Annotated in this window: 53 protein-coding genes (2 of these 53 only partly in view); 25 read left to right on the forward strand and 28 right to left on the reverse strand. The window is 68.3% G+C overall.

The genetic code is table 11. From position 1 onward, the window contains the following. From DIZ26_RS22350 to cysS, 4 genes are all read right to left on the reverse strand, one after another. Positions 1-118, reverse strand: partial view of a type II toxin-antitoxin system VapC family toxin gene (locus DIZ26_RS22350; RefSeq protein ID WP_112244625.1) — the start only. The gene continues 287 nt to the left of window position 1, outside the view; 118 of the gene's 405 nt are visible here — the first part of the coding sequence; its start codon is at positions 116-118; its stop codon lies off the left edge, out of view. Then, on the reverse strand, positions 115-396 hold the full coding sequence (locus DIZ26_RS22355; RefSeq protein ID WP_112244627.1) for a type II toxin-antitoxin system Phd/YefM family antitoxin: 282 nt from the start codon (positions 394-396) through the stop codon (positions 115-117). The genes DIZ26_RS22350 and DIZ26_RS22355 overlap by 4 nt, the downstream gene beginning before the upstream one ends. Positions 397-496: 100 nt before the next feature. Continuing rightward, a complete protein-coding gene (gene rlmB, locus DIZ26_RS22360; protein WP_112244629.1) occupies positions 497-1,459 on the reverse strand; it encodes a 23S rRNA (guanosine(2251)-2'-O)-methyltransferase RlmB in 963 nt (320 codons plus the stop codon). Position 1,460: 1 nt separating this feature from the next. Then, positions 1,461-2,894, reverse strand: coding sequence for a cysteine--tRNA ligase (cysS, locus tag DIZ26_RS22365; protein ID WP_112244630.1), 1,434 nt, complete (start codon positions 2,892-2,894; stop codon positions 1,461-1,463). A gap of 108 nt (positions 2,895-3,002) precedes the next feature. Between cysS and DIZ26_RS22370 the strand changes: the two genes are divergently transcribed. The 5 genes from DIZ26_RS22370 to DIZ26_RS22390 all read left to right on the forward strand — a co-directional run bounded on the left by DIZ26_RS22370 (position 3,003) and on the right by DIZ26_RS22390 (position 8,504). After that, on the forward strand, positions 3,003-4,229 hold the full coding sequence (locus tag DIZ26_RS22370; RefSeq protein WP_157979782.1) for a neutral zinc metallopeptidase: 1,227 nt from the start codon (positions 3,003-3,005) through the stop codon (positions 4,227-4,229). Between the two features lie 51 nt (positions 4,230-4,280). Next, positions 4,281-5,480 carry a neutral zinc metallopeptidase gene (locus DIZ26_RS22375; protein ID WP_112244634.1) on the forward strand — a complete coding sequence of 400 codons (1,200 nt, stop codon included), beginning with the start codon at positions 4,281-4,283 and terminating at the stop codon, positions 5,478-5,480. Positions 5,481-5,586: 106 nt separating this feature from the next. Next, on the forward strand, positions 5,587-6,432 hold the full coding sequence (locus tag DIZ26_RS22380; RefSeq protein ID WP_112244636.1) for a lysozyme: 846 nt from the start codon (positions 5,587-5,589) through the stop codon (positions 6,430-6,432). A gap of 141 nt (positions 6,433-6,573) precedes the next feature. Then, positions 6,574-7,149 (forward strand): GNAT family N-acetyltransferase, encoded by a 576-nt coding sequence (locus DIZ26_RS22385; RefSeq protein WP_112244638.1) that lies wholly within the window; start codon positions 6,574-6,576, stop codon positions 7,147-7,149. A 68-nt stretch (positions 7,150-7,217) separates the two neighbouring features. After that, positions 7,218-8,504: a C39 family peptidase gene (locus DIZ26_RS22390; RefSeq protein WP_112244640.1), complete on the forward strand. Its 1,287-nt coding sequence runs from the start codon at positions 7,218-7,220 to the stop codon at positions 8,502-8,504. A gap of 482 nt (positions 8,505-8,986) precedes the next feature. Here the strand turns inward: DIZ26_RS22390 and DIZ26_RS22395 are convergent, their stop codons facing one another. Then, the gene (locus DIZ26_RS22395; RefSeq protein WP_112244642.1) at positions 8,987-10,666 is read right to left on the reverse strand and encodes a DUF2207 domain-containing protein; all 1,680 of its coding nucleotides are present in this window, start codon (positions 10,664-10,666) and stop codon (positions 8,987-8,989) included. A gap of 497 nt (positions 10,667-11,163) precedes the next feature. On the opposite strand from DIZ26_RS22395, the gene DIZ26_RS22405 reads away from it, so the two are divergent. The 3 genes from DIZ26_RS22405 to DIZ26_RS37515 all read left to right on the forward strand — a co-directional run bounded on the left by DIZ26_RS22405 (position 11,164) and on the right by DIZ26_RS37515 (position 15,308). Continuing rightward, positions 11,164-12,342, forward strand: coding sequence for a neutral zinc metallopeptidase (locus DIZ26_RS22405; RefSeq protein WP_112244644.1), 1,179 nt, complete (start codon positions 11,164-11,166; stop codon positions 12,340-12,342). Between the two features lie 110 nt (positions 12,343-12,452). Further along, positions 12,453-13,574, forward strand: coding sequence for a neutral zinc metallopeptidase (locus DIZ26_RS22410; RefSeq protein ID WP_157979783.1), 1,122 nt, complete (start codon positions 12,453-12,455; stop codon positions 13,572-13,574). A gap of 9 nt (positions 13,575-13,583) precedes the next feature. Next, a complete protein-coding gene (locus DIZ26_RS37515) occupies positions 13,584-15,308 on the forward strand; it encodes a neutral zinc metallopeptidase (RefSeq protein WP_157979784.1) in 1,725 nt (574 codons plus the stop codon). A gap of 48 nt (positions 15,309-15,356) precedes the next feature. On the opposite strand, the gene DIZ26_RS22420 is transcribed toward DIZ26_RS37515, so the two are convergent. After that, complete coding sequence (locus DIZ26_RS22420) at positions 15,357-17,042, reverse strand: DUF2207 domain-containing protein (protein WP_112244651.1); 1,686 nt, start codon at positions 17,040-17,042, stop codon at positions 15,357-15,359. Positions 17,043-17,120: 78 nt separating this feature from the next. Here DIZ26_RS22420 and DIZ26_RS22425 point away from each other — a divergent pair, with 78 nt between their 5' ends. Genes DIZ26_RS22425 through DIZ26_RS22440 form a run of 4 tightly spaced genes read left to right on the forward strand, consistent with a single transcriptional unit; the run spans position 17,121 to position 24,600 of the window. After that, complete coding sequence (locus DIZ26_RS22425; RefSeq protein ID WP_112244653.1) at positions 17,121-18,326, forward strand: neutral zinc metallopeptidase; 1,206 nt, start codon at positions 17,121-17,123, stop codon at positions 18,324-18,326. A gap of 60 nt (positions 18,327-18,386) precedes the next feature. Beyond that, entirely contained in the window at positions 18,387-22,307 is a 3,921-nt protein-coding gene (locus DIZ26_RS22430; protein WP_112244655.1) for a Pls/PosA family non-ribosomal peptide synthetase, read from the forward strand. After that, a complete protein-coding gene (locus DIZ26_RS22435) occupies positions 22,307-23,674 on the forward strand; it encodes a M1 family metallopeptidase (RefSeq protein ID WP_112244657.1) in 1,368 nt (455 codons plus the stop codon). Before DIZ26_RS22430 ends, DIZ26_RS22435 begins: the two co-directional genes overlap by 1 nt. A 44-nt stretch (positions 23,675-23,718) precedes the next feature. Beyond that, positions 23,719-24,600 (forward strand): DinB family protein, encoded by an 882-nt coding sequence (locus DIZ26_RS22440; RefSeq protein WP_112244658.1) that lies wholly within the window; start codon positions 23,719-23,721, stop codon positions 24,598-24,600. A 6-nt stretch (positions 24,601-24,606) separates the two neighbouring features. On the opposite strand, the gene DIZ26_RS22445 is transcribed toward DIZ26_RS22440, so the two are convergent. Continuing rightward, positions 24,607-25,473, reverse strand: coding sequence for a LysR family transcriptional regulator (locus DIZ26_RS22445; RefSeq protein ID WP_112244660.1), 867 nt, complete (start codon positions 25,471-25,473; stop codon positions 24,607-24,609). An 89-nt stretch (positions 25,474-25,562) separates the two neighbouring features. On the opposite strand from DIZ26_RS22445, the gene DIZ26_RS22450 reads away from it, so the two are divergent. Next, positions 25,563-26,519: a nitrilase family protein gene (locus tag DIZ26_RS22450; protein ID WP_198676228.1), complete on the forward strand. Its 957-nt coding sequence runs from the start codon at positions 25,563-25,565 to the stop codon at positions 26,517-26,519. Between the two features lie 206 nt (positions 26,520-26,725). Here DIZ26_RS22450 and ispF read toward each other — a convergent pair whose 3' ends face one another. Genes ispF through DIZ26_RS22465 form a run of 3 tightly spaced genes read right to left on the reverse strand, consistent with a single transcriptional unit; the run spans position 26,726 to position 28,426 of the window. After that, positions 26,726-27,196, reverse strand: a complete 471-nt coding sequence (ispF, locus tag DIZ26_RS22455; RefSeq protein WP_112244664.1) for a 2-C-methyl-D-erythritol 2,4-cyclodiphosphate synthase — start codon at positions 27,194-27,196, stop codon at positions 26,726-26,728. Continuing rightward, on the reverse strand, positions 27,193-27,888 hold the full coding sequence (gene ispD / locus DIZ26_RS22460; RefSeq protein WP_112244666.1) for a 2-C-methyl-D-erythritol 4-phosphate cytidylyltransferase: 696 nt from the start codon (positions 27,886-27,888) through the stop codon (positions 27,193-27,195). The genes ispF and ispD overlap by 4 nt, the downstream gene beginning before the upstream one ends. A gap of 52 nt (positions 27,889-27,940) precedes the next feature. Further along, positions 27,941-28,426: a CarD family transcriptional regulator gene (locus DIZ26_RS22465; RefSeq protein WP_112244668.1), complete on the reverse strand. Its 486-nt coding sequence runs from the start codon at positions 28,424-28,426 to the stop codon at positions 27,941-27,943. Positions 28,427-28,679: 253 nt separating this feature from the next. Between DIZ26_RS22465 and DIZ26_RS22470 the strand changes: the two genes are divergently transcribed. Further along, entirely contained in the window at positions 28,680-29,231 is a 552-nt protein-coding gene (locus DIZ26_RS22470; protein WP_112244670.1) for a hypothetical protein, read from the forward strand. 110 nt (positions 29,232-29,341) lie between these two features. On the opposite strand, the gene DIZ26_RS22475 is transcribed toward DIZ26_RS22470, so the two are convergent. From DIZ26_RS22475 to DIZ26_RS22485, 3 genes are read right to left on the reverse strand one after another with little or no spacing between them, the layout of a single operon-like run. Beyond that, positions 29,342-30,613 carry a lanthionine synthetase LanC family protein gene (locus tag DIZ26_RS22475; RefSeq protein WP_198676230.1) on the reverse strand — a complete coding sequence of 424 codons (1,272 nt, stop codon included), beginning with the start codon at positions 30,611-30,613 and terminating at the stop codon, positions 29,342-29,344. Between the two features lie 25 nt (positions 30,614-30,638). Beyond that, positions 30,639-31,319, reverse strand: a complete 681-nt coding sequence (locus tag DIZ26_RS22480; protein WP_112244672.1) for a response regulator transcription factor — start codon at positions 31,317-31,319, stop codon at positions 30,639-30,641. Beyond that, on the reverse strand, positions 31,316-32,536 hold the full coding sequence (locus DIZ26_RS22485; protein ID WP_112244674.1) for a sensor histidine kinase: 1,221 nt from the start codon (positions 32,534-32,536) through the stop codon (positions 31,316-31,318). The genes DIZ26_RS22480 and DIZ26_RS22485 overlap by 4 nt, the downstream gene beginning before the upstream one ends. Before the next feature lie 199 nt (positions 32,537-32,735). Between DIZ26_RS22485 and phoU the strand changes: the two genes are divergently transcribed. Further along, positions 32,736-33,443 (forward strand): phosphate signaling complex protein PhoU, encoded by a 708-nt coding sequence (phoU, locus tag DIZ26_RS22490; protein WP_112244676.1) that lies wholly within the window; start codon positions 32,736-32,738, stop codon positions 33,441-33,443. 93 nt (positions 33,444-33,536) lie between these two features. Here the strand turns inward: phoU and DIZ26_RS22495 are convergent, their stop codons facing one another. From DIZ26_RS22495 to DIZ26_RS22510, 4 genes are read right to left on the reverse strand one after another with little or no spacing between them, the layout of a single operon-like run. Next, a complete protein-coding gene (locus DIZ26_RS22495) occupies positions 33,537-34,283 on the reverse strand; it encodes a phosphoglyceromutase (RefSeq protein WP_112244678.1) in 747 nt (248 codons plus the stop codon). A 9-nt stretch (positions 34,284-34,292) separates the two neighbouring features. Further along, on the reverse strand, positions 34,293-34,781 hold the full coding sequence (locus tag DIZ26_RS22500; protein WP_112244680.1) for a type III secretion system chaperone family protein: 489 nt from the start codon (positions 34,779-34,781) through the stop codon (positions 34,293-34,295). Then, positions 34,778-36,070 carry a D-inositol-3-phosphate glycosyltransferase gene (gene mshA / locus DIZ26_RS22505; protein WP_198676231.1) on the reverse strand — a complete coding sequence of 431 codons (1,293 nt, stop codon included), beginning with the start codon at positions 36,068-36,070 and terminating at the stop codon, positions 34,778-34,780. The genes DIZ26_RS22500 and mshA overlap by 4 nt, the downstream gene beginning before the upstream one ends. A 4-nt stretch (positions 36,071-36,074) precedes the next feature. After that, positions 36,075-36,995 carry a helix-turn-helix transcriptional regulator gene (locus DIZ26_RS22510; RefSeq protein WP_112244684.1) on the reverse strand — a complete coding sequence of 307 codons (921 nt, stop codon included), beginning with the start codon at positions 36,993-36,995 and terminating at the stop codon, positions 36,075-36,077. 151 nt (positions 36,996-37,146) lie between these two features. Between DIZ26_RS22510 and DIZ26_RS22515 the strand changes: the two genes are divergently transcribed. Next, on the forward strand, positions 37,147-37,926 hold the full coding sequence (locus DIZ26_RS22515; RefSeq protein ID WP_112244686.1) for an SDR family oxidoreductase: 780 nt from the start codon (positions 37,147-37,149) through the stop codon (positions 37,924-37,926). Between the two features lie 193 nt (positions 37,927-38,119). Next, on the forward strand, positions 38,120-38,869 hold the full coding sequence (locus tag DIZ26_RS22520) for an SDR family NAD(P)-dependent oxidoreductase (protein WP_112244689.1): 750 nt from the start codon (positions 38,120-38,122) through the stop codon (positions 38,867-38,869). A 6-nt stretch (positions 38,870-38,875) separates the two neighbouring features. On the opposite strand, the gene DIZ26_RS22525 is transcribed toward DIZ26_RS22520, so the two are convergent. The 3 genes from DIZ26_RS22525 to DIZ26_RS22535 all read right to left on the reverse strand — a co-directional run bounded on the left by DIZ26_RS22525 (position 38,876) and on the right by DIZ26_RS22535 (position 41,157). Beyond that, positions 38,876-39,781 carry a nucleotidyl transferase AbiEii/AbiGii toxin family protein gene (locus DIZ26_RS22525; RefSeq protein WP_112244691.1) on the reverse strand — a complete coding sequence of 302 codons (906 nt, stop codon included), beginning with the start codon at positions 39,779-39,781 and terminating at the stop codon, positions 38,876-38,878. Next, a complete protein-coding gene (locus tag DIZ26_RS22530; protein ID WP_112244693.1) occupies positions 39,778-40,368 on the reverse strand; it encodes a type IV toxin-antitoxin system AbiEi family antitoxin domain-containing protein in 591 nt (196 codons plus the stop codon). The genes DIZ26_RS22525 and DIZ26_RS22530 overlap by 4 nt, the downstream gene beginning before the upstream one ends. 129 nt (positions 40,369-40,497) lie before the next feature. Then, positions 40,498-41,157: a TetR/AcrR family transcriptional regulator gene (locus tag DIZ26_RS22535; protein WP_232828517.1), complete on the reverse strand. Its 660-nt coding sequence runs from the start codon at positions 41,155-41,157 to the stop codon at positions 40,498-40,500. 302 nt (positions 41,158-41,459) lie between these two features. On the opposite strand from DIZ26_RS22535, the gene typA reads away from it, so the two are divergent. Next, on the forward strand, positions 41,460-43,322 hold the full coding sequence (typA, locus tag DIZ26_RS22540; protein WP_112244698.1) for a translational GTPase TypA: 1,863 nt from the start codon (positions 41,460-41,462) through the stop codon (positions 43,320-43,322). A 182-nt stretch (positions 43,323-43,504) separates the two neighbouring features. Further along, a complete protein-coding gene (locus DIZ26_RS22545; protein ID WP_112244700.1) occupies positions 43,505-44,092 on the forward strand; it encodes a L,D-transpeptidase in 588 nt (195 codons plus the stop codon). Between the two features lie 6 nt (positions 44,093-44,098). On the opposite strand, the gene DIZ26_RS22550 is transcribed toward DIZ26_RS22545, so the two are convergent. Further along, positions 44,099-44,638 (reverse strand): macro domain-containing protein, encoded by a 540-nt coding sequence (locus DIZ26_RS22550; RefSeq protein ID WP_112244702.1) that lies wholly within the window; start codon positions 44,636-44,638, stop codon positions 44,099-44,101. A gap of 183 nt (positions 44,639-44,821) precedes the next feature. Here DIZ26_RS22550 and DIZ26_RS22555 point away from each other — a divergent pair, with 183 nt between their 5' ends. Continuing rightward, complete coding sequence (locus tag DIZ26_RS22555; protein ID WP_112244704.1) at positions 44,822-45,649, forward strand: L,D-transpeptidase family protein; 828 nt, start codon at positions 44,822-44,824, stop codon at positions 45,647-45,649. A 130-nt stretch (positions 45,650-45,779) separates the two neighbouring features. Here DIZ26_RS22555 and DIZ26_RS22560 read toward each other — a convergent pair whose 3' ends face one another. The 6 genes from DIZ26_RS22560 to ygfZ all read right to left on the reverse strand — a co-directional run bounded on the left by DIZ26_RS22560 (position 45,780) and on the right by ygfZ (position 50,949). Continuing rightward, entirely contained in the window at positions 45,780-46,196 is a 417-nt protein-coding gene (locus DIZ26_RS22560; protein WP_112244706.1) for a DUF4232 domain-containing protein, read from the reverse strand. A gap of 163 nt (positions 46,197-46,359) precedes the next feature. Next, positions 46,360-46,710: a DUF2516 family protein gene (locus DIZ26_RS22565; protein WP_112244708.1), complete on the reverse strand. Its 351-nt coding sequence runs from the start codon at positions 46,708-46,710 to the stop codon at positions 46,360-46,362. Positions 46,711-46,885: 175 nt separating this feature from the next. Then, positions 46,886-47,452 carry a hypothetical protein gene (locus tag DIZ26_RS22570; RefSeq protein WP_112244710.1) on the reverse strand — a complete coding sequence of 189 codons (567 nt, stop codon included), beginning with the start codon at positions 47,450-47,452 and terminating at the stop codon, positions 46,886-46,888. A 77-nt stretch (positions 47,453-47,529) separates the two neighbouring features. Then, entirely contained in the window at positions 47,530-48,129 is a 600-nt protein-coding gene (locus DIZ26_RS38625) for a helix-turn-helix domain-containing protein (protein WP_112244712.1), read from the reverse strand. 740 nt (positions 48,130-48,869) lie between these two features. Then, a complete protein-coding gene (locus DIZ26_RS22585) occupies positions 48,870-49,871 on the reverse strand; it encodes an asparaginase (protein WP_112244741.1) in 1,002 nt (333 codons plus the stop codon). 58 nt (positions 49,872-49,929) lie between these two features. Then, positions 49,930-50,949 (reverse strand): CAF17-like 4Fe-4S cluster assembly/insertion protein YgfZ, encoded by a 1,020-nt coding sequence (gene ygfZ / locus DIZ26_RS22590; protein WP_198676232.1) that lies wholly within the window; start codon positions 50,947-50,949, stop codon positions 49,930-49,932. A gap of 109 nt (positions 50,950-51,058) precedes the next feature. On the opposite strand from ygfZ, the gene DIZ26_RS22595 reads away from it, so the two are divergent. Next, positions 51,059-51,883, forward strand: coding sequence for an LLM class flavin-dependent oxidoreductase (locus tag DIZ26_RS22595; RefSeq protein ID WP_112244716.1), 825 nt, complete (start codon positions 51,059-51,061; stop codon positions 51,881-51,883). Between the two features lie 141 nt (positions 51,884-52,024). Here the strand turns inward: DIZ26_RS22595 and DIZ26_RS22600 are convergent, their stop codons facing one another. Beyond that, positions 52,025-53,425 (reverse strand): cation:dicarboxylate symporter family transporter, encoded by a 1,401-nt coding sequence (locus tag DIZ26_RS22600; RefSeq protein WP_112244718.1) that lies wholly within the window; start codon positions 53,423-53,425, stop codon positions 52,025-52,027. 289 nt (positions 53,426-53,714) lie between these two features. Between DIZ26_RS22600 and DIZ26_RS22605 the strand changes: the two genes are divergently transcribed. The 4 genes in view from DIZ26_RS22605 to DIZ26_RS22620 are tightly spaced (at most 59 nt apart) and all read left to right on the forward strand, a layout consistent with a single transcriptional unit that may run on beyond the window. Beyond that, the gene (locus DIZ26_RS22605; protein WP_232828518.1) at positions 53,715-54,971 is read left to right on the forward strand and encodes a sensor histidine kinase; all 1,257 of its coding nucleotides are present in this window, start codon (positions 53,715-53,717) and stop codon (positions 54,969-54,971) included. Next, positions 54,964-55,644: a response regulator gene (locus tag DIZ26_RS22610; RefSeq protein ID WP_112244721.1), complete on the forward strand. Its 681-nt coding sequence runs from the start codon at positions 54,964-54,966 to the stop codon at positions 55,642-55,644. Before DIZ26_RS22605 ends, DIZ26_RS22610 begins: the two co-directional genes overlap by 8 nt. Before the next feature lie 59 nt (positions 55,645-55,703). Next, positions 55,704-56,213, forward strand: a complete 510-nt coding sequence (locus DIZ26_RS22615) for a SigE family RNA polymerase sigma factor (protein WP_112244723.1) — start codon at positions 55,704-55,706, stop codon at positions 56,211-56,213. Beyond that, positions 56,210-56,509, forward strand: partial view of a hypothetical protein gene (locus DIZ26_RS22620; protein ID WP_112244725.1) — the beginning only. 786 nt of this gene lie beyond the right edge of the window; the window shows 300 of its 1,086 coding nt (coding positions 1-300); its start codon is at positions 56,210-56,212; the stop codon falls past the right edge of the window. Before DIZ26_RS22615 ends, DIZ26_RS22620 begins: the two co-directional genes overlap by 4 nt.

Genomic DNA, 56,509 nt, shown 5'->3' on the forward strand with positions numbered 1-56,509 from the left:
ACTCGCTCGTGATGAGCTCGGTGTCCCCGGGCAGCGACTCCCGCCATTTGCGGAGCGCAGCCGACTCCGCCTCCGGTTTGATGAACTTCAGCAGGGCGCAGGAATCCAGATAGATCACCGGCGGCGCTCCGAGTCCCGCTCGGCGATCAGCAGGTCTGACAGGCTGTCCACCTCGGGTGTCAGGTCGAGCGCCAGATCCGGCATCCCCATCTCGGCCGGCGGTGTGACCTCCCCGGAGTCGATCAGCCGCCGCAAGGTGTCCGGCCGCTCGTCTTCGGGGACGAGCCGCAGAACCGGCCGACCGCGGTCGGTGACGACAATCGTCTCCCCGGCCCGCACCCGCGCCACCGCTTTCGACGGATTCTGATTGAGCTCACGCAAGCCGATGGTCTCCATCTGAATAATGTACCTACAAAAAGTAGGTACATCAAGAAGCTTGTGGTAGTAATAACAGAACCCCGGACGGCTTCTGTCCGGGGTTCTGGTGCGTAGGTGATTACTGGCCGCGGCGGCGGGAGATTTCGTAGAGGGCTACGCCGGTGGCGATGCCGGCGTTGAGGGATTCGGTGCTGCTGGTCATCGGGATGGAGACGATCAGGTCGCAGTTCTCCCGGACCAGGCGGGCCAGGCCTTTGCCCTCGCTGCCGACGACCAGGACGATCGGGTCGGTGGCGGCCTGCAGGTCGGGGAGTTCGACCTCGCCGCCCATGTCGAGGCCGACGATCATCAGGCCGGCGTCCTTGTAGGACTTCAGCGCACGGTTCAGGTTCGTACAGCGAGCCACCGGGATGCGGGCCGCCGCACCGGCCGAGGTCTTCCAGGCCGACGCGGTCATCGACGCCGTACGCCGTTCCGGCACCAGCACGCCGTGCGCACCGAAGGCCGCGGCCGACCGGGTGATGGCACCCAGGTTGCGCGGGTCCGTCACGCCGTCGAGCGCCACGATCAACGGCACCTGGTCGGCGTCGTACGCGAGCCTCAGCAGGTCGTCGGGGTGCGCATACTCGTACGGCGGGATCTGCACGGCGAGACCCTGGTGGGCGCCGTGACTGGTCAGCCGGTCGAGCTCGATCCGGGGCACCTCGAGCAGGGAGATCCCGTGCTCGACGGCGATCAGCAGTGCCTCGCGCAGCCGGGCGTCGCGCTCGGTGCCCTCGGCAACATAGAGCGCGCTGACCGGTACGCCGGCGCGGAGCGCCTCGACGACCGGGTTGCGGCCGTACACCCACTCGACCGTGGACTCGGAGTCCTTGCGGTCCGGGCGGCGGCCGGTGGTGCGCTTCTCGGCGCGCTCCTTGGCCTTCGCCCGCTTGTGCGCGGGGTGCTTGGTGCGGTCCACGGCCTTCGGGGTCGGGCCCTTGCCCTCGAGTCCCCGGCGGACCCGGCCACCGGAACCGGCGGTCGGGTTGCCGCGTGGCTTCTTGCGGATCGCACCCTTGCGTTGACTACTGCCTGGCACTTCAGTTTCCTTCGGTTGATGGGTGCGCGGCGATCGTCCACCGGGATCCCTGTGGGGTGTCCTCGACGACGACGCCGAGCGCCTTGAGCCGGTCGCGGATCTCGTCCGACGCGGCATAGTCCTTGCGCTCGCGGGCGGCCTGACGCTGGTCGAGCAGCGCCTTCACCAGTCCGTCGACCACTTCGGTCAGTTCTTCGTTGCCACCGGCCCGCGACGCCCACGGCTCGGCCAGCGGGTCCAGCCCGAGCACGCCGAGCATCGCCCGCACGGAGGCCAGATTCTCTTGCAGGGCAGGAGAATCGCCGTCGGCGACCAGTTTGTTGCCGTCCCGCACGGTGTTGTGCAGCACGGCGACAGCGGCCGGTGTCCCGAGGTCGTCGTCCATCGCGTCGGCGAACGCCTGCGGCACATCGGCCGCGGGCTGGACGCCACCGGTCACCTCGGTCGCGCGCCCGACGTATCCCTCGATCCGCTGGAAGCTCGTGGCGGACTCCTCGAGCGCGGCCATCGAGAACTCGACCACCGAACGGTAGTGCGAGCTGACCAGGTAGTACCGCAGCTCGATCGGGCGGACCTGCTCGACGACGTTGCGCACGACCGCGCCGTTGCCGAGCGACTTCGACATCTTCTCGCCGGCCGCCGTCACCAATGCGCTGTGCATCCAGAACCGGGCGAACTTCTGCCCGACCGCGGTCGACTGGGCCAGCTCGTTCTCGTGGTGCGGGAAGCGCAGGTCGAGGCCACCGCCGTGAATGTCGAACTCGTCGCCGAGATACTTACCGGCCATCGCCGAGCACTCCAGGTGCCAGCCGGGCCGGCCAGGACCCCACGGGGTCGGCCAGGAGGCCGTCCGCGGCGTGCCTTCGGTGTAGCCCTTCCAGAGCGCGAAGTCGCGCGGGTCACGCTTGCCGCGCGGGTCCGCGTCCTCGGCGGCCTCCATGTCGTCGATCCGCTGGTGCGACAGCTCGCCGTACTTCGGCCAGGACTTCACGTCGAAGTACACGTCGCCGGAGCCGTCGGTCGCGACGTACGCGTGCCCGCGCTCGATCAGCTCCCCGATCATCACCAGCATCTCGGGGATGTGACCGGTGGCGCGCGGCTCGTACGTCGGCGGACGGCAGCCCAGTACGTCGTACGCCCAGTGCAGTTCGCGCTCGAACTCGTAGGCGTGCGCCCACCACGGCACCTGCCGCTCGGCCGACTTGGCCAGGATCTTGTCGTCGATGTCGGTGACGTTCGCGATCACGGTGACCTCGTAGCCCGACCGCTCCAGCCAGCGCCGGAGGACGTCGAACACGATCTCCTTGTAGATGTGCCCGACGTGCGGGGCACCCTGCACCGTCAGCCCACAGTGGTAGATCCCGACCTTGCCCGGATGGACCGGTTCGAAATCCCTCACTGCTGCTGTCGCGGTGTCGTACAAGCGAAGTGTCACTGATCAAGGGTAACGGTGATATAGGGGTGCTCTTGACAATTTCCCCACAGCGGTCATCGGACCGGACCGCGCTCGCCGGACTGTACGGTGCTGCCCGAGGAGGTTGCCTTGTCGAACCAGCAACCGTACGGCGGCCAGCAGCCGCCTTACCAGGGGCCGCCCCAGCAGTGGGGCACACCGCAGTACCAGCCACCGCCGCCCCCGCAGCAGCAGCCGCAGCCGCAGCAGCAGCCGCAGCCGCAGTACGGCCCGCAGTACGGCGCACCGCAGTACAGCGCGCCCGCTCAGTACTACGGACCGCCGCCGGGCGCCCCTGGCTTCGGCTGGGGACCAGGTGGTCCGCAGCAGCCCAAGAAGAAGAGCAAGGCCTGGCTGGCGATCATCCCCGTACTCGTCGTCGGAGTGGTAGGGCTCTGGATCTACGGCGTCATTCAGAAGCAGCACCGGCTGCACGACGACTACGCCCAGCCCCAGCCGACTGCCAGCTACAGCCCCAGCGACGACCCCAGCACGGGTCCCTCCACTCAGCCCACGACAGCGGAGACGACCGGCACCCAGCCGAAGCCGACGAAGACAACCCAGCCGGCGCGCCAACCCACGCCGTACGAGGTGGTCAGCCGGACCAAGTTCTATCGGACCGGTGTCCAGGCGGGCGTCCGCTGCCGCGAGTCCGGCGCCCGACCGACTTCACTCTCCAACGCCGTCAGGTACTACGCGAACGTGAAGTCCTGCGCCGACCGGGGTTGGCCACGGCAGGTGAACGCGGCCGGCCTGCCGTTCAAGGCGCCGAACACGATCGTGATGAACGGCAAGGTGGGCTCACCGTGCGGCAACAGTGCACCCAGCTCGTACTACTGCGCGCTCAACCACACGATGTACCTGGCCGGCGACTACGACATGGCCCAGTACCGAAGGGCCAACGGGAACTCCACCGCCGTGGCCTTTGTCCGCGCAGGCATGCTGTTCGTGGTGGCTCACGAGTACGGCCATCACATCCAGGAGATCACCGGCATCCTTCCGGCCTTCAACCGGCTCTGGTACGACGCGCCGAACAAGGCGGCGCAACTGGAGATCAATCGCCGGATGGAGTTGCAGGCGAGCTGTTTCGGCGGGCTCTTCGTCGCGGCGAACCGGAACACCTACCCGATCAGCGGTCAGCTCAAGACCCAGTTCAACTGGATGGTCTACCACATGGGCGACAACTACGATCCGATCCCGGGCCACCGGATCCACGGCAACCGGACCAGCCACGGCAACTGGACCATGCGCGGCTACAACACCCGCAACCTGGCCGCCTGCAACACGTTTACCGCCCCCAGCGCCGCAGTGCAGTGATCAGCTGAAGCGAACCCTCCGGCCGGTACCGTGCCGGTCGGAGGAGGAACCTTGTCGAACCAGCAGCCGTACGGTGGCCAGCCGCCCTACCAAGGCCCACCCCAGCAGTGGGGCACGCCGCAGTACCCGGGTCCCCCACCGCAGCAGCAACCGCAGTACGCCGGTGGACCGCAGTACGCAGGTACGCCGTACCCGGGACCGCAGTACGGCGGACCTGGTGGGCCCGGATTCGGCTGGGGGCCGGGTGGACCGCAGGCGCCCAAGAAGAAGAGCCGCGGCTGGATCGCGATCATCCCGATCGTCCTGGTCGTCGGCGTCGTCGGTCTGTGGATCGCCGGGGTGATCAGCAAGCAGCACCGGCTGAACGACTACACGTCGCCGCAGCCGTCGTACACCTACAGCCCCACCAACGAGCCGACGTACGACCCCTCCGACGACCCGACGGACGAGCCGACCAGCGCGCCGACGACGACCGAGCCGACGACCACGGCTCCTCAGCCGACCAAGACGACCGCCCCACCACGCCAGCCGACCAACTACGAGATCGTCACCCGGGACCTGTTCTACCGAACGGGTACGTTGCGGGGCACCGGCTGCCGGCTGCCCGGCACCAATGCCTCGAGCATCGCGAGCGAGACCTCCTTCAACCGCTCGCTGAAGGCCTGCCTGGATCGCGCCTGGGCGCGGCAGGTCCGCGTCGGCCGCGACGTCTTCCGGCCGGCGAACGTGGTCACCATGAACGGCGGCGGCCAGACGCCGTGCGGGGGAAGTTCAGGCCGTTCCCACTACTGCGGCTCCAACATGACCATCTACATCGACGGTCGCAGCGATGTGGCTTACTACCACAACGGGCGGACGTCGAAGGCGTGGCTGCGCGTCGCCATGGCCGACACGATGGCGCACGAGTACGGCCACCACCTGCAGAAGCTGACCGGGATCAGCCGCGCCTTCAACTGGCTGTGGTACGAGGCGCCGAACAAGTCCGCGCAACTCGAGATCAATCGCCGGATGGAGCTCCAGGCGACCTGCTTCTCCGCGATCTTCCAGGGTGCGAACAAGGCGACGCTGCCGGTCACGAGGGAGTACAAGGAGAAGTTCAACTTCATCTCGCACAACTCCGGCGACGAGTGGGACACCGAGCGCACGCACGGCAGCAAGGTCGTCCAGCCGTACTGGATGAACCGCGGCTTCAACAGCCGCAACGTCGCGCAGTGCAACACGTTCACGGCGACTTCGGACAAGGTTCGGTAGATACTCACACATCTTTTGAGATTTTTGGTTAATTCTTACCCCTAGCGGGGTAAGAACTCCGCCGAGCGCTCTGTCCCGCCCCTACACCGCTCTGTGGAGGTCCCTCGTGAAATCCTTCGTCACGGGTGCCGCCGTCACCCTGGGTCTGCTCCTGGCCCCGCTTGCCGGCTCCACCCTCGCCAGCGCCGCTCCCGCCCCCGACTCCAGCACCAGTCCGGCCGCCCATCAGCCGACCACCGAAGCTCGTCAGCACGACATCACCAAGGCCGGTGAAGCCTTCATGGGCTGGCGCCAGCCCACCACCGCCGCCGGCCCGGCGGTGATGTCGACGACCGCCAGCGTCGAAGGCATCGACGTCTCCAGCCACCAGGGCAATGTCGACTGGGCCGCGCAATGGAACGCCGGCAAGCGGTTCGCCTACTCGAAGGCGACCGAAGGCAACTACTACTCCAACCCGTACTTCGCCCAGCAGTACAACGGGTCCTACAACGTCGGCATGATCCGCGGCGCCTATCACTTCGCCACGCCGAACGACTCCAGCGGCGCCAACCAGGCGAACTACTTCGTCGACCGCGGCGGCGCCTGGTCCCGCGACGGCAGAACGCTGCCCGGCGCGCTCGACATCGAGTACAACCCGTACGGCGCGACCTGCTACGGGTTGAGCGCGTCGTCGATGGTCAGCTGGATCCGGGACTTCCTCAACACCTACAAGTCCCGCACCGGCCGCGACGCGGTGATCTACACCAACCTCGACTGGTGGAGCCGCTGCACCGGCAACAGCACGGCCTTCAACTCCACCAACCCACTCTGGGTCGCCCGCTACGCCTCGGCCCCCGGCACCCTGCCAGGCGGCTGGCCGTTCCACACCATCTGGCAGTACAGCTCCACCCCGATCGACCAGGACCGCTTCAACGGCGACCAAACCCGCTTGGTTGCCCTAGCCAACGGTTAAACCCGGCACCTGAAGAGCCGGAGGCCCAACCCTCCGGCTCTTCGGCCCTGCCTTGTCGCTCACCCGCCTTCGCCACCCACCTTCTTCCTTGCCCTTCTTTTCTTTGTTTTATTCGGTTGCGGCGTCTTCTAGGCTCGGAGCGTGACCTTTTCGCTGCCGATCGAGACCGACCGCCTGACGCTCCGCCGCTACCAGGAATCCGACTACGACGACCTGCTCAAGCTGCAGTCGAACGACGACGTGACCAGGTTCCTGCTGTACGAATCGAAGACCCCCGAGCAGGTCCGCGAGTCCCTGGCGAGCCGGCTGGCCGACGTACCGATGGATGCCGAAGGCCAGGCACTCACCCTCGCGGTCATCCTGCGCGAGACCGGCCAGTACGTCGGCGAGGTGACCCTGTTCGTCTACAACGCCGAGCACCGCACCGGCGAGATCGGCTTCGTCTTCCACCCGGAGTTCCACGGCCGCGGGTACGCCGCCGAGGCGTCGACCGAGCTGCTCCGGCTCGGCTTCGACCAGCTCGGGATGCACCGGATCATCGGCCGGTTGGACGCCCGCAACACCGGCTCGGCGAACCTGCTCAAGCGCCTCGGCATGCGCCAGGAGGCGCACTTCGTCCGCAACGAGTTCCTCAAGGGCGAATGGACCGACGAGGCAGTCTTCGCGATTCTCGTCGACGAGTGGCAGGACCGCTCGGCGACCACTGAAAGTATTTGACGAAGAATTTCCTCATTGCGGCACGCGTTCACCGCGACAGGGCGCGGCGGCGGGTCTACCGTCGAAAGATGATCGCCGCCCGCTCCGTCACCACCCTGATCACCGGTCTCGTCGTCCTCGCGCTCAGCGCCGCCCCGAGTACCGCTGCCAAGTCACAGGTCCGCGAGATTGGCTTCCACGGTTGGACGTCGTCCGCGGACTTCCTGGCCGGTACCAGAGCCGGCACCACCGTCGCCGACGACGCGCTCACGTTCGGCTCAGCGACCGGCAGTACGTCGTACGTCGACCCGTTCGGCGACGGCACCGCCAAGACCTACGAGCAGGCCAGTTGGACCTCGCCCGAGGTGCGCCCCGGCTTCGCGCTCACCGAACTGGTCGCCTCCTGGAACGCCACCACCCCGCCCGGGACGTGGATCGAGGTGGCGATGTCGGGCCACTCCGACCAGGGCAAGACCACCAAGTGGTACGTGCTCGGCCGCTGGAACAAGGGCGACGACACAGCGGCGGGTGATATCCACCGCACCTCTGTCAGCGGCCAGCGCGACACCGTCGGCGACGTCTCGGTCGACACCTTCGTAGCTCGCTCCGGCCGTTCACTGGACCGCTGGCGCCTCAAGGTGACCCTCTACCGCCTCGCCGGTACGACGAGCGCTCCCGTACTGCGCTCTGTCGGCGCCATGGCGTCGCACCTGCCGTCCGACGCGACGGTGCCGGTCAGTCCCTCGGGTGGCGCGTGGGGCCAGGTGCTGAACGTACCGACGTACTCGCAGGAAACCCACATCGGGCAGTACCCACAGTGGGACGGCGGCGGCGAAGCCTGGTGCTCCGCGACCTCCACGGCGATGGTGCTCGACTACTACGGCGCCGGACCGACTCCAGCGGAGACAGCGTGGGTCGACCCGACGTACGCCGATCCGCAGGTCGACCACTCGGCCCGCTCGGTCTTCGACTACGACTACGACGGCGCCGGCAACTGGCCCTTCAACACCGCGTACGCCGGTACGCGCGGCCTCGACGCCTTCGTCACCCGGCTGCGGTCCCTCACCGAAGCCGAGCAGTTCATCAAGGCAGGCATCCCCCTGGTGGCCTCCCTCTCCTTCACCAAGGACGAACTCCCCGGCGCCGGCTACGGCACCAACGGCCACCTGATGGTCATCGTCGGCTTCACCCCCACCGGCGACGTCGTCGTCAACGACCCCGCCTCCCACCTGATCAAGAGCAACGACCAGGTCCGCACCACCTACAACCGCCAGGCCTTCGAAAACGCCTGGATCCCCCACTCGGGCGGCATCGTCTACGTCATCCACCCCACCAGCACGCCACTCCCGCCCCACCCAGTCCAAGCGAACTGGTAGCCCCGATCGGAACCGCCCGTATGCCGGGGGCGGCGTACGGGCGGTTCCTCCATCTGAGCCCGCCCGCGCGCCTCCTTCGTCGCCGCTCCCCACCCCCCAACTACGGCCTCCTGCGTCGCCCTACCGTTGCCTCGCTCAAGGAAAGCTGCCCACTGCACGACTCGGGGGGACGGGGTTCTCGTCGCGCAACCACGGAGGTGTCCAATGGGCATCCTCGGCGAGCATGAGTGGAAGCCCTTTGTCACAAGGCTTGGTCCGCTTGTTCGCACCGCTCGCTCGCCGTTCCTCCGGCAGACGACAACCCGCACCACACAACGAGCCGCGACGCAGGAGCGGCGATCCCGGGGCGGGTGGGACGAGCGCCGACGCAGGAGGCGCGAAGCGGGCCGCAGTACCCGAACACCCCCGGCGACCACCTCGCCTTCGCCGAGCCGGGACGGAGGAGCAGCGTGGGGAGCTGCTCACACGTGGTACCAGCAGGTTCAGCGGGTGAAGAGGGCGCCGGTGAGGTTGGTGGTGAGGTTGCGGAGGGAGTCGGGGAGGTAGTGGAGGTGCCAGCCTCGCGGGCCGCGGTACCAGTGGAAGCCTTCGTCTTCTTCGTCGTCGACGTCGGTGGCGACGAGGGCGTCGATCCAGCGCTCGGAGCCGCCGAGGACGACGGCGTACGGGAGGGCGCGGGAGCAGAGTTCGGCGTGCTGGTCGGAGGGGAGTTCGCTGACGTCCATCTCGAGCAGTTCGCCGCGGATCGCCGCGACCTGGCCGAGGACGCGACCGGCGGCGGGTGCCTTGGCCGGCATGTGGCGGCCGATGACGAGCAGGCCGACGCCGACGGCGGTGATGGCGAGGCCGAGCAGGCCCCAGCTGCTGAACAGTGCCAGCAGGAACGTGGCGATGACGCCGACCACGGTGACCGCGATGCCGATCGTTGCCCACAGCGACCGAGTCCGGTCGGGCCGCTCGGTGAACCAGCCGCGCTTGACGACACCGTCGTACAGGGCATCCTGGACCTGGCCGAGGCCGGCCCTGACCTGCTTGCCGAGTTCGGAGACGAGCACGGTGTCGGAGTCGCCGAAGATCGCGCGGACAAGGACGTTCTCGTAGCGCTGGAGTTCCTCGGCGGGTGCGCCGGAGACCCGCTTGAGTTCCCAGTCGGGGCGCGAGTACTCCGACTCGTGCTCCAGTTCGGTGATGGTGATATGGCCGCGGACAGCCAGGTCGATGATGGTGGCCGTGACGTCGACAGGGTCGATCCGCTCGTCGATCAGCGTGCCCACCTCACCCGGCCGCAGGTCCGCCGGCGGGGTGAAGTCGATGCGAGTGTCCTGGCCGAGGCTGAACAGCGACGCCGGTACTACGCGGCGCGGGTCGACCTGGTCGCGGCCGCGCAACCGGTACAGGACGAGCAGGGCAGCGGCGCCGAGGAGCAGCACCAGCAACGCGGTGATCAGCTGGGCGGCGTCGGTGGAGAAGGCGCGCTTGAACGTCTTGCGGTACTCGACGATCGTGTTCGCGGCGATCTCGCCGTCGGGGAAACCGACCGTCATCCGGACCGCGTTGCCGGGCGGCAGGCCCTGCTGGCGGAACGTCGGGCCGGACGTCTCGCCGATCTGGGCGAGGGTGCACGGGGTGTTGCTGTCCAGCGCGCCCGCGGTGCAGGAGACGTGCGACACCTGCGGGGTGCTGTAGACGACGTTGGCGTCCTGGATGGTCAGGTTCACACCGGTCAACGGAGTGAACCGGACCTCGGTGCCGTTCAGCACCTTGGCGACCGCGCCGCGGACGGTGTAGGTGAAGTCGAGTTGGGTGTCACCGGAGACGCCGGCCACCGCGATCGAGGTGACGTCGCCCTTGACGGACATCTCGCTCTTCTTGTCCTGGCCGCCGGACTTCACGTGCAGGTCCTCGATCTTCTGCACGTGGTCGACGGCGTCGGGCAGGTGATCGCGGGTGAGCACGAACCGGGTGAAGGTCCCGGTCACGTTGCTCAGCTTCCACGTCTCGGAGACCTTGAGCAGACCGTCGCGTTCGACCCTGATCTCACTGTCGAAGTTGGTCACCACCGGGTCGGCGGAGCCGCCGGCACCGGTCGCACCGGCCTGGACGCCGGTCAGGGCCAGGAAACCGAGGGCACACAGGGATACCCCGAGCAGACGTAGACGCATCGCCCAATCACACCGTATCGAGAGGGTCAGGATGAAATCGGCCCGTCGCCACCGGGCCCCTGCCCGGCGACCGGGTGGTCGCGACAGGTCGTACTACGTCGCCCCGCGGCTGACCGCAGTTCGACAGGGGGCACCCTACCGCGGCCCATGCCCACCGCAACGGCCTGCATCCCACCGTTCTCGGTGGAGCGGCGGCGCTGACCCCCTCGGCAAGGTCAAGCTGAACACGACTGCTGGTGGGCCGGGGTGGGGGTGGGGGTGAGCTGGGGCTCGGATAGCGTCGGGCTTCGCGCGGTTGTGCCCCGGGCCGTGCTGACGTCCACTTGCGGGGCAGTGGAGCGTGTGTGTCCGACAACCAGTGGGGCCCTCCCGGCCAGTATCCGCAGCAGCCCCCGCCCGGTGGCCAAGGCCCGTACCAGTCAGGCCAGTACTCCGGCGGCTACGGGCCACCGCCCGGCCAGCCGCAGCCGCCTGGGCAACCAGCCCGGCCTGGGCAGATGCCTCCTGGGCAGGTGCCGCCGCCTGGGCCGTTCGGGGTGCAGCCGTGGCAGCCGCAGTACGGGGTGGCGCCGACTACGCCGGGGCAGCAGCTTCCCCATGGGCTCGGGTGGGGTGCGCCCGCCGGTGGGCCGCAGCCGCCGAAGAAGGGCGGCGGCGCGGCGAAGGCGATCCTGTTCGTCGTCGGCGGCCTGGTCGGAGTAGTGATCCTGCTCTCGCTCGTCTCGGGCTACCTGAAGCACAACAGCTCCAGCGCGGACAGCCCGTACTACGTGCCGACCACCGACCCGAGTTACAGCCCGACCTACGACCCGACTTCGTACGAGTCCCCCACCTCTGCGCCGTCACAGCCGACCACGGCACCCACGACGACCGAGCCGACCAGCACCAGGCCGACCGTGACGAGGCCGACAGCGCCGCGGACGTCGAGTACGCCACCGGTGAAGCGTGGACCGACCGCCTACGAATGGGTCAGCCGGAACAAGCTGTACTCCACGGGTGTGATGGCCTCCGTCGGCTGCAAGGAGTCCCGCGCGCGCCCGTCGACCGTCGCGGGCGCCACGGCCAACTACCTCCAGCTGCGCTCCTGCCTGAGCCGCGCCTGGAGCCCGTACGTCAAGCGGGCCGGCGGCAGCTTCCGCGTACCGAACCTGCAGACCTTCACCGGCACGGTGCAGTCGCCGTGCGGCTCGATGAGCGACACCGGGCCGCCGTTCTACTGCGGTGACAACGACACCATCTACATGAACCTCAGCCAGGACGTCGGCAACTACAACCGCTACACCCAGAGCTACAGCAAGGTGTGGGCCCGGATGTGGATGCTGCACCAGTTCGCGCACGAGTTCGGTCACCACGTACAGAACATGACCGGCATCCTCCAGGCCAACCACGACCTGCGCTACGACGCTCCGAACCGGACCGTCGAGCTGGAGATGACCAGGCGGCTGGAGCTCCAGGCGTCCTGCTTCAGCGACGTCTTCATCGGGGCGAACAAGCGGAGCTATCCGATCACCGGCCAGTCCTACGTGCAGTGGAAGTGGCTGATCGCGAACACCACCGACTACGGCAACGACCACGGTGACGCCGACATCCACAACTACTGGGCGCTGCGTGGGTTCAACAGCCGCAACCCGGGTGCGTGCAACACGTTCACGGCACCGTCGGGCAAGGTGAGGTGACCCTGCCCCCGGCGTACGCCGTAGGGCGGGTGCAGACGAACTGCGGTCCGGGTGGTTAGCCTGGTCCCCCGGATCACGCCTCGTGTGTCCCGGGGGGATGAGGAATCACCGTGTCCAACCATGACTGGAGCGAGCCACCAGGGCCGCATCCGCCGCCGGGGCCGCTGCCCGACGGCTCGATACCGCTTTACGGCAGCCAACCGCTGCCGGGAATGCCGGGGGGCGAGCCGGCGCTGCCGCGGGTGGGCTGGGGGCCCGAGATCGGCGGCGAGCACACCTTTCAGCACGGCGGCCCGCAGCCCAAGCGCCGCAGCACCGGGCTGGCGATCAGCCTGCTACTGCTCGGCGGTATCGCTGTGGCTGTCGTGATCGCCGCACTGGCTCTACGCGAAGACAGCTTCACGACGGTGGCGCCGGTGCCGGGCGCTGGTCTGGCGGCGCCCTCGACCTCCCAGACCCCGTCGCCTGGAACCGGCGACGACGGGGCGGCGTCGCAGGACGGTATGAAGGTCGTCACCAGCGATGCGTTCTACGCCTCCGGCGCCCAGGGATCGGTCGGCTGCCGGGAACCACGGGCTGCCCTGAGCAGCCCTGCCGCAGTACGGGGGTACTACGCCAACCTGATCGGCTGCCTCAACCGCGCCTGGGCCGGCAAGGTCCAAGGCGCCAAGCACACCTACACGGCACCGCGGGTGCTGTTCTGGTCAGGGCAGGTCCAGTCGCCCTGCGCCGGCAGTTCGGCGGTCTCGTTCTACTGCGCCACGAATCAGACGCTCTACCTGAAGTTCGAGGACGACATCAAGCTGTGGAACCGCGCCTCCGATCCGGGCAACCGGGCGTTCGCGCGGATGTGGGCGACCTACACGGCCGGGCACGAGTTCGCCCATCACCTGCAGCAGCTGACCGGCATCCTGGCTGCCGCGCATCAGCTGGAGTACGACGCGCCTGACCGCGACACGCGACTCGAGCTGAGCCGGCGGGTCGAGCTGCAGGCCTCCTGTCTCGGCACCGCCTTCATGGGGGCCAACAAGATCTCGTACGGCATCACCGGTCTCGACCTGACGATCTACCGCAGGTACGTCGAGGCGCAGACCGGCGACGAGAACAACCGCGGTGGACCGCGGGACCACGGCGCCCGGGCCAGTCACCAGTACTGGGCCGCGCGCGGTTTCAACACCAGTAACAGCGCCTACTGCAACACGTTCACGGCTTCGGCCAGCAAGGTCTCGTGAGGAGTATCGATGTCGGACAACTGGAAACCACCCCCGGGGCGGGACGAACCGGAGCCGGAGGGCGAACAGCCCACCGAGCGGCCGGCGCAACCGCCCCGCCGGGATGGCCAGTCGCCCCTGTGGTGGACCGAGTCCGCCGAGAAGCCCCAGGAGTATCTGCAACCCGGCCCCCCTGCGAGCGCCTCGCAGCCGCCGGTCCCCCCGAGCACCCCCCGCAGCGGCCAACCCACGCCGACGCGCCCCACCCCGCAAAGTGGACCGGCCACGCCTGACCGGCCCGCGCAGCAGAGTGGACCGGCTACGCCTGACCGGCCCGCGCAGCAGAGTGGCTGGCCGTCTCCGGATCGCACCGCCGGCAACCAGCCGCCGTACTCGGGGCCGCAGACCCCGCGCGGCCAGCACGCCGGCGGGCCCGCCGCACAGGGACCTGGTACGCCGTCCCGTCCTGCCGCGCCTCGGCATCAGGCTCCAACCGGTAGCCAGCCGCCCCCCGGCTACACCCCACCCGGCAGCTCCGTACCACCACAAAGCCCGTGGTCGAGCACCCCACAAAGCGGCCAACCGAACCCGTGGTCAGCAGCCGCCAGTACGCCGTACCAGCCGACCGGTACTCCGTACCCGCCGACCGGATCGCAGAGCGGTCCCACCGGCTCGCAGGGTGGGCAGCCCGGCTTCCAGGGCTTCCCGCCGGCCGGCGGCCCGCCTCAGGATGGTCAGCCGAGCTGGCAGTACCCGCCGATCCCGATCCCGAAGCCACCGGGTGCGGGCCGGCGGCGGAAGCCGCGTCGTACGCCGAAGGGGCTGCTGATCGGCCTGGTCGTGCTCGCGGTTCTGGTCGTCGGCACCGGCGTCACCTACGCGCTGCGCAACAACGGCGACGACAACAAGGCGACCGTGACGGACACCCCGTCGGCGACGCCGTCCGAGACGCCTTCGGAAACCCCTTCGGAGACACCCTCGGCAAGCCCGACGCCGACGCCCACGGTGAAGCCGAAGCCGAAGCCGCGCCAACTCACGCCGTACGAGCTGGTCGCGAAGAACAAGCTCTACACGGTCGGTGCCGTGCAGGCGTCCCGGTGCACCGAGCCGCCGTACCGGCCGACCACCTTCGCGGCGGTCAAGGCGTACTACAACCGCATGCTGCCCTGTCTGAACCGGACCTGGTGGCTGGCGATGCAGAAGGCCAAGCTGCCGTTCCGGGCGCCGCACGTGATCGTCTACGCCAACACGGTGAAGACACCGTGCGGTATCGAGCGCGGTACGCGGGGCTTCTACTGCGGCGCCAACGAGGCGATCTACATGCCGTTCAACGTGGACTACAACAACTACAAGGTGAACCCGATCTACACCCGCGCGTGGATGCTGAACACGTTCGCGCACGAGTACGGGCACCACGTGCAGCAGCTGACCGGCATCTTCGGCGCCTCGTTCGCCCGGCAGGCGACGATGGCCGACCCGAACATGCGGCTGCTGGAGAGCCGCAAGCGCGAGTTGCAGGCGTCCTGCCTCGGCTCGGCGTACCTGGGCGCGGACGCGCAGTTCATCCCGCTCAAGGGCGAGCTGCTGGCCAGCTGGAAGTTCGCCGTCGCCAACGCCGGTGACGAGTTCTCCAAGCCGAAGGTGCGCGACCACGGCGCGAAGGTGAACCACAACTTCTGGTCCACCCGCGGCATCACCTTCCGCGACCCGCGCTACTGCAACACCTTCCAGTCACCACCGCAATACACGTACTGACACACAAGGGCCCCTGGGAATCCCAGGGGCCCTTGTTCATAAGGCGTTTCAGAACAGCCGGCGCGCGGACGTCAGGGTGCCGCCGAAGGCAGTGACGAAGTTCGACAGCGACTCGCCGATGTCGGACAGGTGCCAGTTCTCCGGACCGGAGTACCAGCCGATCCCCGCATCCGGGTCATCGTCGTCGTCCGTGGCGGCGATCTCCTGCGCCCACTTCTCCGTCAGGCCCAGTACTGCGGCGTACGGCAGGCAGCGGGATGCGAACTCCAACCGGTGACTCTGCGGCAGATCAGCGGAGCTCTGGTTGCTCAGGTACGACTGCAGCCCGGCCACACGACCCAGTACTGCGGCACCGCGAGCTGTCCTCGCCGGAGCGACCTGGCCGGCCAGCGTCAACGCCGCACCGGCCAGCATCACCGCGAACCCGACCAGCCCGAACTTGCTGACCACAGCCAGCACGATCGTCAGGACCACCCCGGCGCCGAGCAGGACGAGGCCCGCCGTCGACCAGCGGTTCCGTACTGCGTCCGGCCGGCTCGCGAACCACCCTTGCGTGACGACATCGGCGTACAGGTGCTCGCGGACCAGGCCGAGACGCGGTCGCAGCGCCGGGCCCAGCGTGGACACGACGACGGTCTCCGCATCGGCGAAGACCGCGTCCAGCAAGGCCTTCTCGTACGGGAGCAGCTCCGGACCACCGGCGTTCAGTCGGCGCAGCTGCCAGTCCAGCTTGCCGAACTGGCTCTGCCGCGGCAGCTCTTCGATGGTCAGGTAGTTGCGTACAGCAAGGTCCAGCAACGTCGCGGTGATGTCCACGACATCTGCGGTCTCGTCCACCACAGTGCCGACCTGGCCAGGCCGGATGCCGTCCGGTGCGGCGAACTGCGGCCCGTCGGCTCCGTCGAGCACCGGACGCTCCGGTCCACCGGCGACGGTCTTGCCTGCGTCACGGCCGCGGAAGAACCACAGCGCCGCCGCACCGAGCAGTCCGAGCCCCAGCAGCAACGCGCTCAGCCCCAGCGTCGAGGAGTCGACAGTGAACGCGTGCCCGAGGGTCCAGCGGGTCTTGAACTGTGCGTTCGGTTTGACGGTCGCCTGGTCGCTCAGCCCGGTCAGGAAGGTCAGCCGGCCACCGGCGGGCACACCGGCCTGCTCGATCTGCAAGGCAGCGTTCTCGGCCAGTTGCGAGGAGGTACACGGCATGCTCGAGCCGACCCGGCCGGCGAAGCAGGTGACCCACGTGGCGAACGGAACGTTGACGATCACCGTCGCCTTCGGGATGGCCGTACTGAAGCCCTGCACGATCGGCCAGCTGACCTCGCGGCCCTCTGTCGAGTCGGCCACGACGTTGTCGACCGTGTAGGTGTAGACGACCTTGGACCGGCCGGACACCTTCAGGCTGATCTGCCGGCCGTTGTCGACGGCCGAGTTCTCCAGGCCCTCGGCGGGCTTGCCGTTCACCGTGGCCGACACGTCGCCGAGCTCGTAGGTGCGGTCCTGCTCGGCATTCGAGCGCACCCGGTTGGTGAGCGTACGGCGGAACGTGTCGCCGCCTGCTGTCAGGTCGACGGTCTCCTTGACCTGCAGGACCCCGTCCCGCGTCAGGGTGGCCTCGGCGGCGTACCCGGTGATCTGGTCGTCCGCCGCCTGGGCGGGGACCGTGCCGAGGGCAACGAAAGCGGTCGCGAACGACACGAACAGGGCGGCCGGCAAGAGGCGGCGCTTCAGTGACATGGCACGAGGGTAGTCTCGTGCCGGTTCGCCCTGCGAACCTGCTCGATCAGTACCGGCCGTGATGAAGGGGAACGACACGTGAGCAACCCGTACGGGTACGGCGGCGGTCCCCAGAACCGGCCGGCTCCCCCGCCCGGTGTACTCCCACCACCCCAGGCAGCTCCCTGGCAACAGCAGCCTGGCCCCTTCCCCCAGCAGCCGGGTCCCTACCCGCAGCAGGGCGGCCAGCAGCCGCAGTACCAGCAGCCCGGTGGCCAGTACCAGCAGCCGGGCGGCCAGTACCAACAACCAGGTGGTCAGTACGCGCAGCCGGGCCAGCAGTACCCCGGGCAGTGGGCCCAGCCGTATTACGGCGGTCCGGGCCAGTTCAACGGCTTCCAGCCCCAGCGCCGCAAGTCGGGTGCGGCCAGGTTCGTCCTGATCGGCTTCGTCGTGGTCGCCTTCCTCGGCATCACGCTCGCCGTGCTCGGCGTGATGCTCGGCGGCAGCACCGACACCACCGCGGACCCGAGCGTCAGCGGACCGTCGATCGTGCCGACCGCCACCACCAAACCGGAGAAGGGCTCGGCCGAGGACTACCTGCTGAACAGCCCGCTCTACCAGGCCGGTGCATTGCAGGAGATGAACTGCCCGGCGGAGAAGCTCGGTGACGGCAGTCTGGACGCCCAGAAGCGGTATTACACCAAGTTGTTCAGCTGTCTCAACGACGCCTGGCGCCCGGTGTTCAGCAAGCTCGGTGAGAGCCAGCCGGATCCTGGCCTGGTCGTGTTCGACAAGCCGGTCAGTACTCCGTGCGGCAGCTTCAAGCCGCTGTCCGGCCGCGTGCTGGCGTTCTACTGCTACGGCAACCACGTGATGTACACGGACGTGCTGCAGATGAACAAGGCGTTCGGTCCGAAGGAAGACCTCGCCTACTTGATGACGATCGCGCATGAGTACGGCCATCACGTGCAGGGCGTCAGTGGGCTGTTCTACGCGCGAGCCGTCTACCTGCAGGACCACCCGAGCGAGAAGCTGGAGAGCTCGCGCCGCAACGAGCTGCAGGCCTCCTGTCTGGGTGGCGTGTTCAGCAGGGCCGTGGCGAAGTCGTACCCGCTGACGAACCGGATGAAGGAGTTCGAGTACCAGGCGAGCAACAGCTTCGGTGAGTCCGAGGACACGCCGGAGGACGAGCGGACGCATGGTCTGGCCACCAGCCAGGGCTTCTGGATCGAGAACGGCTTCAACATCGGCGAGACCAAGGCCTGCAACACCTTCGCGGCCCCGACCAAACTGGTGAACTAGTTGGTGTCCACGTTGCACGGAGTTTCAGAACAGGACAGTTGAGCGGCGTATTATCCGCCCGTGACACTGCGACGGGGGGACAGCGCTCCACCCGAGCGAACCTTGGTGGACATCCTGCAGGCGACTGCGGCGAGCCACCCCGATGAACCGGCACTCGACGACGGCAGCGTCAGCCTCAGCTACACCGAACTGCTCAACCGGACAACGAAGTTCGCCCGCCGGCTGACCGAACTCGGTATCGGCCCCGGTGACCGGGTCGGCGTCCGGATCTCCTCCGGCCACAACGACCTGTACGTCGCGATCCTCGGCACCCTGCAAGCCGGAGCGGCCTACGTACCGGTCGACGCCGACGACCCCGCAGAACGCGCCGAACTGGTCTTCGGTGAAGCCGCCGTCGCCGCGATCGTCACCGACGACCTGGAGCTCACCAGCACCCGGCCGGTCACCGAGCCGGACGAGGACGGGTACTACGACTTCCCGTACTCCGCCCGCATGGATGCACCCGAGGACGAGGCGACCCCGGGCCGGCCGGACACCGACGGGCCGACCCCCGACGACGACGCCTGGATCATCTTCACGTCCGGCTCGACCGGCGTACCGAAAGGTGTCGCGGTCACACATCGTTCGGCGGCCGCGTTCGTGGACGCCGAGGCGCGGCTGTTCCTACAGTCCGAACCGATCGGCCCGGAGGACCGCGTGCTGGCCGGCCTGTCGGTCGCGTTCGATGCGTCCTGCGAGGAGATGTGGCTCGCCTGGCGGTACGGCGCGTGCCTGGTCCCCGCACCGCGATCGCTCGTCCGCAGCGGGATGGACCTCGGACCGTGGCTGGTCGCGCAGGGCATCACGGTCGTGTCGACCGTGCCGACGCTGGCCGCCCTCTGGCCGGCGGACGCGCTCGATCAGGTCCGGTTGCTGATCTTCGGTGGCGAAGCCTGCCCACCCGAACTGGCCGAACGGCTCGCCGTCGACGGCCGCGAGGTCTGGAACACCTACGGCCCGACCGAGGCGACCGTTGTCGCCTGTGGCGCCCAGTTGACCGGGGAAGGCCCGGTCCGGATCGGTTTACCGCTGGACGGCTGGGACCTGGCCGTAGTGGATGCCTCAGGCAACGAAGTACCGGAAGGTGGGACCGGTGAGCTGATCATCGGTGGCGTCGGCCTGGCCCGGTATCTCGATCCGGCCAAGGACGCGGAGAAGTTCGCGCCGATGCCGGCCCTCGGCTGGGAGCGCGCCTATCGCAGTGGCGACCTCGTCCGCAACGAGTCGGAGGGCCTGGTGTTCATGGGCCGAGCCGACGAGCAGATCAAGCTCGGCGGCCGCCGGATCGAGCTGGGCGAGGTGGACGCCGCTCTGCAGGCTCTTCCTGGCGTCACGGGTGCTGCAGCCGCAGTACGGGCGAGTGCGGCGGGGAATCAGCTGCTGGTCGGCTACGTAGTACCGGAGGATGCAGAGGCGTTCGACAGTAAGGCTGCTACCGAACGACTGCGGGAGGAGTTGCCTGCGGCATTGGTCCCGCTCCTGGCCATCACCGACACGTTGCCGACCAGGACGTCGGGCAAGGTGGACCGCGGCGCACTGCCCTGGCCGCTGCCCGGGATGGACACGGACGGGCCGCCTGCTGAGCTGGACGGCACTGCCGGCTGGCTGGCCGAGCGCTGGACGAAGGTCCTCGGTGCCACAGTCACCGGAGCGGACAACGACTTCTTCCTGCACGGTGGCGGCAGCCTCGCCGCTGCGCAACTCATCTCGCTCCTGAGAGAGCGGTACGCCGAGGCGACGGTCAGCGACATCTACGAGTACCCGCGGCTCGGTGCGCTCGCCGACCGGCTCGACTCGTTCACCACGTCCCAGGAACCGGTCGAGATCCGTGAGGTCCGTCCGACTCCACCTGGGACGCAACTACTGCAGACCGCCTTGACCCTGCTGCTCCAGACCGTGGTCGGTGTTCGCTGGCTCGTCTGGCTCTTCACGCTGAACAACCTGCTCGCCTGGTCGGACGGTCCGCACCCTTGGATGCGCACGGTGTCGTGGTGGTGGATCCTGGCCGGCTGGCTCATCCTGATCACTCCTGCCGGCCGCATGAGCATCGCTGTCGTCGGTGCGCGGCTCCTGCTGCGTGGCTTGAAGCCCGGCGTCTACCCGCGGGGCGGCAACGTCCACGTGCGACTCTGGGCAGCAGAGAACCTCGCCGACGCCGCAGGTGCCGCCAACCTCGCCGGAGCGCCCTGGATCGCCTACTACGCAAGGGCTCTCGGCGCGAAGGTCGGTCGCGGTGTCGACCTGCACACCCTTCCACCGGTCACAGGCTTCTTCACGATGGGCCGTGGCGCGTCGGTCGAACCAGAGGTCGACCTGTCCGGCTACTGGATCGACGGCGACCGCCTGCACGTCGGCACTGTCACCGTTGGCGCCGAGGCCGTTGTCGGTTCGCGCAGCACCCTGCTGCCGGGCGCCGAGATCGGTCGCAACGCAGAGATCGCCGCCGGCTCCGCGGTGTCCGGCAAGGTGCCGCCCGCCGAACGCTGGTCCGGATCACCGGCCAGCCGCGTCGGCAGGGCTCGTCACCCCTGGCCCGAGGAACGCCCGGCACGCGCTCCGTGGTGGGTCCTCGCGTACGGCGCTGCCTCGGCCCTCATGTCGCTCCTGCCCTTGGCCGCGGCCGCTCTTGCTGTCGTCATCCTCGGCCACGCGGTCCGAGGCACCGCCTCGCTCGGCGACGCCGCAGTACAGGCGTTGTGGGCGATCCCGCTGATGACACTGGTCGGTTTCGCCGCCCTGGCTGTCCTGACATTGGTCGGCGTACGGCTGCTCGGTATCGGGATCAAGCCTGGCCATTACCCAGTGCGAAGCCGGATCGGCTGGCAGGTCTGGGCGACGGAGCGGCTGCTGGATTCCGCCCGGACACTGCTGTTCCCGCTTTACGCGAGCCTGTTGACGCCGTGGTGGTTGCGCGCCCTCGGCGCGAAGATCGGCCGCGACGTCGAGGCGTCGACAGTGCTGCTGCTACCGAAGATGACCACGGTCGGCGATGGCGCGTTCCTGGCCGACGACACGATGATCGCGTCGTACGAACTGGGCGGCGGCTGGCTGCACGTGGCCGGGGCCAAGGTCGGCAAGCGGGCCTTCCTCGGCAACTCGGGGATGACCGCGCCCGGCCGCTCGGTGCCGAAGAACGGGCTGGTCGCCGTACTGTCGGCCGCGCCCAAGAAGTCGAAGGCCGGTACGTCGTGGCTCGGCAGCCCGCCCGTGAAGTTGCGCCGCCAAGCGGTCGATGGTGACCAGAGCCGGACGTTCAACCCGCCGCTGCGGCTGAAGTTCGCCCGGGCGGCGGTGGAGCTGTGCCGGTTCGTCCCGATGATGTGCACGGTGCTGATCGCTCTGGGCGTGCTTTTCTCCCTGCAGGCGCTCGACCTCTGGCTCGGCCCGTGGGCGACCTTCGCGCTGTCCGGCGCCGTCATCCTCGCCGCCGGTGCGGTGGCGGGGGCGATGGCGACGATCTCCAAGTGGCTCATCGTCGGCCGGACCAAGGCGATCGAGTACCCGTTGTGGAGTTCGTTCGTCTGGCGCAACGAGGTCGTCGACACCTTCGTCGAGATGGTCGCCGCCCCTTGGTTCGCGAACGCGGCCGCCGGTACGCCGGTACTGACGCTCTGGCTGCGCACCCTCGGCGCGAAGATCGGCAAGGGGGTCTGGTGCGAGACCTACTGGCTGCCCGAGGCCGACCTGATCACGCTCGGCGACGGCGTCGCGGTGAATCGCGGCTGCGTTCTCCAGACGCACCTGTTCCATGACAGGGTGATGTCCATGAGTACCGTCACCTTCGGCCCCGGATCGACTCTCGGGCCGCACGGCATCATCTTGCCGGCGGCCTCGATCGGAGCCGGCGCGACCGTCGGACCGGTGTCACTGGTGATGCGCGGTGAGACCGTGCCGGCCGGCACCCGCTGGGCCGGCAACCCGATCGCGCCCTGGCAGGGTTGATGGTTTCCCGTGCCCCCAAATCGGACGTCAAAGGTCAGCCTGGTGCCGACAGCGGCGATCCGTATGTCCCCGGCCACGGCAACGGCGGCTACCAGGTCGAGTCGTACGAGCTGGATCTCGACTACCGGGTCAACAGCAACCGCCTGACCGGCAAGGCGACCATCACGGCCGTCGCCACGCACGCGCTGTCCCGGTTCAGCCTCGACCTGACCGGCCTGCGCGTCTCGAAGGTCGCCGTCAACGGCCGCCGCCCGGGCCGGTACGCGCATCGCAACGGCAAGCTCTACATCTGGCCCGCCACCGACATCGCCGACGGCGCGGAGTTCACAGTCGACGTCCAGTACGCCGGTAATCCGGCGCCGGTCGACAGCCCCTGGGGCGAACTCGGCTGGGAGGAACTCACCGAGGGTGTGATCGTCGCCAGCCAGCCGTGCGGCGCGGCGACCTGGTTCCCCTGCAACGACCACCCGGGCGACAAAGCGCATTACCGCATCACGATCAGCACCGATTCGCCGTACCAGGTGGTCGCGAACGGGCGCCTCGTCTCCCGGCGTACGAAGGCCAGCCGGACCAGCTGGGTCTTCGACCAGGCCGCTCCGATGGCGACGTACCTGGCAACCGTGCAGATCGGCCGGTACGACGTACTCGAGTTGGCCTCGTCGCCGGTGACCATCCGCGCCGTGCTCCCCGCCTCGCAAGTGCGCGATTTCCGCTCGGACTTCGGGCGTCAGCAGGACATGATGAAGCTGTTCAGCCGCCTGTTCGGGCCGTACCCTTTTGGCGGTTACACCGTTGTGGTGACGGACGACCCGCTCGAGATTCCCCTTGAAGCGCAGGGGATTTCGGTGTTCGGCAGCAACCACGTGGACGGGAAGCGGGGCGCCGAGCGGCTCGTCGCGCACGAACTCGCCCACCAATGGTTCGGCAACAGCCTGACCCCGTCGACCTGGCAGGACATCTGGCTGAACGAGGGTTTCGCCTGCTACGCCGAGTGGTTGTGGTCGGAGGATTCGGGCGGCCTGACTGCTGCCCAACAGGTCTCGAAGGCGCACAGCCGGCTGCGCGGTCTCGACCAGGACCTCGTCCTCTCGGATCCTGGCCCGGAGCTGATGTTCGACGACCGCCTCTACAAACGCGGCGCGATCACCTTGCACGTACTACGGCAGCAGCTCGGCGACGACGCGTTCTTCGACCTCCTGCGTGCCTGGACCAAGAAGAACCGGCACGGCTCGGTGACCACAGCCGACTTCATCGCCCTGGCGCAAACGTTCTCCCCCGACTCCGACGCCACGCTGGCCCTGTTCGCCGTCTGGCTCGACGCCCCAGAACTCCCCGACCTTCCCAGAGCCTCTCGCCGTCGCAGGTGAGGCAGCGGACCGATTCTGTCCGCTGCTGGTTCTAGCGTGGGCTCATGACGACGCTCACCCAGAACCTCTTGGATCTGTCCGACTTCGCCTGGCAACGCCTACGGGCCAGGGTGGAGGGACTGACCGACGACGAGTACTTCTGGGAGCCCTTCCCCGGCTGCTGGTCCGTCCGCAAGACGGCGGACGGGTTCGCACCCGACGCCAACCCGCTGGCCGATCCACCGCCGTTCACCACGCTGGCCTGGCGGATCACGCACATCATCGACATCCTCCAGGAGGACCGGACCGCGACCTGGTTCGGTCAGCAGCCCGCCCCTGACGACGGCACTCCGCCCGTGCCCAGCAGCGCCGCCGAGGCCATCAAGGCCCTCGAACATTCGTACGCCGTCTGGCGCCGCCGGCTCGCCGCGCTCAACCAGGACGTCCTGGAGCAACCGATGGGCTCAGTCGCCGGGATGTACGCCGACCACGACGGCACCGCCTTCGCCCTGCACATCCTCGACGAACTCATCCACCACGGCGCCGAAGTCGGCACTGTCCGCGACTTCTACTCCGGCCACCGGGCTGAGGATCCGCTCGTCGTCGCACTACTGGACGGCGACCGCAGTACGGCGTCTGATGAGGCTCTCGACCTCCTCCGCCGGCAGCGGCCTGGATTGATCGCAGAGGCCGCGGCCGCCCAGCGATGGGAAGCGCTGCCGCTTCTCATCGACCTCGGCTTCGACGTGAGCGGCCGCACCGCTTCCGGCAAGACCGCCGCCCACTTCGCCGCCGGCGCCGGCAACCTCACCGCCCTTCGCCTCTTGGTTGCCAAGGGCACCGACTTGTCGCTGAAGGACGGGGATTTCGGAGCCACGCCACTCGGCTGGGCCGAGTGGTTCAAACAGGCCGAAGCTGCAGATTTCCTGCGTGAGCAGCACACCTAGCCACACTCAGATGCGGGCGGCATCGGCTGCTGCGGTGAGGAAGCGATCCAGGACGAGTGATCGCTCGACCCAAGCTGCGCCAACCCACCAGGACGCAGCTTTCCCTCGTAGCGGTGTCAGCCGCACCGCATCGGACGCGACGATCGTGGCCGCAGTCGCCGGGACGACGGCCGGCCCAACACCAGCGGCAACGAGTGCAAGCACGGTCTGAAGATCGTCCGCCTCCTGCAGTACGAGCGGCGAGCACCCCAATTCGTCGTACAGGCGACTGAGCTGCTCCGACAGACCTGGCCCGCGGGCCGGGCGCAGCCGCACCAGCGGCCGACCGTCCAGCCACCTGGCGATGTTCGCCGGTACTGCGGTTGCCGCGGGCACCGCCAACGCCAACCGGTCCTTGCGAAGGCGTAGCTGCTCGATGCCCGCTGGTGCGGGGAGACGGACGAAGCCGAGCTGCAACGTGCCGGCCAGCAGCCGCTCGCACTGCACCGCCGACGACATGTCGTCGAGCGACACCGCGATCCCCGGGCAGCGGCTCCGGAACAACGCCACCGCCCGCGGCGCCAGCTCGATGCCGGACAGCCCGAAGCCGATCGCCAGCGAACCGTCCTCACCCGCTGCGACCGAGGCAGCACGACGTTCGAAGGCCGCAGACCGGGCGAGCAGGTCGAGCGCGTCCGGCAGCAGCGCCTCTCCTGCCGCCGTCAGCCGGGCGCCGTGGCGGCCGCGGACGAACAGGGAAACGCCGACCCGGCGTTCGAGCAGCTGCAGCTGCTTGGTGACGGCCGGCTGGCTGGTCGACAGCTCGATCGCGGCGGCGCTGACGTTCCCCGTGCGAGCGACCGCGGCGAAGGTGCGCAGCAGCCGGAGGTCCATAACCACAGGATATGGATAACCCTGTGGATATCATTGGACGGCATCCATTCCTGGGCGGTTTGCTGGCTGCAACCACAGAGGAGATGCCGATGTTGCGAGCCGCCGTCGTCCAGTTCGAGGCCGTCCCGGACCACCCGGAAGCCAACCTGTCCACCGTCCGGCGACTGGCCGGCCAGGCCGTCGCAGACGGCGCCCAACTGGTGGTGTTCCCGGAGATGTGTCTGCTCGGCTACTGGCACCTGCGCCGGCACCCGGAGGCCCGCCTGCGGGAGCTCGCCGAAACCCGGTCCGGCCCGAGCATCACCGCCGTACGGGCGCTCGCTCGCGAACTGGGCGCCGGGCTGGGTGTCGGCTGGCTCGAGTCGGACGGCGGGCGCCTCTTCAATGCCTACGCCGTGTGCCTGCCGGACGGCGCGGTCCACGTGCATCGCAAGCTGCACGCCTTCGAGCACGAGGCGATCTCCAGCGGCGACGCGTTCACCGTTTTCGACACGCCTTGGCAGGCGAAGGTCGGCGTACTGATCTGCTGGGACAACAACCTCGTCGAGAACGTCCGCATCACGGCGTTGCTCGGGGCAACGGTGCTGCTGGCCCCGCATCAGACCGGTGGGACGGACTCCCGCAGTCCGCACGGGATGAAGCCGATCCCGCTGGAAGTCTGGGAGCGGCGAGCCACCGACCCGGAAGCCGTACGGGCTGCTTTCGACGGACCGAACGGCCGCGGCTGGCTGCTGCGTTGGCTACCGTCCAGGGCCCACGACAACGGTCTGTTCGTGCTGTTCAGCAACGGTGTCGGTCGCGACGACGACGAGGTCCGCACCGGCAACTCGATGGTGATCGACCCGTACGGACGGATCATCGCCGAAACCCCGGTCCCGGCAGAGGCGGTGGTCGTCGCCGACCTCGACCTCGATCTGGTGCCGAGGGCAACCGGCCGCCGCTGGATCCGCGGCCGCCGCCCAGAGCTCTACACCCTCCTGACCGAACCCGGCAACGAACTCCCCCCACGCGCCGCCCGCTTCTCCCCCGACCCCGTCCCCCGCTGACCCCCCTCCCACCGCAGCCAACCCACACTTTGAGGGGTCAGCCCCCGAACGCAGGGGTCCGCCGGCCAACCCACACTTTGGAGGGCCAACCCCTGAAAGCGTGGGTTGTCGCAGCGGATACCGATCAGCAACCCACACTTTGAGGGGTTAACCCCTCAAAGTGTGGGTTCGCCGGTGGGGTGGGGGCCACTCGGAGGGGAGGTGGTTCAGTAGATGAGGGCTGTTGCGAGGGCGGCGATGCCTTCACCGCGGCCGGTGAGGCCCAGGCCGTCGGTGGTGGTGGCGGAGACGGAGACCTCCGCGTCGCAGGCGGCGCTGAGTGCCTTCTCGGCTTCTTCCCGGCGGCCGGCGAAGCGGGGCCGGTTGCAGATGACCTGCACGGTGATGTTGCCGATCTCGAAACCGGCTGCGCGCACCCGGCGAGCCGCCTCCGCGAGCAGGGTCGAACCTGAGGCACCGGCCCACTCGGGTTCCGACGTACCGAAGTTCGAGCCGAGGTCGCCGAGTCTTGCCGCGCTCAACAAAGCGTCACAAGCGGCGTGTGCTGCCACATCGCCATCAGAATGCCCAGCGGGCCCAGCGGTCTCCTCCGGCCACAGCAGTCCGGCCAGCCACATCGGACGGCCTTCCTCGACGGGATGTACGTCGATGCCGGTGCCAACGCGCGGAATCTTCACGACCTGGTCCTCTCCGCCAGCAACCATTCGGCCAGCAGGAGATCTCGCGGCCGGGTCACCTTGAAGGCATCCTCGGACCCTTCGACCGTCTGCACAGGCACCCCGAGTCGCTCGCACAACATCGCGTCATCGGTCGCCCCTGCGACCTCACCGGCATGCGCACGACGCAGTACCGACGGCTCAAAACCTTGCGGGGTCTGTACTGCGACCAGAGCCGCCCGATCGGGCGTGTCGACAACCCGGCCGTCGCGATCGACCCGCTTGATCGTGTCGGTGACAGGAACAGCCGGTACTACGGCAGGCGCGCCCGCTCGTACGGCGGCAACGACCCGCTCGATCACCTCGACCGGCACGAACGACCTCGCGGCGTCATGAACGAGCACGCAGTCGATGCCGTCGACCGGGACCAGCTCCAACGCTGCCCGGACCGAATCGGTGCGCTCGGAGCCACCGGCAACGACCTGCAGGTGCGCGCCTTCGCAGTACGGCTCGAGTTGTTTGAGGACCATGTCCTCGGTGCCGGCTGGTACTGCGATCACAAAACAGGCGAGGTCGGCGGCGGTCGCTGCCTTCAGTCCACGAACAGCGTGGACCAGCAGCGATTCGCCACCGACCTCTCGCAATGCCTTGGGGGCCTCGCCACCGAGCCGCAGCCCGAAACCGGCCGCCGGAATGATTGCCGCAGTACTCACGACGCCATCATGCCGGACGGATCGATCACGACCCGCGTCTCGTTCCTAACAGCTAGGAAGCGAGAACCTCGTCGAGGATGGCTTCCGCCTTGTCCTCATTGGTGTGTTCGGCCAGGGCCAGCTCGGAGACCAGAATCTGGCGAGCCTTCGCCAGCATCCGCTTCTCACCGGCGGAGAGACCACGGTCACGCTCTCGGCGCCACAGGTCGCGAACGACCTCCGCCACCTTCATCACGTCACCGGAGTGCAGCTTCTCCAGGTTCGCCTTGTATCGTCGCGACCAGTTGGTCGGCTCCTCCGTGTGCGGCGCCCGCAGCACGTCGAAGACGCGCTCCAGACCAGCCTGATCCACGACGTCACGCACGCCGACGAGATCGAGGTTGCACGCGGGGACCCGGACGACCAGGTCGTTCTGAGCGACGATCCTCAAGACCAGATAGGTCTTGTCCTCACCTTTGATCTGACGGGTCTCGATGTCCTCGATAACAGCTGCCCCATGATTCGGGTAGACAACCGTCTCGCCGACTGAAAAAGTCATATGTCACGTGCCCCTTTCCGAGTCCTATCCTACCACGCGCCCGCTGGTCCGGTCCGGGCGTTTGCGCTGGTCAGAGGCCATATCCCTCCTTGACAAACGTTGTCCCGCGTGCCTCGTACGCGCGAAATGGTTGCCCGGGACATCGCCGAAAGGTGGAGTCGCCGTCGGGTCCGGGCAGCGCGCTCGCTACGCTTTGCTCCGCCGGAGGCCAAAGCCTGACGGCATCGACCGGGTTGTAGGAGAGGGAACACCAGTGCCCATCACGTTGTCCTCGCAGGCCTTCCGGCGTACCGCTCTGACCGCGGCCGCCGTCACGCTGAGCATCACGGTGACAGCCTGCAGCGCGGGCTTCTCCGCCCAGACCTACCAGCCGTACCAGGCCGCCGAGGGCACCAACGCCAGCTCCGGTGGCATCGACATCCGGAACATGCTCGTGCTCGCCTCCGAGGACGGCAAGGGCGAACTGCACTCCGCGATCGTCAACAACAGCCAGAGCGACGACACTCTCGTCTCGATCGAGAGCGCCCCCGCCGACGCCCCGGTCCAGAACGGCTCCGTGCCGCAGGACGCCGACGAGAAGGTCACCTTCGGCAACGTGCGCGCCCTCCCCCTCAAGGTCGGCCAGTCGACCACCCTCCCGCCGGCCACCGGCGCCCCCATCACCGTCACCGGCGGCAAGCCCGGCGACATGATCAAGGTGACCATCACCTTCGGCAAAGCCGCGCCGATCACCACGTCGGTCCCCGTCCTCACCGAAGACCACTACTCCCCAAGCCCCCGCCAGGACGCCGAACACGAGGGCTGAGTACTGCGGGGAAGGTCCCCCACGCGACCTCCTCCGTCGGCCGCTCCCACCCCGGGACGGCGCTCCTACGTCGCGCCTGATTGCGTAGGTGCGCCCCGTCGGCAGACGACTCAGGTGGCTGCATCATCCGGGACGCCGACCGCCGGGTGGTCCGGCCAGGCGACCGAGTAACCGCCGAAGCCGCCCTGCTTCAACCGCGCGTACCGCAGCAGCTCCCGCACGATGCCCGCATTCCCCATCGCCCACCCAGCGACTGGCTCGAGCTCCGGCGGTGACTCCCGGTATTCGTAGTTCGACCACCGCACCCCGGTCTCGTCGACGACAGCGTGTTTCGCGAGATCGTCGACCAGGACATCCGCGAAACCGAAGTCGTCACCGCGCTCCACGATCCGGTCGCAAGCGAGCGCGAGGACGCCCGCCGTCCCGCAGCACCGACCGTGGTTGTCCCAGAAACCTGGCCGGATCCGCCGCGGCAATCCGGACTGCGTGACCGTGTTCCAGCAGCGGTCACCGAGTTCGGTCCACACCGCGTCTCCGGTGACCTGCTGCAGCAACCGGAACACCTGTGCGTCCCCCGCCGGGCCGTTGCACCAGCCGAAGCTGTATCGCTCGATCAGTTCAGGCCGATGCGGCGGGTCCGAATGCGGTACGAGGAACCCGTCCGGGCCGGCTTCATTGCGATGCACCACATCTGCAGCTCCGGCGAGCGCAAGCTCGATGAGGTCTTGCCGGTCTGCAGCCTGGCCGATCGCGGCCAGCGCGTAGACGATGCCCAGCGTGCCGTGCGCGACGTGGTGCGACCGGGGCGGCGAGGGGCGGACCGGCCAGTTCACGCCACCCGCGGTCCGATCGGCAGTCGTCAGGTACGGCGTGACCGCGGCAACCGCCAACTCCAGATCACCGGCAGCCAGCGCGCCGAGTCCGATCCCCGCATTGCCGACCAGGAGCTCGAACATCTCGTTCCACCGCCGACCGTCGAACCGGTCCCTGACTCGGCGAAGCGCCTCCCCTGCCGCGTCGGGGCGGCCGACGGCGCGCAGTACGGCGGCGACGCCCGCCAGACCGCCGTACAGCGACGAGCCCTCTTCCTGATCGATGCCCGCGGTCAGCGCATCCGCGCCGGCTTCGACCGCACGGACATAGCGCTCGTCGCCGAAGTGCTCGGCGGATTCGTGCAGCGCGAGCACGATCCCCGCCAGCCCGTGGTAGAGCGACAGATCATCGCCTGCGGAGCCGTGCTCGATCATCCAGTCAGTCGCACCCCACGCGAGCTCGGCCGCCTCCCGAATCCCGGGGGCGGTCGCATCCCGAGTCCCGGGGGCGGTCGCCTTCGGAGCGGCGAGGCCCTTCGCCTGCTGGGCTGCGGGGTCTGGCGTTTTCATGGCGCCAGGGTAGTTACGGCATCGGTCAGGCCTCGAACTTGTAGCCCAGGCCGCGGACCGTGACCAGGTGGGACGGGTTCGACGGGTCCTTCTCCAGCTTGGAGCGGAGTCGCTTGACGTGGACGTCCAGGGTCTTGGTGTCGCCCACGTAGTCGGCGCCCCAGATGCGGTCGATCAGCTGACCGCGGGTGAGCACCCGGCCCGTGTTGCGCAGCAGCATCTCGAGCAGCTCGAACTCCTTCAGCGGCAGCCGGATCTCGCTGCCGCCGACCGTGACGACGTGGCGTTCGACGTCCATCCGGACCGGGCCGGCCTCCAGCGTGTCCGGCAGCAGCTCTCCCACGTCCTGACCGCGCCGCAGTACTGCGCGGATGCGGGCGAGCAGTTCGCGCGGGCTGTACGGCTTGGTGACGTAGTCGTCGGCGCCCAGTTCGAGGCCGACCACCTTGTCGACCTCGGTGTCCTTGGCGCTGACGATGATCACCGGGACGTTGCCCCGGCTGCGGAGCGCCCGGCACACCTCGGTCCCGGACAGGCCCGGCAACATCAGGTCCAGCAGCACGATGTCCGCGCCGGCCCGGTCGTACTCGTCCAGCGCGTCCGGTCCGGTCTCCGCGACAGCGACCTCGAACCCCTCCTTGCGCAGGACGTACGACAAGGCGTCGCTGTAGCTTTCTTCGTCTTCGACGACCAGCACTCGGGTCACGAAGCTGCCTCCTTAGCGGTGTGCTCTGACGGGGTAGGCGCCAGATCGATGGCCGGCTTCTCCTGGCCGGAGCAGTCGGTCGGTTGCCCGGTCGCGGGATCGAGCCGCAGCGGGAGTCTCACGGTGAAGGTCGAACCCTGGCCCTCGACGCTCCAGACCCGCACGTCGCCGCCGTGGATCGAGGCGATGTGCTTGACGATGGACAGGCCGAGCCCGGTCCCGCCGGTCTCCCGGCTGCGGGCCCGATCCACGCGGTAGAAACGTTCGAAGATGCGTTCCAGGTCGCTGCTCGGGATGCCCACACCCTGGTCACTGACCGTGATCTCGACCAGGTCCCCGATCGGGTGCGCGGCGACCGCGACCCTGGTCCCGTCGGGGCTGTAGTTGACCGCGTTCTCGACCAGGTTGCCGATCGCGATCGCGAGCTGGTCCTCGCTGCCCATCACCTCGAGCGCGGGGTCGGTCTTCACCACCAGGTTGATGTCGCGGTCCTCGGCGTCCACCCGGCAGCGGTCGACGGCCTGCTCGACCACGGCGCTGATGTCGACGGGGCCGGGATTCTCCAGCGGGTCGTCGCCCTGCAGCCGGGACAGCTCGATGATCTCCTTGACCAGCCGGCTCAGCCGGGACGCCTCGATCCGCATCCGGCCGGAGAACCGCTGAACGGCCTCGGGATCGTCGGATGCCTCGGAGACCGCGTCGGCGAGCAGGATCAGCGCGCCGATCGGCGTCTTCAGCTCGTGGCTGACATTGACGGTGAAGTCGCGGCGGATGGCGTCGATGCGGCGTTCCCTGGTCCGGTCCTCGACCAGCACCAGCACCAACTGGCTGCCGAGTGGCGCGACCCGGGCACTCACGTACTGCGTGGCGCCGAGCCGGCCCCGGACGATCTCGAGATCGCGCTGCCGGATCTCGCCGTCCCGCCGGACCGCCCGGACCATGTCCAGCAGATCGTCGGCGACCAGCCGCTCGCCCCGGACGATGCCGAGCACATGGGCGGGCGCACTTGCCTGGAGAACCTGGTCCTCCGGGCCCATCACGACCGCCGACGAACGCAGTACGGACAAGACGGTGGCGACGCCGGTCGGGACGATCGGGTCCGGGGACACGGGGATCTTCTGCTGGGAACGCTCACTGAGCATCAGCGCACCGAGTGAAAGCAGAGCCAGGGCCGCGCCGATGACGCCGCCCAGCACCGCAGCCAGCGTGGGGTCCACAGTGACGATGCTACGCGGGCAACCAGCAGGGAAAGACCGAATGAGCACCCGATGACCGGAACACGTCCTAACTGTTCATCAGGCGTTCACCACTCGTCGCCGACCGGCAACCTCGACGGCATACGGTCCACCGTGGGGCGGTACAGGCTTGTGCCCCGCCTCGGCAGGACCGGACACCACAGATCGGAAGCAGACAACGATGCGCGACACCTATCACGAGCAGCTCGACGACATCCTCGCCGAGCTCGAACGGATGACCCGGACGGTGTCGACCGCCGTACGCCGCTCCACCACCGCCTTGCTCGCGGCCGATATCCGGCAGGCCGAGGAAGTCATTGCCGCCGACATCCAACTGGACGCGGCCGGCGAAGGTGTCGAGGAGAAGGTCTTCGAACTGATGGCCCGGCAGGCTCCGGTCGCCAACGAGCTGCGGATGCTGGTCGCCGCGCTCCGGATGGTCGCCGACCTCGAGCGGATGGGCGATCTGGCCGCGCACGTGTCGAAGATCGCCCGGTTGCGCTATCCGGCGCCGGCGATCCCGGCCGAGCTGCACACCGTGATCGAGGAGATGGGTGCGGTCGCGGGCCGGATGGTCGACTCCGCCGGTGACGTGATCAAGTCCCGCGACGTCGAGGCCGCCACCGCGCTGGAGTCCGTCGACGACGAGATGGACAAGCTGCGCAGCAACCAGTTCCGCCTGATGATGGACGACACCTGGCCGCACGGCGTCGAGGTCGCCGTCGACATCGCGCTGCTCGGCCGGTACTACGAGCGCATCGCCGACCACGCCGTCTCGATGGCGCGCCGTGTCGTCTACCTGGTCACCGGCGAACTCCCGGTCGCCGTCGGCGGCACCGCAGCCGGCTCGGGCGCCGGCGCCTCCGCCCCATCCCCGAACGGCAACTGAGCTCCACCAAAGTGGCCCCCAGCAACTAGTGGTTGCTGGGGGCTACTTGTTTGGCACCATGCCCCACGCAGCTCCTGCGTGGGGCGTAGTACCTCAGCGGCCCTGGTTCTTGACGGCTTCGATGGCGGCGGCTGCTGCGTCGGGGTCGAGGTACTCGCCGCCCTTGGTGACCGGGCGGAAGTCGTCGTCGAGTTCGTAGTACAGGGGGACTCCGGTCGGGATGTTGAGGCCGACGACGGTTTTCTCGTCGAGGTTGTCGAGGTGCTTGACCAGGGCGCGCAGGGAGTTGCCGTGGGCGGTGACGAGGACGGTCTTGCCGGCGCGGAGGTCGGGCACGATCGCGTCGTACCAGTAGGGCAGCATCCGCTCGACGACGTCGGCGAGGCATTCGGTTGCCGGGAGCAACTCGGGCGGCAGACCGGCGTACCGGGGGTCGCCGGCCTGGTCGAACTCCGAGCCGCGCTCGATCGGCGGCGGCGGGGTGTCGTAGGAGCGGCGGAACAGCATGAACTGCTCCTCGCCGAGCTCCTCCAGCGTCTGCTTCTTGTCCTTGCCCTGCAGGCCGCCGTAGTGCCGCTCGTTCAGCCGCCAGGAGCGGCGGACGTCGATCCACTGGCGACCGGCCACCTCGAGGGCGATGTTCGCGGTACGGATCGCGCGGCGCAGCACCGAGGTGTGCACGACGTCGGGCAGCAGGTCGCGGTCGCGGAGCAGCTCACCGCCGCGCTGGGCTTCCTCGATGCCGCCCGCGTTCAGGTCGACGTCGACCCAGCCGGTGAACAGGTTCTTGGCGTTCCAGTCGCTGGTGCCGTGGCGGAGCAGGATCAGGCGATAGGTCATGGCCACAGCCTAGCGAGGCTCCAGCCAGCCCATGAAAGCGTCCAGATTCCGGGTCGACTCGCCCCGGGACAGCCGCCACTCGTACTCCTTGCGGATCGACGACGCGAACCCGAGTTCGAGAATCGTGTTGAACGAGGAGTCGGCATATTCCAGTACTGCGCCGAGCAGGCGATCCACCTCGACCGGCGTGATCGCGTGCAGCGGCACCCGCCCGTCCAGGTGGATGTCGCCGAGGTGGTCCACCGCGAAGGCGACGCCGTACATCTTCAGGTTCCGCTCCAGCAGCCACCGGTAGACGGCCTCGTGGTTCTCGTCCGGCCGCCGGGCGACGAAGGCGTGCACATGGACCGCCTGACTACCGACGGTGAGCATCACCGTGGTCTTCAGTTTCCGCTCGCCCGGCAGATCCGCGGCGAACTCGCCCGGCGTCGCCTCGGTGAAGTCCAGGTCGTTCTCGGTCAGCACCTGCCGGATCACGTCCGCGGCCGACACCCTCATCCAGTCACCTCCGCGGCGAGCTCCGCCGCCATCGTCTCCTGGGCCGTCCGGTACGCCGCCAGGGTCTTCTCCGCGGTCAGTTCCCAGCCGAATCCCCGGGCATGCTTGACCGCCGCCTGGCTCATGCTCTCGCGGGTGGCCGGATCCGTCGCGATCCGCCGCAGCGCGTCGGCGAAGTCGGCCACGTCGTGCCCGCGCACCAACAACCCCGTGGTGCCATCGCTGACCGCCGTCGTCAACCCGCCGACGGCCGCCGCGACCACGGGTGTCCCACAGGCCTGTGCTTCCAGGGCCACCAGGCCGAAGGATTCGGAGTACGACGGTACGCAGACCACCGAGGCCGCTCGGTACCACTCAGCGAGCCCGGCCCCCGCGATCGGTTTCACGAACCGGGTGACGTCGTCGACCCTCAGCGCGCGGGCGAGTTCCGCGTGCGCCTCAGGGTGCTCCATCCCGTTGCCCGATGGGCCGCCGATGATCGCGACGATCAGCCTGTCCCGCAGCGACGGGTCCTGCTCGAGCATCCGGGCCGCTGCCTTGATCAAGATGTCCGGCGCCTTCAGCGGCTGGATCCGCCCGACGAACGCAAGCAGCAGCGCATCCTCCGGTACGCCGACCGCCCGTCGCGCCGCCACCTGATCGCCTGGCTTGAAGATCTCCAGATCGACGCCCGGGTTGACTACTCCGACCTTGGCCGGCTGCGCGCCGTACAGGTCGATCAGTTCGCGCGCCTCGTCTTCGGTGTTCGCGAGCAGCCGGTCGGCCGCCTCGACCACCTGCTCCTCACCGATCAGCCGGGCCGGCGGCTCGGGTACGTCGTCGTCGGCGAGGCTCGCGTTCTTCACCTTCGCCATCGTGTGCATGGTGTGCACCAGCGGCACGGCCCAGCGGTCGCGGGCGAGCAGGCCGACCTGGCCGGACAGCCAGTAGTGCGAGTGGATCACGTCGTAGTACCCGGGCTCGCGGATCGCCTCGGCGCGCAGTACGGCGCGAGCGAAAGTGCAGAGCTGGGCCGGAAGCTCGTTCTTGGACAGGCCTTCGTACGGCCCCGCGGCGACGTTGCGAACAGTCACGCCAGGCATCAGCTCGACCTTCGCCGGCAGCGCGGACGCGGTCGCCCGGGTGAAGACGTCGACCTCGATCCCCAGATCCGCCAGGCGTTTCGACAACTCCACCACGTACACGTTCATCCCGCCGGCGTCGCCGATCCCGGGCTGGTCCAGTGGCGAGGTGTGCAGGCTGATCATCGCGACCCGCCTCGGAGGGCGGTCGGCGGAGGGGAAAGTCACCTCGTCAGGGTAACTCCGGGGCACTCTCCGTAGTCCGGGTGTGGAGTGGCGGCTCGACGGTCGGGGCCGTCCAGCTGGCGAGCAGACGGAGCGCCGACTCGGACTGGGTACCGGGCTCGGCCGAGTAGGTGACGAGCAACTGGTCCGGATCGCCCGGCAGGACGAGCGTCTCGTACTGCAAGGTCAGCTCACCGACCATCGGATGGACCATCCGCTTCACGCCGAAGCTCTTGTCCCGTACGTCGTGCCGCGCCCACTGCTTGCGGAACTCCTCGCTGTGGATCGACAACTCGCCGATCAACTCGGCCAGCTCGGGATCGTCGGGATTGCGCCCGGCGTACAGGCGCAGGTAGTCGACCGTCTCGGCGGCGATCGCCTCCCATTGCGGATAGAATCCCGCAACGCGGTCTCCATTGATAACTCTGTCGCGGCAGGACTCGTCGAGAAAGACCAGCCTGGGCATGTTCCGTTCCTTCGCGGACAGCGCACCGAAGTCGACGATCAGCGCAGCGGCCAACGGGTTCCAGGCCAGCACGTCCATCCGGCGGCCGAGCACGAACGCCGGTACGCCGTCGAGTGCGTTCAGCAACTGTTGCATCGCGGGCCGGACCCGCTGCGCCGTACGCCGTTGCTTCGGGCGACGAACCGGTTTCGCCAACCGGGCCAGGTGATCCCGCTCGTCCTCGGTCAGACCGAGCACCTCGGCGACGGCGTCCAGGATCTCCTGCGAGACGTTGTCCGTACGACCTTGTTCGAGGCGGACGTAGTAGTCGGCGCTGACCCCGGCAGCCTGGGCGAGCTCCTCGCGCCGCAACCCTGGGACGCGCCGTCGGCCGTTGCCGAACACCTTCAGCCCGAGATCCTCAGGACGGATCCGGGCCCTTCTGGTCTTCAGGAATTCGGTCAACTCCGCACGGCGATCCATGGCTTCAAGTATCCCCGGTGACTTCGTGGCAAGGGTGGTTCTGTCAGAACCAGGTTCAGCAAACCCCAGGGTGAGGAGACGGCTGGGTAACCCTTCGCGGCCGGACGAGGCTGAAGCCATCAACCTTCAGTCGTTGTCAGAGGAGCAATCGATGACCGTCCTGCAACAGCAGTCCAGCACTCTTCCCCTGACCGGCCGTCATGCAGTGGTGACCGGCGCCGCCAGCGGTATCGGCGCCGCGATCGCCGAACGGCTCGCGGCCGACGGCGCCTCGGTCGCCCTGCTGTCGCGCCGGACCGACCGGCTCGACGACCTGGGCGCCCGGATCGCGGCGGCCGGCGGTACGGCGTACAGCGTCGGTGTGGACGTCACCTCACAGGAGTCCGTCGACCGTGGCGTCGAGGTGATCGCCGAACGGCTCGGCCGTGTCGACCTGGTCGTGAACGCGGCCGGCGTGATGCTCGCGGCACCGATCCAGGAGGTCCGCGCCGACGACTGGTCCCGGATGATCGACACCAACCTGACCGGCGTACTGCGGCTGATCGGCGCCTTCACCCCCGATCTCATCGCCGCCGCGGCCGACGGCGGAACGGCCGACCTGGTGAACATCTCCTCGATCGGCTCGCACCTGGTCTTCCCGGGATATGCCGTGTACGGCGCCACGAAGGCGGCAGTGACCCAACTGTCGAACGCGCTGCGGGCGGACCTGTCGCCGCTGGACGTCCGGGTCACCAACATCGAGCCCGGCCTGACCGAGTCCGAACTCGGCTCGCACATGCTGGCGGACCAGCAGGAGATGCTGGCCGGGATGATCGACACGATCGGCCCGCTGACCGCGACCGACATCGCTGACGTGGTCGCCTTCGCCGTCTCCCGCCGCCGCGAACTCAACCTCCGCCACATCATCGCCCTCCCCACCCGCCAGGCCTGACCGCCTTTCTCGGCGAACCCACATTTTCAGGGGTTGGCGTCTGAAAATGTGGGTTGTCGCCTTGCATACACGCAGACAACCCACCACCTCAGGGGATGCCCGGTCAGCCGGTGGGTGCGCCGCGATCTCGGCCGGCGACGTACGGGAGTGAGACGGGTGGCCGGGGCGAGGAGGGGTTTGTCAGACTCGGGGTATGACTTCTTCGCCGCGCCCTGTTGCCGTTGTCACCGGAGCCAGTAGCGGGATCGGGGCCGCGTCGGCCCGCCGACTCGCCCGGGAAGGGTTCGAGGTGGTGTGCGCGGCCCGCCGGATGGACCGGATCGAGGCGCTCGCCAAGGAGATCGACGGGCGCGCGGTCCAATGCGACGTCACCTCTCCGGAGGATGTCGCGGCGCTGACCGAAGCCGTCGGCGATCGGGTCGACCTGCTGCTGAACAATGCGGGCGGGGCCTTCGGATTCGAACCAGTCTCCGAGGCGGATCTCGACGCGTGGCGACGGATGTTCGAGGTGAACGTGATCGGCGTCGCCGCCGTCACGAAGTCGTTGCTCCCGGCCCTCATCGCGGCCGAGGGCCAGATCATCGTGATGGGCTCCACGGCCGGCCAGGTCGCCTACGAAGGCGGTGGCGGGTACGTCGCCGCGAAGCACGCCGCCAAGGCCGTCGTCGACACCCTCCGTCTGGAGCTGTACGACCAGCCGGTCCGCGTCTGCGAGATCGCCCCCGGCATGGTCAAGAGCGAAGGCTTCGCCCTGACCCGCTTCGAAGGCGACCAGGCCAAGGCCGACGCCGTGTACGCCGGCGTCGCCGAACCCCTCACCTCCGACGACATCGCCGACATCGTCGCCTGGGTCGCCACCCGCCCCGCCCACGTCAACATCGACCGCCTGACAGTCCGCCCCCGAGCCCAAGCCGCCCAACACAAGGTCCACCGCGTCCAGTAGGCCGGCTCAGCCGACCCAACGGCGCTCAACCGGATCCCACCGCGTTTCCGGCGGAGCTTCCCGAAGCAGACCGTCGCCGAAGGTCACAACGGCATTCATCAATTCCTCGAAGTGCTGAGGAAGATGATCGCCTTCCTGACCGAGGTTCCGCCGATAGGCCGCGTACGCCGGTGACCTCAGCGTGACGATGGCCGTCACCACCTCCGACAAGGGCACCATCGGCGTACCCCGGAAGAGAACCGTCGCCATCAACGCTGCCCGCACACAGGACTGGGTGAAGGCCTGCAAACCAGTCAGCACATAGAGGTCGGCGAAGTCCCGCACCCTGGTGTTGGCCGGCCCCAACGCGATCGCGGTCGCCAACTTCTCGGCCAGCACCGTTTCTATCGGGTAGCCGAGTATTTTGATCGGCTCCACTCCCGGCCTCAGCGCCGGCAACTCCACCATGCGAGGACCTGGCGTCACCGGATCGCCGAAATTGACGTCGAGCCGGAGCTTCACCGCCGCGGTCGCGATCCGGGCGTCCATCGTGACCCGCACTCCGGCGTACAGAGCATCGTCGCGAATGAGCCGCGTCGTCAGACTGTCGGTCAGGAACTCGACTCCGTCCTCCGGGTAGTCCGCGGCCGCGATCTCCGCCACCCGAGCAGCGACCACTTCCTGCTCGCTCTGGAAGTTGCGCGCCAGCGCATCGAGATCTACCGTCGGCCGGCGCCGCCCGAAAGCGGCAAGCAGCATCCCGCCTTTGAGGACGAAATCGTCGACGTGTTTCGACCGGCTCAGTCTCGCGAGCCACCGCTCAACGACGTACAGCGTCAGCAACTCCTGGGTCCCGCGGCGCTCGCGGCGTGCTCTGTTCTGCAAATCGAGGTAAGCACGCCCGGACGGCGTCGAGCGATTGGTGGGAGTCATCCGGCAGAAGCCACGTCGAGGGCTGCTCGCAACGGGCCGTAGACACCTAGTTTCTCCGCATAATCCAGCAGTACCGCGGGTCGCGCGGCCGGCAGCCGGAGGTATCGCTGCAATGCCGAGTAGGCCACTGCATCACCCCAGCGGTTCCGCAGACGCATCAGGTCCACGACTGTCCTGGCCGGTTCGTAGACCCGCACCCATTCGTCCGGGGCTGCTTCGAGCCGGGAAAGTCCCAGCTCGAAGGTGGCGGGATCGAAACGGAACGCAGTCGTTGGCGGATAGCCGATCTGCGGTGCGCGCGAGCTTCTGGGCACTGCGATCTGCACCGAGGCCGGCAACTCGTCGGTCAGGTCCTGGGTGGTCGCGGCAGACAGGCAGCAGACGATCCCGCCGGGCACACGATGGGCAACGGCGAGGAGATCGGGAAAGGTCGCCGCCGGGGCATCCGTCCGGCGAAAGACCCCTCGGGACAACTCGACGATCTGCCCGCTGTCACGCCACTTGTACAAATCGCGCGGGTGCACTCCGAGGGCACGAGCCGACCTGGTGGCGAAGGTCCTCGGCAGGCGGCTCTCCAGCTCACTCATGGATAAAAGTGTTACATGGCATTGCAGTGCGTGTGACATATTTATCCATCCCCCAGGCTGTGACCTTGCCGTTACATTTAACCCTGAGTAATCACTCCATCGCAAATCCGCGAAACGATCCCCGGTGTATCAGCGGGCGCGGAGGCGGTCGGGTGGTGGGGATTGGATCGGGAGGGGTGTGGTGGGGGCGGGGAGGGCGTAGCCGGCGTACAGGCGGTGGCGGATTGCTTCCAAGGGGAAGGTGCTCGGGTAGATCGCCATCTTCACGGTGATGCCCTCGAGGGTTGCTCTGAGCAACATTTCTTCGACGGTGGGGTCGGGGGCGCCGCGGGCGGCGAAGATCGAGCGGATGGCGTCTTCGACCTGGGACAGGCGGGGTGACTTGGCGGCTTCCACCTCGGCGAAGACGGGGTGTGTGCCGGGCTGCATCATCAGCGAGATCGCGAGGCGCTGGATCGGCAGGGTCGAGGCGGCTGCCATCAGGGCGCCGTCGATGATGCCGGCCAGCCGTTCGTCCGGCGTACCGGGGAGTTCGATGATGCCGGCGATGCCGTCGAGCCAGCGGTCGAGCAGTTCGGCGGCCAGCCGGGTCTTGCCGGGGAAGTAGTAGGTGACCAGCCCGCGGGACACTCCGGCCCGCTCCGTGACGTCGGAGATCGAGGCGGCCTCGTAGCCCTTCTCGGCGAACACCTCGAGCGCGGCCGCGAGGATGCGTTCGCGGGACTTCTCCCGCAACTCGGAGTTGGTACTGGCGGAGCGTGGCAAGCGGATCGCTGCCCTTTCTTCCAACCCGGAAAGTCGATCCGAGGCGCTCGGACCCCGGCCGGGCCGAGCAACCCCCCACGGACACTCGGCACGCCCGGGGCCGCCCCCGAAACCTGCGGCCGCGGATCGCGACGCACTTATAGACTGTACGGACAGCGAACGAATGTCACAACCGGTTTCGTGGACACCGTGTGTCACCGGTACCATGGACCGGCTGCGCCCTGCCTGTCGAGTGGCACGTAGATCCCCCGTAGCCACCGCCTGAACCCATCTGGCCGAACGCCTCGCAGGCCGACGCCGACGAATTATGCTTGGAGCGCTTCCGCATGCCCCTCCGTAATGATCTGCGCAACGTGGCCATCGTGGCCCACGTCGACCACGGGAAGACCACCCTGGTCGACGCGATGCTGTGGCAGTCCGGCGCGTTCGGAGCCCACCAGCACGTCGACGAGCGGGCGATGGACTCCGGCGACCTGGAGCGTGAGAAGGGCATCACTATCCTCGCCAAGAACACCGCCGTCCGGCACAAGATGGCCAACGGCGAGCAGATGACGCTGAACATCATCGACACCCCCGGCCACGCCGACTTCGGTGGTGAGGTCGAGCGCGGCCTGTCGATGGTCGACGCGATCGTCCTGCTGGTGGACGCTTCCGAGGGCCCGCTGCCGCAGACGCGGTTCGTACTGCGTAAGGCGCTGGCCCGCAACATGCCGGTCATCCTGGTCGTGAACAAGGTCGACCGTCCGGACGCCCGGATCGCCGAGGTCGTCGACGAGACCTATGAACTGTTCCTGGACCTGCTCGACCACGACGCCGACCAGAGCGCGCTCGACTTCCCGGTCGTCTACGCCTCGGCCCGGGCCGGCCGCGCCTCGCTGAACCAGCCGGCCGACGGCGGCCTGCCGGATTCGGAGGACCTCGAGCCGCTGTTCGAGACGATCCTGGCGAACGTACCGGCCCCGTCGTACACCGAAGGCGCTCCGCTGCAGGCCCACGTCACCAACCTGGACGCCTCCCCGTTCCTCGGCCGGCTCGCGCTGGTCCGGGTGCACGAGGGCACCCTGAAGAAGGGCGCGCAGGTCGCGTGGTGCAAGCACGACGGCTCGATCCAGAAGGTCAAGATCACCGAGCTGCTGATCACCGAGGCGCTCGAGCGGGTGCCCGGCGACTCGGCCGGGCCGGGTGACATCGTCGCGATCGCCGGCATCCCGGAGATCATGATCGGCGACACCCTGGCCGACCCCGACGACCCGAAGCCGCTGCCGCTGATCACCGTGGACGAGCCGGCCATCTCGATGACGATCGGTACCAACACCTCGCCGCTGGCCGGCCGGATCAAGGGCACCAAGGTCACCGCCCGGCTGGTCAAGGACCGCCTCGACCGCGAACTGGTCGGCAACGTGTCGCTGAAGGTGCTGCCGACCGAGCGTCCCGACACCTGGGAGGTGCAGGGCCGTGGCGAGCTGGCACTGGCCATCCTGGTCGAGCAGATGCGCCGCGAGGGGTACGAGCTGACCGTCGGCAAGCCGCAGGTGGTCGCCAAGGAGATCAACGGCAAGCGGCACGAGCCGGTCGAGCGACTGACGATCGACTGCCCCGAGGAGTACCTCGGCACCGTCACGCAGCTGCTCGCGGTCCGCAAGGGCCGGATGGAGCAGATGACCAACCACGGCACCGGCTGGGTCCGGATGGAGTTCCTGGTGCCGGCGCGTGGCCTGATCGGCTTCCGCACCGAGTTCCTCACCGACACCCGCGGTACGGGTATCGCGCACCACGTCTTCGAGGGTTACGAGCCCTGGTTCGGCGAGCTACGCACCCGCCCGTCGGGGTCACTGGTCTCCGACCGCACCGGCGTCACCACGTCGTACGCGATGGTGAACCTGCAGGAGCGCGGCACGATGTTCTGCGAGCCGGGCACCGATGTCTACGAGGGCATGGTCGTCGGCGAGAACTCGCGCGCCGACGACATGGACGTGAACATCACCCGTGAGAAGAAGATGACCAACGTCCGGTCGAACGCGGACGAGTTCGAGAAGCTCGTCCCGGCCCGCAAGCTGTCGCTCGAGCAGTCGCTGGAGTTCTGCCGCGAGGACGAGTGTGTCGAGGTGACTCCGGATGCCGTCCGCATCCGGAAGGTCGCGCTGACGCAGATCGAGCGCGCGAAGCTCGGCCGCAAGAGCAAGGCCTGAGTTTCGGGCTGCAGGGCCTGAGTTTTTTGTCTGTGGGGCTCGATAGGCTGAGCCCAACGCGGTGGTCGCTGACCTGGTTGAGGATCCGGCGGGGAGAAAGTTTCGGATCGTTATCAACCAGGCGGGCCGCCGCTGCGTCTGTCTAGTTGAAAGTCACTCAGTTGGGGGAAGGAAAAAGAGACATGAGCATTCTGCGTAAGCTCGGCGCCACCACGACGGCAGTCGCGATGTTGGGTGTAGGCGTTCTGACGGCCGCCACGGCGGAAGCCGCCGCACCTGTCGCCCAGGCCGCACCGGTTCTGGCGGCAGCGCCGAAGGTTGCGCCCAAGGCTGTCGTCGCGCCGAAGGTCGCCACGAAGTCGACGGCCGCCAGCACGCTGGTACCGGGCAAGCTGCGGCTGGACAAGCGCTGCATGACCGGCCGGATCCTCTGCTCGAACAAGAAGACCCGCAAGCTCGTCTTCATGGTCAACGGCAAGCTCCAGGCCGTCGTCGACGCCCGCTACGGCGCGCCGCGGACGCCGACCCGGAACGGCAGCTTCAAGGTCTACCGCAAGTCGAAGAACCGCGTGTCCTCGCTGTACAAGTCGCCGATGCCGTACGCGATGTTCTTCAGCGGCGGCGAAGCGATCCACTACTCGGCCGACTTCCGCGCCCGCGGCTACAACGGCGCGTCGCACGGCTGCCTGAACGTCCGCGACAAGGCCAAGCTCGCTTGGATCTTCGCGCGCGTCCCGGTCGGCACCAAGGTGCTCATCTACAGCGCCTGATCGGTACTACGACTTGCGCGGCGGCCCGGATTCCGGGTCGCCGCGTTCTTCGTTCTCCAGCGCCTTCGCGAACGCCTCGTACAACCGCGGATTGATGAGGCAGAAGGTCGCCTGGGTCACCTCGGTCGGCGTACGAAGCAAGGTCCGTACTGCGATGTCGGCTGCTTCCTGCCCGGGCCAGCCGTAGATCCCTGCCGACACGGCCGGCAGCGTCAGACGGCGTACGGACAGCTCGTCGGCGATCCGCAGCGCGTTGCGGTAGGCGGACTCCAGCAATGCGGGATCGCGCTGCCCGGCGACGTAGTTGGGGCCGACGACATGGATCACGTACTGCGCGGGCAGGTCGCCCGCTGTCGTCCAGCCGGCCTGGCCGGTGGGCACCCCGTGCGGGTACCGCTCGATGCACTCGGCCAGGATCGACGGCCCACCGGCTCGGTGGATGGCTCCGTCGACGCCGCCCCCGCCGCGGAGGGCATGGTGGGCCGCGTTGACGATCGCGTCGGTGGCGACCGTGGTGATGTCGTCGGTACTGAGCACGATCTCCATCGAGCTCCTCCTTGTGTGACAGGTCACGAACTGCTCACGAGAGGTGACCCGGTTGTGTTCTGCAACCTACGCTGGGCGCGCACCGGGGTGACAGTCCGGTACCCGGCGCCCGCCCGGCGCCAACCAAGCGGTCCGTGAGGGCGTCCCGGCTCAGGTGGGGCAGATCGACCACGAAGGGTTCCGATGCGTTTCTTCCGCAAGGCGCCGGCCTTCCGCCGCGTGCTGGCCGCAGCCGTCGTCACGGCCGTGAGCGGCGCCGTGGCCGGTGCCGCAACGCCGGCGACCGCGGCACCCTCGTCGACTACCTCGACTACCTCGACCGCCTCGACGACTGTGCCGTTCGAGGTGTCGGGTGAGTTGCCGATCTATCCCAAGGCGCTGTGGCGCAACGGTTCCAGCGGCGCCGACGTACGCAAGGTGGAAGCGCGCCTCGTCCAGCTCAAACTGCTCACCAAGCAGTACCAGGACGACTCCTTCGGGACGATGACTCGCGCCGCGGTGAAGAAGTTCCAGACCGCGCACGGGATCCCGCCGCTCGGCTATGTCGACCAGAACACCTGGACGAAGCTGACCGCCGCCACCCACGAACCGACCGAGACCGAACTCTTCCCACCCGCACCCGTCGTCGACGGCAAGAAACTCGACCAGCGATGCGCGACCGGGGTCGCTCTCTGCATCGACAAGACCAGCCGCAAACTACGCTACGTCGTCGACGGCGTCGTCAAGATGACGATGGACGTCCGCTTCGGCGCCCAGAAGACCGCAACCCGCGAAGGCAGCTTCACCGTCGGCTGGAAGAGCATCGACCACGTCTCCAAGCTCTACGACTCGAAGATGCCCTACGCGATGTTCTTCAGCGGCGGCCAAGCCGTCCACTACTCCTCCGACTTCGCCGCCCGAGGCTACGCCGGCGCCTCCCATGGCTGCGTCAACGTCCGAGACCTCACCAAAATCAAGTCCCTCTTCGCCCAAGTCCACGTAGGCGACAAGGTCATCGTCTACCGCTCATAACTTCCGTTCGTACTACGGGGAAAGATCCCCCGCCTCGCGCCTCCTCCGTCGGCCGCTCAACCCACCCCAGGACGCCGCTCCTCCGTCGCAGCTCGTCGTCGGCGGGCGCAGTCTGCATGCGCTGCCAGGGTCACCCAGCGGTTTCGAACCAGGAGCTCCAGAGGTTGGTCGTGGGACCGGTGCGTTGCGGTTGCGCCGGGCCGGTCGGCCGAACCTCGGTCCGGCCTCCGTTCCAAGAGACCACGAAGACCCCGCTCGCGGGTGGCCCGTCCCAGCCCGCCCAGCCAACTGGCGCAATCGCCTTCTCGCCCGGCCTCAGCACGACATATCCGGGGATGCGAGCCTCCAGCGACACCACCCCTATGGCGTCCAGCGGTTCCCCGTCGGCGCCCAGCGGCATGAGTCCCGGCTTGCCAGTCAGCGTGACGGGATGTTCACAGATATTGACCGCTTCGAGCGTGCCTTCCAGTCCACCAGACGTCTCCTGCCACGCGAGTTTGAACTCGACTTCACCGGCCTCTGCCTCTACTGCCTCGACCTCGTTCATAGCTCCAGCATCCCCTGCACCCACGTCAGCGCGGCAGCCTCTCCGTCAGTGGTAGCCGGGAACGCGGCGGCGCAGCGGACTGTGGGTTCAAGAGGAGGGCGGCTGCTAGCCGCATGGCGTATCACGCGCCTGGGGCCGCCGCGAGCGGGACGAGCGGGCGGAACTAGAGCGGGCGGGGGCCGCGGCGGCGGCGGATGCCCCAGCCGCCTCGGCCTCGGCCGGCGGCGGCTCGGAGGGCGGGGCGGGCGTCGACGAGGTAGACGCCGGCGGCGACGATGCCGATCAGGCCGAAGAAGCTCAGCCAGCTCTGGAAGATCTGGCTCAGGGTGAAGGTGGCCAGGATCAGCACCCAGCCGGGTTTGGTGAGTTTGTCCGCCGCGACGAAGACCGCGCGCGGGCGGAAGGCGGCGTCGAGCAACGCGACCAGCTTGAGGCCGAGCAGCACCCACCAGATGACGTCGATCGGATTCGCGAACCCCGGGAACAGGGTAGGGAACGTGGCGAGTGCGAGCATGCGTACGAGCCTAACGCAGCGATGGGTGGCCCACCTCTGCTCAACGGCAGAAAGTGGACCACCCATGCAGGTGGTGTCACGGCCTGGCAGCCACGGAACTACGCTCAGTCGCTGACCTCGGCCGCGACCGCAGTACTGCGATCAGTCGCCGACCTTGGTGACCGTAGAACTACGATCAGTCGCCGACCTTGGAGGCTGCGGCCGAGGCGGCCTTGGTGGCGGTCTTCGCGGTCTTGCGGGCGCTGGTGGCGGTCGCCTTCACGTTGCGCTCGGCGGTCTGGGCCGTCTTGCGCGCGGTGGTGCGGGTCGCCTTGGCCTTGCTCACCGTCGTCTTGGCCTGGGCGACCAGGTCCTCGGTGGCCTTCTGGTTGCGGATCCGGCCGACGATCTCCTGGCCGCGGGCGGCCAGCTCCTCGTAGGTCTCCTCGGCCTGGCCGAGGACGGTGGTGAGACCGGCCTGCGCGACGGCGGGCAGCACGCGGAGCTTCGCCGGTACGGTCTTGGCGTCGGCAGCGAGCGCCTCGAAGCGCTTGGCCAGCTCGGCCTGCCGCTTGGCGAGCTCGGCCTGGAGCTCGGCCTGACGCTTGGTCAGCTCGGTCTGCAGGGTGGTCTGCACGGTCTTCTGGTCCAGCTTGGCGAAGCGGCTGGACATGTCGCCGCTGACCGCGCGGAACTTCTCGACGGCCAGGTCGCCGGCGCCGGCGATGACGTACAGGGGCGTGACGGAGGTACGGGTTGCCATCAGGCATCTCCTCGGAGCATTGGTTTCAGCGGGGTCTGTACTGCGGTGTCGCGGGCAGCCGGTCCGTGAGGGGCCGGCTAGCCGGTGGTGCGTTTTCTTGCAGGGGTCTTCTTGGCGCCCGGCTTCTTCGCCGCGGCTGCCTTCTCAGCGGCCTGGTTCTGCGCCGCCGGCTTCTTGGCCGCGGTTGCCTTCTGGGCGGCCGGCGTGGCCTTTCGGGCGGTCGGCTTCGTTGCCTGGGCGACCTGCTCGGCGGCGGCATCGGTGGCCGCTGCCTGGGCCGGGGTCGCGACCGCGGTGTCGGGTGTGTTCTCACGGACGAAGGAGCCGTACACGTCCAGGAGGACGCGCTTCTGTCGCTCGTTCAGCGCGGGATCGAGCAGTACGGCGTCAACCACGCCGGTCGCCCGGCGAGCGCCGTCGGAACCGTCGTCCGGATCGAGGATGCCGGCCCGTACGTACAGGGTCTCCGCGGAGATCCGCAACGCCTTCGCGAGCTGCTGCAGCACATCGGCCGACGGTTTCCGCAGGCCGCGCTCGATCTGGCTGAGGTACGGGTTCGACACACCGGCGAGATCGGACAGCTGCCGCAGCGAAAGCTGCGCATGCCGGCGCTGCTCGGCGAGGTACTCCCCCACCGAACCCATCCCACCGGCAACACGATCACCCAATCTGGCCATATCCCCATACTGCTAGCACCTGCTTGCAATTGCAAGCACACCGACCGTGAGCCCAGTCACCCCGTACTGCGCGCGACTGCCGCCAGCCAGTCGGCGGTCTCTCGCGGAGACCGAAGGCGAACCACGGTGAGGTGCGCCCACCGAGGATCAGTGGTTCGTGCGGTCAGCTCTTCCCGCCTGACAGCGGTCAGCCGCCACGCCTTGCGAATGGGATGGTCGGCCCGCAGCCACCACAGTGGTGATTCACGGTGCCCATGCCAAAGCCGTTGCCTGGTAAGGATTCTTCGCAAGGAACGCCGAACGGCTCTCGCCAGCACCACGCGCCGTGGATAGTCGAGCCACACCAGTGTGTCGGCGCATTCCCACAGCCTCGCGCGCACCCGAGGCGGCGCCGCGGAATCCACGGGCGGCCCCTGCGAGTCGAGGAGCCACGAGCCCGAACGCAGGAGCTGTTCGATGTCTCGCTCAAACGTCGGGGACATGCCTAAGTCGGGCCCGTAGTACAGGGCGTCGAGTTCGTAGACCGGCAGCCCCAGGACGGGCCCGAGGGCTCGCGCGAGGGTGGTCTTGCCGGATCCTCCCAGGCCCGCGATGAGAACCCTCCGACCTGGCCGGGCCGGGTCGCGATCTGTCATGGGCCCACTCTTTTGCCGCACCGGCCAGGTGTCCAACGCAGAGGTCGAATGAGCCGACAGGCCCTGCTTATGGACGCGCTGGTACGACGGCCGAGCGCACCGGGGCTAGTCGAAGAGGGTGGGGCTCGGGTGGACTGAGCCGACCTCGATGCCGCCGCCGTAGAGGGGGTAGCGGGTTTGGGTGTCGATGACCTCGTTGGTGATGCCGAGGTGTTGGAGTACGGCGGCCATGACGACTGCGCGGGCTCGGGGTTGGCCGTCTTCTACCTTGACGGCGAGGCCGCGGCCGTCGGCGAGGCCCACGGCGTACACGCTTTCGGCGCCTGCCTTGCAGAGGAGGCCCGGGACCGACTTCATCAGGGCGGCTTCGTCGCGTCTACTCCCGCTGGCGTACTCGGGGTAGCTGCGGAAGGCGTTGGCGATGCGACCCTCCAAAGTCTCCGGCGCCGCGCTGGCGAAGAGGCCGAAGGAGCGCGCGAGGCCGGCCAGGCTGATGGCCAGCAAAGGAGCACCACAGCCGTCGACCGCCACGTACGAGACCTTCTCGCCGGCCGAGTCCTCGATCGCGGTCCGGATCGCCTGCTGCACGGGGTGTTCGGTCGAGCGGTAGTCGTCGCGGCCCCAGACGGCGTCGGGGCTCTTGGCGCGCGCGTCGTCGTGGATCGGCCAGCCGTTCGCGATACAGGTCGCGATCATCGCGGCGTGCTTGCCGGAGCAGTTCATCGTGATCGGCTCGACGGCGTGACCGGTACGGACCCATTCGTCGCGCGCCTGCTCGTCGATCGGGTACGCGGGCGGCGTACGCAGCGCGGTCTCGTCCAGGCCGGCGCCCGCCAGGATTCGCCGTACACCGTCCAAGTGGAAGTCTTCGCCCGAGTGCGACGCACCGGCGAGCGCCAGGAGTTCGCCGTCGAGGTCGAGCCCGCTGCGGAGCATGCCGAGCGCCTGCATCGGCTTGTTCGACGAGCGCGGGAACATCGGCCGGTCGACGACGCCGACGGACCACTCCACGGACCCGTCCGGGGCGGTCACCACGACGGAGCCACGGTGATGGCCCTCCACGAATCCGCTGCGGACGACGTCGGCGAGGATCACAGGTTCGGTCACGGCTGCACTGTACGGCTCAGACGTCAGGTGCAAAAACCCAGATAGACAATGATCCACCTCACAGCCGAGCGCGGACGTGCAGACCGACCTCGGGATCGACCAGGATCTCCTGCGTGGCAGTAACGGTCGGCTGATCCTCGGCGACAACCTCGAGAACCGCCTCAGGGTCCACCGACCGCTTGATCAACGCGAGCGCGATCGGCCCGTACTCGTGATGCCGCGCAGCCGACCCGACGAACCCGACCTGCTTCTCCCCGGCCCGTACTGCGTACCCATGCGCCGGCAGGTGATCGACCGACCCATCCAGGTGCAGCCGCACCAGCCGACGCGGCGGACGCCCGAGATTGTGCACCCGCGCGACCGTCTCCTGCCCGCGATAACAGCCCTTCTCCAGATGTACGCCGACGCCGAGCCAGCCCACCTCGTTCGGAATCGCGCGCTCGTCCGTGTCCAACCCCAGCCGCGGCGCGCCTGCCTCGATCCGAAGCGCCTCGTACGCCCACACGCCCGCAGGCTGCCCGGCCGACGAGACGTACGACGCCAACTCACCCCGCGGCACGAAAACCTCATGCCCATCGAGCGAATCCGCACCAGCACGCACGACCAAGCCCGCCGCCTCGCCAACCGCTCCCGGCCGCCAGACGATCGCGTAGTCGTCGGTCACGTCCTTGATCTCGACGCGTGACATGAACACCATCTTCTGCAGCCACTCGACCAGCGCCGCCGCGGCACCCGGCTCGGTGTGCAGCCAGAAGGTCTCACCGTCGTCGAAGCCGTACATCGCGTGCTCGATGTGCCCGGTCGGCGACAGCAGCAACGCGGTCGTCGACGTACCGGGTCGCATACCCTCGAAGTACTGGGTGGTCAACGCGTGCAGCCAGGTGAGCCGGTCCGGTCCGGTGATCGTGACCACGTCGCGATGCGACAGATCGACGTACCCGTTGCCGGCCGCCAGCGCCCGTTGCTCACGGAGATCCGACCCGTAGTGAGCCGCCACCCCGGCATCGATCCCGTCGGCCTCGACCGCGCCGGGCAGGTCCAGCAAGGGGCTGCGTGCTCTCAGGGGCTTCGTTGACATATCACCAGAGTACGTCTCCCGGCGTACGCCGAACGCCTCCCGTCGTGGGATGTGGACAACTCCGATCCCGGCGACGCTGGAAGCACAAACCCGGTGAGAGGAGAGACCGATGACAGGCAAGCGATTCCGGTTCGGTGTGGTCGCCAGTCCGGACCGAGGCGCCGAGGTCTGGCAGTCGACCGTACGACGGGCCGCCGACCTCGGGTACAGCACGATCCTGATGCCCGACGGGCTGCAACTGCTGTCGCCGTTCCCCTCGCTGGCGATCGCGGCGGCGAGCGCGGACATCCGGGTCGGGACCTTCGTCGCGGCGGCTCCGCTGCGTCCGCCGCGAGCAGCGGCCTGGGACGCACACACGTTGACGGTGCTGACCGAGGGACGGTTCGACTTCGGGATCGGGACCGGGCGGCCGGCTGCTGCGGAGTTCGCGGCCGAGCTCGGGTTGCCGTTCGGAACCGCGCAGGAGCGGCGTGAGCAGGTCGTCGAAACGCTGGATCACCTGGTCAAGCTGGACGGCGAACGGCGTACGCCGATCATGCTGGCCGCCGGTGGGCCCAAGTCGCTGGCGATGGCGGCGGAGCGGGCGGACATCGTCTCGCTCGCCAAGCCTGCGATGACGCCGCGCTCGGAGGTCGCCGAGCTGGCGCGAGACCTTCGGGAGCTGGCGGGTTCGCGGGCCGACGACATCGAACTGGCGATGAACCTGTTCGCGGTCGGTGACGGCGACCTGCCACCCTGGGCGAAGCAGGCCACCGGCGTCGACGCCGAGACGCTCGCCAAGAGCGATTCGCTGATGCTGCTACCCGGCACGCCACAGCAGATGGCCGACGAACTCCAGCGCCGCCGCGACGACTTCGGCGCCTCCTACTTCAGCGTCAACGCGACCTACCTGGAAGAACTGGCCCCGGTCATCGAACTCCTCGCCGGCCAGTGACCCGCAGTACGGGCGCACGTAGTACAGGCGGCTGTACTACGGGCGCTCGGCGGCGCGTAGTACAGGTAGGCGGCGCGCTGCCCGTCGGCTCTCGGCGGAAGTGAGAGCCGGCGGGCAGCGCTGAGGGGTGGGACAGATGGTCTAGTGGTCCGCCGACCGTCCGTCGATCGCGGCGGGTGTGGGAGCGGTGGTGGCGCCGACGGGTTCCGGGACGTCGCCGCCGTGGGTGTCACCGGCAGCGAAGGCCTCCTCGTCGAAGGGGTCCTCGCCGGCGAACACCTGGCGTGCTTGCTCCTTGTCGAACGCGCCGACCCAGTGGCCGACCAGGATCGTCGCGACCGCGTTGCCGGCGAAGTTCGTCAGCGCGCGGGCCTCGGACATGAACCGGTCGATACCGACGATCAGGCCGACGCCGTCCAGCAGTTCCGGCCGGTGCGACTGCAGACCGCCGGCCAGCGTCGCCAGGCCCGCGCCGGTGACACCGGCCGCACCCTTCGAGGCGACGATCATGAACACCAGCAGGGAAATCTGCTGCCCGATCGAGAACGGCTGGTCCATCGCCTCGGCGATGAACAGCGACGCCATCGTCAGGTAGATCGCGGTGCCGTCCAGGTTGAAGGAGTAGCCGGTCGGGACCGTGATGCCGACGACCTCCTTGCTGACCCCGACGTGTTCCATCTTCCCGATCAGTCGCGGCAGCGCGGTCTCCGACGACGAGGTGGACACGATCAGCAGGAACTCGCGGCCGAGGTACCTCAGCAACTGGAAGATCGAGACGCCGGTGACGACCCGCAGGATCGTGCCGAGGATGACGATCACGAAGAGCAGACACGTTATGTAGAACGCGATCATGATCATCGCCAGGCTGCGCAGGGCCTGCCCGCCGGCCGCACCGACGACGGTCGCGATGGCACCGAAGGCGCCGACCGGGGCGGCCCACATGATCATCGACAGCACCTTGAACAGCAGCCGCTGGAGATGCCCGATGCCGTTCAGGATCGGCGTACCGACGTTGCCCATCGTCTGCAGCGCGAAGCCGACCAGCAGCGCGACGAACACGGCCTGCAGGACCTGGCCCTCGGTCAGCGAGGACAGGATCGTCTTCGGGATGATGCCGAGCAGGAAGTCGGTGGTGCCTTCGTGGGCACCCTTGGCCTGCTGCTGGCCGGTCTTGCGGAGCGCGTCGGTGAGGTTCAGGCCGGCGCCGGGCTTGACCAGGTTGCCGACGACCAGGCCGATGGCGAGCGCGACCGTCGACATCACCAGGAAGTAGCCGAGCGCGAGACCGCCGACCTTGCCGACGCTGGCCGCCTTGCGGACCGAGCCGATGCCGAGCACGAGCGTGCAGAAGATGATCGGGCTGATCATCATCTTGATCAGGTTCACGAACCCGGTGCCGAGCGGTTTCAGCTCGACCGCGAAGTCCGGGAACAACAGTCCGACGCCGATCCCCAGGGCGACGGCGACGATGACGGCGATGTAGAGGAAGTGGGTCCGGTCGTTACGGACCGGTGTCGGTCGGGTGGGGGTCGGGCTCGACATGGCGACTCCTGATCTTGCGTAGAACGAAGCGGGCGAACGGCCGGTCCTCAGTAACTGTGACGTGACGCACAGGCGAACTGCGCATTTCGTTCATATCGTTCGCAGCCCCCGGCCGCATCCGCGCCGCGCGGTTCCCCGCGGCAGGCGCCCCCGTCCGACGCCGAACTGTGATGCGACCAGTTCGCTTCCCCACCTCGCCTTCCTTCCCTTTCCTTCCCTTCCTCACCCGCTCTTGCCGTCGCTGAACTGTGATGCGACCAGTTGGCTCACTGGAATGCACAATGTCGGGGTGAACCGACGTCCGTCCGAGCTGCGTCGCCAGGTGCTCTGGTTGCAGTCCGCCACGGTCGCCGTCCTGATCGCGATGGTCTGGATCACCCTGGTCAGCCGGGCCCGCTCACAGGCCGACCGCGACGCCGCCGCGAATGGAACGATCCCACCCGGCTGGTGGGACCTGATCCAGCTCGAACTGCGGTCGATGCTCGGCATCGCCAGCTTGATGCTCGGCGTCGCGATCGCCGGCAACGCGCTCGTCACCTGGCGGGTCCGCCGCGCCACCCGCGGCATGGGCACCCAGTCCCTCGCCTGGATGCTCGACTTCTACGAAGGCGTACTCCGCGCGGCCCGCGAGGGTCTGCTCCTCCTCGATGCCGAGCACCGCGTCCAGCTCGTCAACGAGGAGGCGCGCCGCCTGCTCGGCCTGCGCGACGTGCCGACCGGCAGCACCATCGAGGAGCTCCACCTACCGGTCGCCCTGGCAGAGCTCCTGACCGCCGGCAGAACGGCGTACGACGAACTGCATCTCGGCGCCAACGGTGTCGTAGTGGTCAACCAGCAACCAGCGCGGTCCGGCCGCATCGTCACGCTGCGAGATCACACGCAACTGCAGGCGCTGCTCGGCGAACTGGACGCAGTACGCAGCCTCGCCGAATCCCTGCAAGCCCAGAATCACGAGGCCTCGAACCGCCTGCACACCGTCGTCAGCCTGATCGAGATCGGCCGTCCCGAGCGAGCGCGCGAGTTCGCCGTCTCGGAGCTGCAACTCGCCCAGGCCATGACCGACCGCGTCGTCGGCACGGTCGGCGATCCCGTACTCGCGTCACTCCTGCTCGCCAAGCTCGCCCAGGCACAGGAACGCGGCGTACTGCTCACCCTCGAGCTCGGCAGCGAGGCGCTCAACACCCGCCTTCCCGCGCAGGACGTGGTCACCGTCGTCGGCAACCTCCTCGACAATGCGATCGAGGCGGCCCGCGGCGGACCTGCTCCGCGGCACGTCGAACTGAAGGCCGGTACGACGCCGGACGCCATCGATCTCGCCGTGACGAACACCGGTGCTGAACTGGGCGCGACCGAACTGGCCCGCATGTTCGAACGCGGCTGGACCACGAAGGCGGAGCCGGGCCACGGACTCGGGCTGGTTCTGGTTCGCAGTACGGTCGAACGCTGGCAGGGAACGTTGATGGTCGACCCGGATTCCGAACTCGACGAGGTACCGGCCCTCACCGTACGAGTTCGCCTCCCGCGAGCGGTGAGCGCCAGTGCCTGACGTACTCCGCGTCCTCGTCGTCGAGGACGACCCGGTCGCCGCCGAGGCCCATCGCACCTACGTGGACCGCCTCCCCGGCTTCAGCTGTCTGGGGATCGCCGGTACTGCGGCCCGCGCGCTCCAGGTCCTCAGCCAGCAGCCGGTCGACCTGGTGCTCCTCGACATGAACCTGCCGGACGGCCACGGGCTGGACGTAGTACGACGAATGCGTGCCGCGGGCAACCAAACCGATGTTGTGATGGTGACTGCGGCCCGCGAGGTTGCTGCCGTGCAAGCAGCCGCGCGGATCGGTGTCGTGCAGTACGTTTTGAAGCCGTTTGCCTTTGAAACATTGAGAGATCGACTCAGTCCGTATGCCCGGCAGAGGCGAACGGCCGAATCGGGCCAGGTAGTTGCCGACCAGGACGAGGTGGACCGGTTGTTGCATCCAGCAACTGTTTCGTCGGTCCCGAAGGGATTGGCAGGGTCGGTCCTCGACCGGGTCGTGAACTTGCTGGGCAACCGCGAAGGCTGGACCGCCGAGGAGGTCGCCACCTCGCTCGGCACCTCCCGCATCACCGCCCGCCGCTACCTCGAACACCTGGCCGACCAGGGCCAAGCCCTCCGCACCCAACGCTACGACGGCCGCAGCGGCCGCCCCAAGGTCGAATACTCCTGGGTCTCCGAAAGCTGACTCAACCTTTTGGCCGGGCTGGCGGCTCAGCTGGGTAGACGACCTGGGAGGAGCGGGCTGTGAGCGAAAGCGACGCATTCGTCAGGCTGGTGACTGCCCACGAACGCGAACTGCTGCGGGCAGCCTGGCTGCTGACCGGCAACTGGGCCTCGGCGGAGGATCTGTTGCAGACGACGCTGACCAAGACCTGGCAGAACTGGGGCAAAGTCAGCGCAGCCGACGAACCCCTTGCCTACGTACGGCGAATCCTGGTCAACACACACCTCAAACTCGCCGCGCGCCGCTGGAAGGCCGAACTCCCGTTCGCAGTGCTGCCCGATCAACCGGCCCGCGACGGTACGACGGACAGCGACCTCAGGGCCGGCCTGGTGAAGGCACTGGCCGGTCTGCCACCTCGGCAACGGGCCGTCGTTGTCCTGCGCTATCTCTGCGATCTCACCGAGGCGCAGACAGCCGCGGCGCTCGGGTGTTCGATCGGAACCGTGAAGGCCCAGGCGTCACGGGCGATGGCAATTCTGCGCACGAACCCGGCACTGGCCGGCCTGCTGGACGTGGAGGTCTCCTCATGAGCGAAGAGCGCCTGACCGAGTTGCTGGACCGCGTCACCCCCGAGCCGCCACCTTCGATCGAACTGACCCGGATGGCCCGCCGGATCGTCGACGACAGCGAACTCCGAACCACGTTCCGGCCGCGTCGCCGATTCGTACCGGCTTTGATCGCCGCGGCAGCCGTCGTTGCGATCGCGGCGGCAACGGTGAGCTTCGTCGCGCACCGCGCCGACCAGCCCGCGCCGGCCGGCGGCGGCCCGACGCCGACAGGGCAGGAAGTCGAACGCGCCAAGGAGACTCTGACCCGATGGGACAAG

The sequence above is a fragment of the Kribbella monticola genome (assembly GCF_003261635.1).
Lineage (GTDB): Bacteria > Actinomycetota > Actinomycetes > Propionibacteriales > Kribbellaceae > Kribbella > Kribbella monticola.

What these genes read in the sequence shown, in the direction of transcription:
- DIZ26_RS22565 (WP_112244708.1), bottom strand. Translation starts at nt 46,710, where the DNA reads ATGCTCGCACTCGCCACGTTCCCTACCCTGTTCCCGGGGTTCGCGAAT.
- DIZ26_RS22465 (WP_112244668.1), bottom strand. Translation starts at nt 28,426, where the DNA reads ATGACTTTTTCAGTCGGCGAGACGGTTGTCTACCCGAATCATGGGGCA.
- DIZ26_RS22570 (WP_112244710.1), bottom strand. Translation starts at nt 47,452, where the DNA reads ATGGCAACCCGTACCTCCGTCACGCCCCTGTACGTCATCGCCGGCGCC.
- DIZ26_RS22445 (WP_112244660.1), bottom strand. Translation starts at nt 25,473, where the DNA reads ATGGACCTCCGGCTGCTGCGCACCTTCGCCGCGGTCGCTCGCACGGGG.
- DIZ26_RS37515 (WP_157979784.1), top strand. Translation starts at nt 13,584, where the DNA reads ATGTCGGACAACTGGAAACCACCCCCGGGGCGGGACGAACCGGAGCCG.
- DIZ26_RS22520 (WP_112244689.1), top strand. Translation starts at nt 38,120, where the DNA reads ATGACTTCTTCGCCGCGCCCTGTTGCCGTTGTCACCGGAGCCAGTAGC.
- DIZ26_RS22595 (WP_112244716.1), top strand. Translation starts at nt 51,059, where the DNA reads ATGACAGGCAAGCGATTCCGGTTCGGTGTGGTCGCCAGTCCGGACCGA.
- DIZ26_RS22420 (WP_112244651.1), bottom strand. Translation starts at nt 17,042, where the DNA reads ATGTCACTGAAGCGCCGCCTCTTGCCGGCCGCCCTGTTCGTGTCGTTC.
- phoU (WP_112244676.1), top strand. Translation starts at nt 32,736, where the DNA reads ATGCGCGACACCTATCACGAGCAGCTCGACGACATCCTCGCCGAGCTC.
- DIZ26_RS22500 (WP_112244680.1), bottom strand. Translation starts at nt 34,781, where the DNA reads ATGAGGGTGTCGGCCGCGGACGTGATCCGGCAGGTGCTGACCGAGAAC.
- DIZ26_RS22395 (WP_112244642.1), bottom strand. Translation starts at nt 10,666, where the DNA reads ATGCGTCTACGTCTGCTCGGGGTATCCCTGTGTGCCCTCGGTTTCCTG.
- DIZ26_RS22515 (WP_112244686.1), top strand. Translation starts at nt 37,147, where the DNA reads ATGACCGTCCTGCAACAGCAGTCCAGCACTCTTCCCCTGACCGGCCGT.
- DIZ26_RS22405 (WP_112244644.1), top strand. Translation starts at nt 11,164, where the DNA reads ATGCCTCCTGGGCAGGTGCCGCCGCCTGGGCCGTTCGGGGTGCAGCCG.
- DIZ26_RS22525 (WP_112244691.1), bottom strand. Translation starts at nt 39,781, where the DNA reads ATGACTCCCACCAATCGCTCGACGCCGTCCGGGCGTGCTTACCTCGAT.
- DIZ26_RS22390 (WP_112244640.1), top strand. Translation starts at nt 7,218, where the DNA reads ATGATCGCCGCCCGCTCCGTCACCACCCTGATCACCGGTCTCGTCGTC.
- DIZ26_RS22600 (WP_112244718.1), bottom strand. Translation starts at nt 53,425, where the DNA reads ATGTCGAGCCCGACCCCCACCCGACCGACACCGGTCCGTAACGACCGG.
- DIZ26_RS22440 (WP_112244658.1), top strand. Translation starts at nt 23,719, where the DNA reads ATGACGACGCTCACCCAGAACCTCTTGGATCTGTCCGACTTCGCCTGG.
- DIZ26_RS22560 (WP_112244706.1), bottom strand. Translation starts at nt 46,196, where the DNA reads ATGAACGAGGTCGAGGCAGTAGAGGCAGAGGCCGGTGAAGTCGAGTTC.
- DIZ26_RS22550 (WP_112244702.1), bottom strand. Translation starts at nt 44,638, where the DNA reads ATGGAGATCGTGCTCAGTACCGACGACATCACCACGGTCGCCACCGAC.
- DIZ26_RS22530 (WP_112244693.1), bottom strand. Translation starts at nt 40,368, where the DNA reads ATGAGTGAGCTGGAGAGCCGCCTGCCGAGGACCTTCGCCACCAGGTCG.
- DIZ26_RS22555 (WP_112244704.1), top strand. Translation starts at nt 44,822, where the DNA reads ATGCGTTTCTTCCGCAAGGCGCCGGCCTTCCGCCGCGTGCTGGCCGCA.
- DIZ26_RS22495 (WP_112244678.1), bottom strand. Translation starts at nt 34,283, where the DNA reads ATGACCTATCGCCTGATCCTGCTCCGCCACGGCACCAGCGACTGGAAC.
- ygfZ (WP_198676232.1), bottom strand. Translation starts at nt 50,949, where the DNA reads ATGTCAACGAAGCCCCTGAGAGCACGCAGCCCCTTGCTGGACCTGCCC.
- DIZ26_RS22355 (WP_112244627.1), bottom strand. Translation starts at nt 396, where the DNA reads ATGGAGACCATCGGCTTGCGTGAGCTCAATCAGAATCCGTCGAAAGCG.
- DIZ26_RS22435 (WP_112244657.1), top strand. Translation starts at nt 22,307, where the DNA reads ATGGTTTCCCGTGCCCCCAAATCGGACGTCAAAGGTCAGCCTGGTGCC.
- DIZ26_RS22545 (WP_112244700.1), top strand. Translation starts at nt 43,505, where the DNA reads ATGAGCATTCTGCGTAAGCTCGGCGCCACCACGACGGCAGTCGCGATG.
- DIZ26_RS22450 (WP_198676228.1), top strand. Translation starts at nt 25,563, where the DNA reads ATGTTGCGAGCCGCCGTCGTCCAGTTCGAGGCCGTCCCGGACCACCCG.
- typA (WP_112244698.1), top strand. Translation starts at nt 41,460, where the DNA reads ATGCCCCTCCGTAATGATCTGCGCAACGTGGCCATCGTGGCCCACGTC.
- DIZ26_RS22510 (WP_112244684.1), bottom strand. Translation starts at nt 36,995, where the DNA reads ATGGATCGCCGTGCGGAGTTGACCGAATTCCTGAAGACCAGAAGGGCC.
- DIZ26_RS38625 (WP_112244712.1), bottom strand. Translation starts at nt 48,129, where the DNA reads ATGGCCAGATTGGGTGATCGTGTTGCCGGTGGGATGGGTTCGGTGGGG.
- DIZ26_RS22475 (WP_198676230.1), bottom strand. Translation starts at nt 30,613, where the DNA reads ATGAAAACGCCAGACCCCGCAGCCCAGCAGGCGAAGGGCCTCGCCGCT.